General features: G+C 33.2%; 49 protein-coding genes (1 of these 49 cut by a window edge). 24 read left to right on the top strand and 25 right to left on the bottom strand.

Annotated features, from left to right (window positions below):
* The 8 genes in view from vgrG to ABEB18_RS10470 are tightly spaced (at most 39 nt apart) and all read right to left on the bottom strand, a layout consistent with a single transcriptional unit that may run on beyond the window.
* Window positions 1–240: the start of a type VI secretion system tip protein VgrG gene (vgrG, locus tag ABEB18_RS10505; protein ID WP_348799258.1), read on the bottom strand. It extends 1506 nt beyond the left edge of the window; 240 of the gene's 1746 nt are visible here — the first part of the coding sequence; its start codon is at window positions 238–240; the stop codon falls past the left edge of the window.
* A complete protein-coding gene (locus ABEB18_RS10500; protein ID WP_348799257.1) occupies window positions 241–927 on the bottom strand; it encodes a CIS tube protein in 687 nt (228 codons plus the stop codon).
* Between the two features lie 2 nt (window positions 928–929).
* Window positions 930–1094: a DUF5908 family protein gene (locus tag ABEB18_RS10495; protein WP_348799256.1), complete on the bottom strand. Its 165-nt coding sequence runs from the start codon at window positions 1092–1094 to the stop codon at window positions 930–932.
* Entirely contained in the window at window positions 1094–1540 is a 447-nt protein-coding gene (locus tag ABEB18_RS10490) for a phage tail protein (protein ID WP_348799255.1), read from the bottom strand. The genes ABEB18_RS10495 and ABEB18_RS10490 overlap by 1 nt, the downstream gene beginning before the upstream one ends.
* 2 nt (window positions 1541–1542) lie before the next feature.
* Window positions 1543–1974, bottom strand: a complete 432-nt coding sequence (locus ABEB18_RS10485; protein WP_348799254.1) for a phage tail protein — start codon at window positions 1972–1974, stop codon at window positions 1543–1545.
* 39 nt (window positions 1975–2013) lie between these two features.
* Window positions 2014–4062 (bottom strand): phage tail sheath family protein, encoded by a 2049-nt coding sequence (locus ABEB18_RS10480; protein WP_348799253.1) that lies wholly within the window; start codon window positions 4060–4062, stop codon window positions 2014–2016.
* A 12-nt stretch (window positions 4063–4074) separates the two neighbouring features.
* On the bottom strand, window positions 4075–4929 hold the full coding sequence (locus ABEB18_RS10475) for a hypothetical protein (protein WP_348799252.1): 855 nt from the start codon (window positions 4927–4929) through the stop codon (window positions 4075–4077).
* Window positions 4929–5525 carry a Pvc16 family protein gene (locus tag ABEB18_RS10470; RefSeq protein ID WP_348799251.1) on the bottom strand — a complete coding sequence of 199 codons (597 nt, stop codon included), beginning with the start codon at window positions 5523–5525 and terminating at the stop codon, window positions 4929–4931. The genes ABEB18_RS10475 and ABEB18_RS10470 overlap by 1 nt, the downstream gene beginning before the upstream one ends.
* A 431-nt stretch (window positions 5526–5956) precedes the next feature.
* On the opposite strand from ABEB18_RS10470, the gene ileS reads away from it, so the two are divergent.
* From ileS to ABEB18_RS10455, 3 genes are all read left to right on the top strand, one after another.
* Window positions 5957–9361 (top strand): isoleucine--tRNA ligase, encoded by a 3405-nt coding sequence (ileS, locus tag ABEB18_RS10465; RefSeq protein WP_348799250.1) that lies wholly within the window; start codon window positions 5957–5959, stop codon window positions 9359–9361.
* A gap of 4 nt (window positions 9362–9365) precedes the next feature.
* The gene (locus ABEB18_RS10460; RefSeq protein ID WP_100432822.1) at window positions 9366–9746 is read left to right on the top strand and encodes a TraR/DksA family transcriptional regulator; all 381 of its coding nucleotides are present in this window, start codon (window positions 9366–9368) and stop codon (window positions 9744–9746) included.
* 88 nt (window positions 9747–9834) lie between these two features.
* Window positions 9835–10440, top strand: coding sequence for a lipoprotein signal peptidase (locus ABEB18_RS10455; RefSeq protein WP_348799249.1), 606 nt, complete (start codon window positions 9835–9837; stop codon window positions 10438–10440).
* Window positions 10441–10502: 62 nt separating this feature from the next.
* Here ABEB18_RS10455 and ABEB18_RS10450 read toward each other — a convergent pair whose 3' ends face one another.
* From ABEB18_RS10450 to ABEB18_RS10440, 3 genes are read right to left on the bottom strand one after another with little or no spacing between them, the layout of a single operon-like run.
* A complete protein-coding gene (locus ABEB18_RS10450; protein ID WP_348799248.1) occupies window positions 10503–10691 on the bottom strand; it encodes a hypothetical protein in 189 nt (62 codons plus the stop codon).
* Between the two features lie 41 nt (window positions 10692–10732).
* Entirely contained in the window at window positions 10733–11296 is a 564-nt protein-coding gene (locus ABEB18_RS10445) for a 5-formyltetrahydrofolate cyclo-ligase (RefSeq protein ID WP_348799247.1), read from the bottom strand.
* Between the two features lie 53 nt (window positions 11297–11349).
* Complete coding sequence (locus ABEB18_RS10440; RefSeq protein WP_348799246.1) at window positions 11350–12333, bottom strand: succinylglutamate desuccinylase/aspartoacylase family protein; 984 nt, start codon at window positions 12331–12333, stop codon at window positions 11350–11352.
* Window positions 12334–12481: 148 nt separating this feature from the next.
* On the opposite strand from ABEB18_RS10440, the gene ABEB18_RS10435 reads away from it, so the two are divergent.
* The 12 genes from ABEB18_RS10435 (at window position 12482) to ABEB18_RS10380 (ending at window position 29238) form a co-directional block, all read left to right on the top strand.
* On the top strand, window positions 12482–13321 hold the full coding sequence (locus ABEB18_RS10435) for a mechanosensitive ion channel family protein (protein WP_348799245.1): 840 nt from the start codon (window positions 12482–12484) through the stop codon (window positions 13319–13321).
* Between the two features lie 122 nt (window positions 13322–13443).
* A complete protein-coding gene (uvrC, locus tag ABEB18_RS10430) occupies window positions 13444–15240 on the top strand; it encodes an excinuclease ABC subunit UvrC (protein ID WP_348799244.1) in 1797 nt (598 codons plus the stop codon).
* Between the two features lie 49 nt (window positions 15241–15289).
* A complete protein-coding gene (locus ABEB18_RS10425; RefSeq protein ID WP_348799243.1) occupies window positions 15290–17485 on the top strand; it encodes a patatin-like phospholipase family protein in 2196 nt (731 codons plus the stop codon).
* Window positions 17486–17771: 286 nt separating this feature from the next.
* Window positions 17772–18929 carry a homogentisate 1,2-dioxygenase gene (locus tag ABEB18_RS10420; protein WP_348799242.1) on the top strand — a complete coding sequence of 386 codons (1158 nt, stop codon included), beginning with the start codon at window positions 17772–17774 and terminating at the stop codon, window positions 18927–18929.
* A 192-nt stretch (window positions 18930–19121) separates the two neighbouring features.
* On the top strand, window positions 19122–20282 hold the full coding sequence (gene hppD, locus ABEB18_RS10415) for a 4-hydroxyphenylpyruvate dioxygenase (RefSeq protein WP_348799241.1): 1161 nt from the start codon (window positions 19122–19124) through the stop codon (window positions 20280–20282).
* 276 nt (window positions 20283–20558) lie between these two features.
* A complete protein-coding gene (locus ABEB18_RS10410) occupies window positions 20559–21332 on the top strand; it encodes a DUF3108 domain-containing protein (RefSeq protein WP_348799240.1) in 774 nt (257 codons plus the stop codon).
* Window positions 21329–22261 carry a tryptophan 2,3-dioxygenase family protein gene (locus ABEB18_RS10405; protein ID WP_348799239.1) on the top strand — a complete coding sequence of 311 codons (933 nt, stop codon included), beginning with the start codon at window positions 21329–21331 and terminating at the stop codon, window positions 22259–22261. The genes ABEB18_RS10410 and ABEB18_RS10405 overlap by 4 nt, the downstream gene beginning before the upstream one ends.
* Window positions 22262–22281: 20 nt before the next feature.
* Window positions 22282–23499 (top strand): M23 family metallopeptidase, encoded by a 1218-nt coding sequence (locus ABEB18_RS10400; RefSeq protein WP_348799238.1) that lies wholly within the window; start codon window positions 22282–22284, stop codon window positions 23497–23499.
* A gap of 134 nt (window positions 23500–23633) precedes the next feature.
* Window positions 23634–25277, top strand: coding sequence for a glucose-6-phosphate isomerase (gene pgi / locus ABEB18_RS10395; protein WP_348799237.1), 1644 nt, complete (start codon window positions 23634–23636; stop codon window positions 25275–25277).
* A gap of 287 nt (window positions 25278–25564) precedes the next feature.
* On the top strand, window positions 25565–28135 hold the full coding sequence (locus ABEB18_RS10390) for a TonB-dependent receptor (RefSeq protein WP_348799236.1): 2571 nt from the start codon (window positions 25565–25567) through the stop codon (window positions 28133–28135).
* Window positions 28136–28238: 103 nt separating this feature from the next.
* Window positions 28239–28661, top strand: a complete 423-nt coding sequence (locus ABEB18_RS10385) for a hypothetical protein (RefSeq protein ID WP_348799235.1) — start codon at window positions 28239–28241, stop codon at window positions 28659–28661.
* An 82-nt stretch (window positions 28662–28743) separates the two neighbouring features.
* A complete protein-coding gene (locus ABEB18_RS10380; RefSeq protein ID WP_348799234.1) occupies window positions 28744–29238 on the top strand; it encodes a septal ring lytic transglycosylase RlpA family protein in 495 nt (164 codons plus the stop codon).
* Window positions 29239–29250: 12 nt separating this feature from the next.
* On the opposite strand, the gene ABEB18_RS10375 is transcribed toward ABEB18_RS10380, so the two are convergent.
* Entirely contained in the window at window positions 29251–29718 is a 468-nt protein-coding gene (locus ABEB18_RS10375) for a CYTH domain-containing protein (RefSeq protein ID WP_348799233.1), read from the bottom strand.
* 193 nt (window positions 29719–29911) lie between these two features.
* Here ABEB18_RS10375 and dinB point away from each other — a divergent pair, with 193 nt between their 5' ends.
* On the top strand, window positions 29912–30994 hold the full coding sequence (gene dinB / locus ABEB18_RS10370) for a DNA polymerase IV (protein WP_348799232.1): 1083 nt from the start codon (window positions 29912–29914) through the stop codon (window positions 30992–30994).
* A gap of 1 nt (window position 30995) precedes the next feature.
* Here dinB and ABEB18_RS10365 read toward each other — a convergent pair whose 3' ends face one another.
* The 9 genes from ABEB18_RS10365 to purN all read right to left on the bottom strand — a co-directional run bounded on the left by ABEB18_RS10365 (window position 30996) and on the right by purN (window position 40137).
* Complete coding sequence (locus tag ABEB18_RS10365) at window positions 30996–31940, bottom strand: transglutaminase domain-containing protein (protein WP_348799231.1); 945 nt, start codon at window positions 31938–31940, stop codon at window positions 30996–30998.
* Between the two features lie 8 nt (window positions 31941–31948).
* The gene (locus ABEB18_RS10360) at window positions 31949–32902 is read right to left on the bottom strand and encodes an alpha-E domain-containing protein (RefSeq protein WP_348799230.1); all 954 of its coding nucleotides are present in this window, start codon (window positions 32900–32902) and stop codon (window positions 31949–31951) included.
* 190 nt (window positions 32903–33092) lie between these two features.
* The gene (locus ABEB18_RS10355; protein WP_348799229.1) at window positions 33093–33263 is read right to left on the bottom strand and encodes a hypothetical protein; all 171 of its coding nucleotides are present in this window, start codon (window positions 33261–33263) and stop codon (window positions 33093–33095) included.
* 93 nt (window positions 33264–33356) lie between these two features.
* Window positions 33357–33587, bottom strand: coding sequence for a hypothetical protein (locus tag ABEB18_RS10350; protein WP_348799228.1), 231 nt, complete (start codon window positions 33585–33587; stop codon window positions 33357–33359).
* 29 nt (window positions 33588–33616) lie between these two features.
* Complete coding sequence (locus ABEB18_RS10345; RefSeq protein ID WP_348799227.1) at window positions 33617–35053, bottom strand: circularly permuted type 2 ATP-grasp protein; 1437 nt, start codon at window positions 35051–35053, stop codon at window positions 33617–33619.
* Between the two features lie 987 nt (window positions 35054–36040).
* Complete coding sequence (locus tag ABEB18_RS10340; RefSeq protein ID WP_348799226.1) at window positions 36041–37939, bottom strand: amidophosphoribosyltransferase; 1899 nt, start codon at window positions 37937–37939, stop codon at window positions 36041–36043.
* A gap of 138 nt (window positions 37940–38077) precedes the next feature.
* Window positions 38078–39001, bottom strand: a complete 924-nt coding sequence (locus tag ABEB18_RS10335; protein ID WP_348799225.1) for a PfkB family carbohydrate kinase — start codon at window positions 38999–39001, stop codon at window positions 38078–38080.
* Window positions 39002–39079: 78 nt separating this feature from the next.
* Window positions 39080–39556: a ribonuclease HI gene (gene rnhA, locus ABEB18_RS10330; RefSeq protein ID WP_348799224.1), complete on the bottom strand. Its 477-nt coding sequence runs from the start codon at window positions 39554–39556 to the stop codon at window positions 39080–39082.
* Window positions 39557–39573: 17 nt separating this feature from the next.
* On the bottom strand, window positions 39574–40137 hold the full coding sequence (gene purN, locus ABEB18_RS10325; RefSeq protein ID WP_348799223.1) for a phosphoribosylglycinamide formyltransferase: 564 nt from the start codon (window positions 40135–40137) through the stop codon (window positions 39574–39576).
* A gap of 179 nt (window positions 40138–40316) precedes the next feature.
* Between purN and ABEB18_RS10320 the strand changes: the two genes are divergently transcribed.
* The 7 genes from ABEB18_RS10320 (at window position 40317) to ABEB18_RS10290 (ending at window position 48939) form a co-directional block, all read left to right on the top strand.
* The gene (locus ABEB18_RS10320; RefSeq protein ID WP_007137004.1) at window positions 40317–40553 is read left to right on the top strand and encodes an acyl carrier protein; all 237 of its coding nucleotides are present in this window, start codon (window positions 40317–40319) and stop codon (window positions 40551–40553) included.
* A 192-nt stretch (window positions 40554–40745) separates the two neighbouring features.
* Window positions 40746–42005, top strand: coding sequence for a beta-ketoacyl-ACP synthase II (gene fabF / locus ABEB18_RS10315; protein WP_348799222.1), 1260 nt, complete (start codon window positions 40746–40748; stop codon window positions 42003–42005).
* 1 nt (window position 42006) lies between these two features.
* Entirely contained in the window at window positions 42007–42747 is a 741-nt protein-coding gene (rnc, locus tag ABEB18_RS10310; RefSeq protein WP_348799221.1) for a ribonuclease III, read from the top strand.
* A 115-nt stretch (window positions 42748–42862) separates the two neighbouring features.
* Window positions 42863–43351, top strand: a complete 489-nt coding sequence (locus ABEB18_RS10305; RefSeq protein WP_348799220.1) for an IPExxxVDY family protein — start codon at window positions 42863–42865, stop codon at window positions 43349–43351.
* A 4-nt stretch (window positions 43352–43355) separates the two neighbouring features.
* On the top strand, window positions 43356–44786 hold the full coding sequence (pyk, locus tag ABEB18_RS10300; RefSeq protein ID WP_348799219.1) for a pyruvate kinase: 1431 nt from the start codon (window positions 43356–43358) through the stop codon (window positions 44784–44786).
* A gap of 103 nt (window positions 44787–44889) precedes the next feature.
* Window positions 44890–46536 (top strand): SusR family glycan utilization regulator, encoded by a 1647-nt coding sequence (gene susR / locus ABEB18_RS10295; protein WP_348799218.1) that lies wholly within the window; start codon window positions 44890–44892, stop codon window positions 46534–46536.
* Window positions 46537–46824: 288 nt separating this feature from the next.
* On the top strand, window positions 46825–48939 hold the full coding sequence (locus ABEB18_RS10290; protein ID WP_348799217.1) for a glycoside hydrolase family 97 protein: 2115 nt from the start codon (window positions 46825–46827) through the stop codon (window positions 48937–48939).
* Window positions 48940–49015: 76 nt separating this feature from the next.
* Here ABEB18_RS10290 and ABEB18_RS10285 read toward each other — a convergent pair whose 3' ends face one another.
* The 4 genes from ABEB18_RS10285 to ABEB18_RS10270 all read right to left on the bottom strand — a co-directional run bounded on the left by ABEB18_RS10285 (window position 49016) and on the right by ABEB18_RS10270 (window position 55860).
* Window positions 49016–50356 carry a DUF5689 domain-containing protein gene (locus ABEB18_RS10285; protein ID WP_348799216.1) on the bottom strand — a complete coding sequence of 447 codons (1341 nt, stop codon included), beginning with the start codon at window positions 50354–50356 and terminating at the stop codon, window positions 49016–49018.
* 19 nt (window positions 50357–50375) lie between these two features.
* On the bottom strand, window positions 50376–53213 hold the full coding sequence (locus ABEB18_RS10280; protein WP_348799215.1) for a carboxypeptidase-like regulatory domain-containing protein: 2838 nt from the start codon (window positions 53211–53213) through the stop codon (window positions 50376–50378).
* Window positions 53214–53433: 220 nt separating this feature from the next.
* Window positions 53434–54648, bottom strand: coding sequence for an MFS transporter (locus ABEB18_RS10275; protein WP_348799214.1), 1215 nt, complete (start codon window positions 54646–54648; stop codon window positions 53434–53436).
* A 171-nt stretch (window positions 54649–54819) separates the two neighbouring features.
* Window positions 54820–55860, bottom strand: a complete 1041-nt coding sequence (locus ABEB18_RS10270; protein ID WP_348799213.1) for a Gfo/Idh/MocA family oxidoreductase — start codon at window positions 55858–55860, stop codon at window positions 54820–54822.
* A gap of 383 nt (window positions 55861–56243) precedes the next feature.
* Here ABEB18_RS10270 and rseP point away from each other — a divergent pair, with 383 nt between their 5' ends.
* The gene (gene rseP, locus ABEB18_RS10265; RefSeq protein ID WP_348799212.1) at window positions 56244–57587 is read left to right on the top strand and encodes an RIP metalloprotease RseP; all 1344 of its coding nucleotides are present in this window, start codon (window positions 56244–56246) and stop codon (window positions 57585–57587) included.
* The last annotated feature ends 84 nt before the right edge of the window (window positions 57588–57671 follow it).

Raw genomic sequence — 57671 nt, 5'->3', positions numbered from 1 at the left:
AATTTTTATTTCTACTTTTTTACCGGGAATCAGTAACGCTTCATTACTGAGTTTGAAATCCCTTTTGGAGGCTTCGCCATCAATCAATACAATTTGAGCCATAGGAATCCTGTTGATTTCATTATGTGCTACAATACTCTTAACTTGATAGGTTTTTGATAATTCTTGACCTTCAATAAGAATTTTGTGCGTAACTAAATCGGCACTTTGACTCGTTTGTATGACTCCACTATTGTTCATTTATTGCTGTTTTTGTAATGGTGGAAAAAAAATTTCTTGTCCCGCTTTTAATTTTCTAAAATTGATGAGGTTATTTACTCTTGCGACTTCTAAGTAATATTTAGAATCGCCGTAAATCCGATAAGTCATCAGCGGGAGTGTATCTCCTTCTTTTACAATTCTGTAATGGGTTAAATCTGGCGATTGGTTGTTTTCTCGGGCAGCTCTTAGATTATCTTCTACAAAACCTTGAAACTTGGCTTTTGCTATGGCTCTAATAGGAGTTCCATCGGGTTTGAATAGTTTAAATTCGATATCCATTTCGGTTAAAGAGCCTTTAAACAGGAGGCTCCCCCAAGAAATAATCAGATAATTGGGTTTGTGCTCATCGCCATTGTAATCCAGAATAACTTTTTTAAATTTTTCGATATCATTTATAATGCCGTCATTAGAACTAGAAGAACCATTAATTACGCCAGATCGATCAAAAACAAATTCGAGATCTAAGTTTTCGGGGAGTTGTTTGTTAAACCGTGGCGAAACCGTACTAGTACCTGCTGCTTGATCATCATTTTGTTCTATTCTATAGTGATAGGTATATTTTTCAGGATTTAATAACGTAGAAAATTCGCCATCGGCAATTCTATTATTAAATTCTGGGTCGCTATAGGCTACCACTTTTAGTTTTTCTAATTGACCTAAACTCATGATTATCGTTCTTTTTGTCGTTCAATAGTTTGCATTACAGTTTCTACACATTGCGCAATAATATCTTTGTCCTTGCTCTTTGTGTCTTTTTTGGAATTGGAGTTATTACTGCTACTGCCTTCATTCACATTAATTTTAATGTGTAGCTCTTTTATTTCTATTGGCATCAGTTTTTGATTAAAGTGAAATAATTATAAGTGAGTTCGAAGCTTTCAATTACCAGTTTACTTTCGGAAGCGTTAAAATCTTCCACAGCCCATTTTACAGGATAAGCATGAACTACATTCCATGATAGCAATGGTTGGTGTTTATCATTTAACAATTTTACAGTCAAGTTAACGGGTTTGAATTCGAAATTTTCGATAGCATTTCTACACCAATCAATAATTTTAGAATCGATGAGCATTCCTCTTTTTAAGACCAGATTGGGATATTTGGTTTTTACGGGGAATTTATGTTTGAATCTATTTTCTCCACCTTCGGCAATTTCTTCGGTTTCAATATCTACAGATAAACCGGATACTGATTGGAATTGATGGTCTTTTGCTTGAGTTCCAAGACCTTCAAATTCAACCAAAAAATGAAAGCCTACAGGTGGATAATAGTTAGCCATGATTAATCATTTTGAATGGTTAAACCTTCGTGAACCAATTCCATAGATTCGATAGCGACTTCATTGCCGTCTGCTTTCAAATCGGTCGATTGTATCTTGGTAGGCCAAGCGTTTTTAATCTTCCAGGTCACTACGGGTTCATGCTCCTCGTTTAGTAATTTGATAGTGATATCTCTTCTTTCAATAGTGTTCAGTTTTACTGTATTCCACCAGCTATAGTATTCATTATCACTTTTAAAAGTTCCTCTTTTGAGTGTAATGTTTGAAAATTTCTGCATACCAGGCATTTTTATTTTGCTATATTCTGGGCTGGCGCCTTGTCTATATTCGATAACTTCTGTTTCAACATCTAATCCAGAAACTTCTGTGAAACCTATTTTTGTTCCTCCCCAGTCAACTGAGAAATGAAACTTTGGTAATGGATAACTGCTCATAATCGTATATTTTTAATTGTTCGAATTGTTTAACCGATGTTATGCTTCTTGCATTTTGTGAGAGAATTTTAGAATAATGAATTCAGCTGGTCTTACCACTGCCATTCCTATCTCGACAATCATTCTGCCCTCTAAAATGTCTAGTGCCGACATTGTTTGCCCTAAACCAACTCTCACATAAAATGCTTGTTCTGGTTTGGCTCCTGCAAGGGCTCCTGCTCTCCATTGAAGTATTAGGAAGTTTTCGATCATGGCTCTCACACGAATCCAAGTGTTAGCATCATTGGGTTCAAAAACAAACTGCTCAGTTGCTTTTTTAATAGACTCCTCGGCCATATTAAAGAAACGTCTCACCGGAACATAACGCCATTCATTGTCATTGCCTGCAAGTGTTCTTGCGCCCCAAACCAGTATGCCTTTTCCAGTAAAGTTTCGAATTGCATTGATGGATTTCCCTGCTGTTGTATCGACATTTAAATTGTCTTGTTCGTTATTGGTGATTTTTATAGTTGGTTTTACCACATAATTTAAACCAACATTGGCTGGAGCTTTCCAAACCCCTCTATTGCTATCGGTTCTTGCATAAACTCCAGCTATTGAGCTGCTTGGAGGAATAGTTAATGGTAAATTGGAAATTTCTGCTTTAATGATATTGTAAGAAGCATTATTCAGCGATTCTATATCTCCCAAAAATCTTCCGTTCATTGCCCCATTATTGATATCTACTGCTTTTACACTATCTACTTCTGCTATTAATGTGTCCAAAAGTGTAGAAATAGTCGAAAACACATTTGTAGTAATAGCTAGACTAACGTCTGGAAGCCCTAAAATTGGGGTATAAACCAAAAGTTTTGCTACTTCATTAATAACATTGGTGGTATTAGTTTTTATAAGATTTCCAACTTTGGTATCGGTATCGGCACTTTTTAGTTTTGTTGCTAAATCTTTTAAGTTTTTCAGAACATTTTCAATTTTGTTATTACCTTCAAACAATACAGTTATGGCGGCCAATGCGGTAACAATATCATCGTCTGCACTAGCTGATTCTTCTACAGAAGCAATTGCCGATTTAGCAGCATTCTTAATTAATTTTTTTTCGGATACGAGACTATCTAAGTCCACAATCAATGCATCTAATAATAATACGAATGCAGTTGTTTGGGCAACGGTAAATGTTTCTGCTCCGGCATTGTCATACCCAGTGGGACTTTCGATATACTCAATAACAGCAGGTAATGTTCCAGCTACTGATTCAGCAGTTACGGTTACTAAGTCTAAAATAATTGGTGGGATATTGGTTTTCGAAGCGTTTAATTCTACCAATGATGTTGGCATCGCATCGGCATCATAAGAAATATGATTGATCAATATCGCATCCTCGTTATAGTCATAATCTAATATGGTTTCTAAATGAGGGTAATAGGCAGCACCGTATTTTAAGTAGTCTTTTTCAAGATTAATTCGGTTTCTCAATACTTCAGAATCGTCAAAACTATCCGTAGAAGTTAGTGTGTCAATGATCGTAAACCGATCTTGCATATCGTGGCATTGTATCAAAGCGTTATTATATAAGGAATAAAAATTGATTTCGCTCAATGCTTTTGCATCAGGGAAAAGGATTAGAGTAGGTTCGTCTTCGGCTTTTAATAAATCAAGGCCATCATCTAAAAGATCGAACGAAACGGTGTTTTCATTCCCATTTTCATCTTCATAAGTATCTACCGAAATGATATAGCAAGGTCCTCCCCCGTTTGCAAAATACATCTGTAAGGAATAATACATCAAAAAAGGTTTTGGAATACTGGGTTGGTTAACCACAATGTCGCGTTGTAGCGTTCCATTTAATAAAATATCTGTTATATCTACAGAAATTGTGGTTTCTGGATAAGCAAAACCAAAATAAGTTTCATACTCCAGTAATGATGAAATTCTTGTTGGGATATTAAGTAAATCGCTTTCAATTTTTTTTGTGGCTTTTTCGGTATAGCCTATAAAAGCAGGAATAGCAGTTTCAACTTGTGCAACGGATGGCGGAAATTTTACAATTTCCTCAACATAAGCACCGGGTGTTTTGTAAGTGGTTGCCATAATTATAATTTTTTAGATGAATATTTGTGAATATATTTTTGGTCCTATTTTTTGAATTGATTTTGCCGAAGGGTTTGGGTATTTATAATTGGGTGCTTCTGCAGGATTGGTTGTAAAATCGGTTAGGGGGTCAATTTCTATAAAGCCATTTTGTGTTAATGGTTTTCTCTGAGTTGTTTCGACTTCAAAATCACTATTTGCTTTTGTGTATTTCCAAAATGTTTTTCGGTTATTGAAATGAATTTTGAAATTAGGAGCTGGGCTAATCAGTTTTTTTTGATTGTTCAGAATCTTCAAATTTGGCTTATCACCTTGCATTTTTAAAGAAATAATTCCGATGACACCTCTTTTTTCAAATGGGTTTAGCGGAGCTAGAATTTTACTTGTAGAAACTTCGGATATTATATAACTGTCGTCTATGAAATTTGAGTTAGTGATTAGTGGAATATATTTGAAAGAGACAGGTTCATCTATTGGTTTCGTGTTGCTTAAGTATAGAATTCGATTCGGGATAAAATTGAGGTCTGTATAATTTTCAAAAAAGGAATCTTTGATTTTGAGAATAAAATTCAAGGTTAGCGATAAAGGAATGTTTACAAATGGCAAACTTGAATCGTTGGGCGCAATTTTAGCTTCGATTTTGATTTCGCTTTTATTGATTCGATATACTAAGTGATATTTTTTTAAGAGTAAATGGGTCTCATTTGTCGGTATAATTTCAATAGAATCGTCAAGTTTGTACTGACGTAATATTTTTTTCTTTTTGTCTAAACTCATACCGTTGAATTCTTCGATTCCATTATTCAGGAAATAGCCATGTAAGACAGTAATGTTAAAAAGAGTTTTGTATGTGATACTGAAGCTCATTAGTTTAAGATTTGATTAGTATTACCATCAATTTCATGTATAATAGAACCTTCTACCTGAGGGATATCTCGTTCAATTTGTATCATACTCACTTTATATAAAGCAGAAGGATATTGTTTGCCTCCCAATGTTCCCCATATAAAGTTCATCTCCTCAAATGTGGGAGTATATAACTCGACAGAGAACTTGAAATTTTCAATGTTACTCATCGAAGGCTTATTACGATCAAATATGGTATTGGACTGAGTGAAGAGCTTCTTTCCTTGAAAAAATTCTATAATTTTTGAAATGTCTTTTAGAGACTTTAGATAGGTATCTCTATTTGCCGCAAAAAGAATATAAAGGTTGAGGTTTAGAATATGGTTTTTGTAAACAACTTTAGAGTCTTCAATGGATTTGTTAGGAAAGTTTTTAAGAGTGTTTTCTTCTTGAATGTTCAATAAAGTTATATACACATTGTTAGTAAGAGATTGAGGATCTTCTACCTGTGATTCAATAAAAGCAATGTTTTCGGGTATGACAGATTTTGTCAAACCGCTTTCTTCTAGATACGAATTTACTTGATCGGCAATTATTTGTATAACTTCAAACAACATTTTTTATTGATTTTAATTATGGTTTAGACAATTAATTTTCAATAATTTTTAGTGTTCAAATTGACTATTCACAAATAGATTTGCTATAGCGACTAGAAAATGTTTCAAAAAATTATTGTTTATACAATTACTTTTTTGAAATCTATCATATTAAGTATTTCGTTGGATTTATTCCGTTAGAATTGGCCAACATGTAAATTTGGGGTATCAAACTTACGATTATATTAAAAAAAATGTACACGTATAAATACCTGTTTTTTTGATTATAATTTACTTTGTAATAGTTGTTTAAGGTAAGTTTAATCTTTTCTTAAAACCAGATTTAAGGGTTTTGTAACGAAAGAGATTGAATAGTAACATTTACTTAATGTTCTTGGTTTTTTATATTTTAAAAATGATTACTTTTGCACCTCGATTAAGAATAGGATAAAATGAGTACAAAATTTACTGAATACAAAGGACTTGACTTGCCAACAGTAGCGTCAGAAGTTCTTGATTTTTGGAAAAAAGAAAACATATTTGAAAAAAGTGTAACCACACGTGAAGGTAACGAGCCATTCGTGTTTTTTGAGGGTCCGCCTTCGGCAAATGGACTTCCGGGAATTCATCACGTGATGGCACGTGCTATAAAAGATATTTTTTGTCGATACAAAACCCAAAAAGGGTTTCAAGTAAAGCGTAAAGCAGGTTGGGACACTCATGGTTTACCAGTAGAATTAGGTACTGAGAAAGAATTGGGTATCACCAAAGAAGATATTGGTGTAAACATTACCGTGCAGGAATATAACGAAGCGTGCAAAAAAACCGTAATGCGTTATACGGATGTATGGAATGATTTGACCGAAAAAATGGGGTATTGGGTAGATATGGAAGATCCATACATCACCTACAAATCCAAATACATGGAATCGGTATGGTGGTTGTTGAAACAAATCTACAACAAGGATTTGATGTACAAAGGCTACACTATTCAACCGTATTCTCCAAAGGCGGGAACAGGATTGTCTTCGCATGAAGTAAATCAGCCTGGGTCATATCGTGATGTTACTGATACTACGATTGTGGCTCAGTTTAAAGCAATAAATGATTCATTGCCAAGCTTTTTACAAGGTTTTGGAGATGTTCATATTTTGGCATGGACAACAACACCTTGGACATTGCCAAGTAATACAGCATTAACAGTTGGACCAAAAATCGATTATGTGTTGGTCAAAACGTTCAACCAATACACTTTTGAGCCAATCAATGTGATTTTGGCTAAAAATTTAGTTGGGAAACAATTTGGTAAAGGATATTTCGCTTCAGAAGAAGTAACTGATTTTGAAAATTTCAAAGCTGGAGATAAAAAAATACCGTACCAAATAGTTATCGAAGCAAAAGGTGCGGATTTAGTAGGAATCCGTTACGAACAATTATTACCATACACCTTACCATATCAAAATCCTGAAAATGCATTTAGAGTAATTTCGGGCGATTTCGTAACTACCGAAGATGGTACCGGAATTGTGCATACTGCCCCTACTTTTGGTGCTGATGATGCCAAAGTAGCCAAAGAAGCTACTCCCGAAGTACCGCCAATGTTGGTCTTAGACGAAAATGGTATTCCAGTACCGTTGGTAGATTTGCAAGGAAAATTCACTTCACACATGGGTGAATTTGGTGGTAAATATGTTAAAAACGAATATTACAACGAAGGTGAAGCTCCAGAGCGTTCTGTAGATGTAGAAATTGCTATTCGTTTAAAAGAAGAAAACAAAGCCTTTAAGGTTGAAAAATATGTGCACAGTTACCCACATTGTTGGAGAACTGACAAACCAATTTTGTACTATCCGTTAGATTCTTGGTTTATTAAAGTGACTGAGATTAAAGACAGAATGTTCGATTTGAACGAAACCATCAACTGGAAGCCAAAAGCAACCGGTGAAGGGCGTTTCGGGAATTGGTTAAAAAATGCCAATGACTGGAACTTATCTCGTTCTCGTTATTGGGGGATTCCGTTGCCAATTTGGAGATCCGAAGACAAGCAGGAAGAAATCTTGGTTGGTTCGGTCGAAGAGTTGTACAACGAAATCGAAAAATCTATCGCAGCTGGAATTCAAAAAGAGAACCCATTTAAAGGTTTTGAAATTGGAAACATGTCTGAATCTAATTATGATTTAGTCGATTTACATAAAAATGTAGTAGATGAAATTATTTTGGTTTCGGCTTCTGGAAAACCAATGAAGCGCGAAAGTGATTTGATTGATGTTTGGTTCGATTCTGGAGCAATGCCTTATGCACAATGGCATTACCCTTTTGAAAACCAAGAGAAAATTGATGAAAACAAAGATTTCCCAGCCAATTTTATTGCAGAAGGAGTCGATCAAACCCGTGGTTGGTTTTATACCTTACATGCTATAGGAACTTTGGTTTTTGATAAAATAGCATACAAAAATGTAGTTTCAAACGGATTGGTTTTAGATAAAAACGGACAAAAAATGTCTAAACGTTTAGGTAATGCCGTAGATCCTTTTGAAACATTAAGCGAATACGGACCAGATGCTACACGTTGGTACATGATTTCAAACGCAAATCCTTGGGATAACTTGAAATTTGATATCGAGGGAATTGCTGAGGTGCGTCGTAAGTTTTTCGGAACGCTATACAACACCTATTCATTCTTTAGTTTATATGCTAATATCGATGGTTTTAAATATGCTGAAACCGAAATTCCAGTAAATGAAAGACCTGAAATCGATCAATGGATTATCTCAGAATTGAATACTTTAATTGCTCAAGTTGATAGTTATTATGATGATTACGAGCCTACAAAAGCAGCACGTGCTATCTCTGAGTTTGTTCAGGAAAATCTAAGTAACTGGTACGTGCGTTTGTGTCGTCGTCGTTTTTGGAAAGGCGAGTATGCACATGATAAAATCGCAGCATATCAAACACTTTATACTTGTTTATTAAGCATTACTAAATTAAGTGCACCTATTGCTCCTTTCTATATGGATGCACTTTATAGAGATCTTATCAAAGCTACTGCAACTGAGAATTTTGAGTCTGTTCATCTCGCTCAATTCCCTGTTTCAGTTGAAAAGTATGTTAATAAAATGCTAGAGTCCAAAATGCAGAAAGCACAGACTATTTCATCTCTAGTTTTATCATTGCGTAAAAAGGAAATGATTAAGGTGCGTCAACCTTTGCAAAAGGTAATGATTCCAGTACTTGACGAGAATCAGAGGTTAGAAATTGAGGCTGTTTCAGATCTTATTAAAGCCGAAGTCAATGTAAAAGAAATCGTACTTTTAGATGATGCGTCTGGTATTTTGGTGAAACAAATAAAACCAAATTTTAAAGCTTTGGGGCCACGCTTCGGAAAAGATATGGGATTGATTTCCAAAGAGATACAAAATCTAACTAGCGAGCAAATCTCACAATTTGATAAAGAAGGTACGTTAAGTATTGTTATTGCAGGAAATAGTGTAATTTTATCACTAGAAGATGTAGAAATTACATCGCAAGATATTGAGGGTTGGTTGGTTGCCAATTCAAACGGAATCACGGTTGCTTTGGATATTACAGTTTCGCCAGAATTAAAACAAGAAGGGATTGCAAGAGAATTGGTGAATAGAATTCAGAATATTCGTAAAGACGCTGGATTTGAAGTGACGGATAAGATTAAAGTTCATTTACAAAAAAATGATACTTTGGAAGCAGCAGTAAATGCCAACAAAGACTATATAAAATCAGAAACACTGACAGAAGTGCTTGTTTTTGAAGAGAGTATAGAAAATGGCACGGAAATTGACTTTGATGAGATAACAACAAGAATAATAATTACAAAAAATTAGTATTATGGTAGATGAAGTTGCAAGATACTCTGACGCTGATTTAGCAGAGTTTAAGGAAATCATTCAAAATAAAATCGTAAAGGCTCAAGCCGATTTGGATTTAATTAAGAGCGCCTACATGAATGACCTTAACAACGGTACGGATGATACTTCACCAACGTTTAAAGCATTTGAAGAAGGTAGCGAAATTATGTCTAAAGAAGCTAACTCACAGCTTGCAATTCGTCAAGAAAAGTTTATACGAGATTTAAAGAGTGCATTATTCCGTGTTGAAAACAAAACGTATGGGGTTTGTAGAATCACAGGAAAGTTAATTGGGAAAGAAAGATTAAAAATTGTACCTCATGCCACAATGAGTATTGAGGCCAAAAATTTACAAAGATAAAAGTCTTTATAGCACAAGAATTAACGCTCCTTTAGGAGCGTTTTTTTTTCTTAATTTATTATTTTTACGCCTTTAAATTTTTTTATAGATGTCGTTACTTAAAGCTTATTGTCTTATTGCTCTTGTTTTATTGGTCGATCAGATCTCTAAAATATACATCAAAACAAATTTTATTTTAGGAGAAGAAGTCCATGTTTTTGATTGGTTTCAAATTCATTTTATCGAAAATGAAGGCATGGCATGGGGGACAAAAATTCCAGGAGCTTATGGTAAACTTATCCTGACCATTTTTCGTCTTTTTGCAGTAACAGGAATTGCTTACTGGTTATGGGATGCTGTTGAAAGAAAGAAAAGCTCTAATTATTTGATTGTTGCTATAGCATTGATATTTGCAGGTGCTTTAGGGAATATTATTGATTCAGTTTTTTACGGAGTAATTTTTGATCACAGTCATCAACAAGTGGCTACGATTTTTACGGATACACCTTATGGAACTTGGCTTAATGGTCAGGTGGTTGATATGTTTTATTTTCCTTTTATAAAAGATTATCCAATGCCCGAATGGGTTCCTCTTATAGGAGGTCGTGATTTTACGTTCTTTAATGCCATTTTCAATGTTGCGGATGTTGCCATCTCGACTGGTGTTGGAATCCTGATTGTTTTTAATAAAAAAGCATTTCATCCAAATCCTTAAGAGTGCGTATTTTTAAAATAAAACAAAGACCTATTTCAATCAATGAAATAGGTCTTTGTTTTTTATTTCTTGTGACCTCGAGCATGTTTTTTGGCACTTTTGTCTCCACTGATTTTTTTAGCATGACCAGGAGGGATATTTTTTGTTTTATGATGATGGTTGCTTGAATGCACTACACAACTGGATACTGAAAAGGAAACTAAAATAGCCAATGTAAGCATTCCAATTTTTAAGAGTTTAATTTTTTTCATAGTTTAAGTATAATTGGGATGGCAAAAATAATTGTTCTCAATTAAAATTCATAAACTTTATCAGGTGTGATACAATAATCCAATTGGATATCATTTTCAAAAATATCCGAAATGAGGACTTCTGCCTCAAAAAAAGATAGTCCGATTTTAATGGTTTCGGGTTTGCATTTGCTCAAGAATTTATCGTAAAACCCTTTGCCGTAACCCACTCGATTTCCTTTTGTGTCAAAAGCTAATAATGGAACAAAAACCACATCAATTTTGGTAGCAGGAACCTCAATACCATCTATTGGTTCTGGAATATTGTACTCGTTTTTTTTAATTTTAGTATTATCGGTTAGCAGATAATGAGTCATTTTTCGGGATTCAAAATCACTTTTAGAGATTACAATCTCTTTATCTTTTCCAAATAATAAATGGAGAATAAATTCAGTATCTACTTCTTTTTGTTCTCTAATCGGTAAAAAAATATGGAAGTAGGATTTGTCCCAAATGGGTAAGGGTAAAAGTGCATTTGTAATTGCTAGACTTTTTTCTTCGATATCAATTTCAGAAAGTTCTTTTCGTAAGGCTTTGTATTTTTTTCGGAATTCTTTTTTCAACATAAATGATTTTTTAAATCTGTTGCAAAAATACTCAATTGTTGGTCAATTGCATTTTATTCTTCTTCTGGTTCACCCTCACCAGTATGCGAAAGATGATAGATAGCGTCTCCTTGATAAATAATCGGAGAATGATTGGCATTTAGAACATAAGCATCATTTGGTGCTTTTATTTTACGTTCAAATTTACCAAAAGGATCGGTTATCAATCCGAGTACGGTTCCTTTTTTTACAAACTCTCCGACTAAATTGTTGTCTATTAGTAATCCAGAACATTTAGCTCGTAGCCAACCCGATTTTTCAATATAAATAGTGTTTTTTTTTGGAGGAGGAGCAAATTGTTTTGGGTCTAGCATATCCAAATGTCTTAAAAAGCGTTTTGTTCCATCAAGACCTTCTTGAGTTACTGAGTTGTTTATGTCTAATGATTTTCCGCCTTCAAAAAGTAGCATTTTTACGTTTATTTTTTCGCTTGCACTTCTAAACGAACCTGAAATATTTTTGGAATATAAAGTAAATGGGGCACTGAAGGCATCGGCAAGAATCTTTATTTCGGGCTTATTGGGTGTAAGTCTAATTTGTGGAGCATTAAATCTACTAGCCCCACCAGCATGAAAATCGACTGCATAATCTACAAGAGGCATCAAATCGGTAATGATATGGTAGGCAAATTGACTGGCTAATGAACCTTTTTTACTACCCGGAAATACCCTGTTTAAATCTCTTCCGTCCGGAAAGTCTCGCGAACGGTTTATGAACCCGTAGATATTTATAATCGGCATACAAATAATAGTGCCTCTTTTGGGTTTATTAATTTTTTTGGAAACAATTTGCCGTACAATTTCGACACCTGTAATTTCATCACCATGAATCCCTCCCGAAAAAAGAACAACTGGGCCTTCTATTTTGGATCTTTTTACAATAATCGGGATAGTCAATTTAGTTGTGGTATGTAGTCGAGCAATTTCTAATTGAATAGTTTTACTTTCACCAGGCAAAATAATTTCGCCAAAAATCACTAATGGTTTCGTGTCCTTCATGTTACAAAATAATGGCTAAATATAGAAATTATTTGTTTTGTATTTAAAGATTCATTTGGGTTTCCTTAATGTTATTTGTAAATTTGAGAAAATAGAGATTTTAGAATCAAAATTTTGTAGAAAAAGTGTAAAACCAAATACAAATAAGATGAAAGAAGAAGTTATACTAGTAAACAATTATGTCGAGAGAACCATAAATTTTGGGATAGAGTATGCTCCAAAATTATTAGGAGGTTTGATTGTATTAGTTATCGGATTATGGTTAACTAAAATAATTACAAAAGGGGTTGGGAAGTCATTAGAAAGGTCTAATATAGATCAATCGCTTGTACCTTTTTTAAGGAGCCTGATTAATATTATCTTAAAAGCTTTGGTAGCGATTACGGTAATGGGAATGATTGGTGTTGAGATGACCTCTTTTGTAGCTATCATTGGTGCGGCTGGTTTGGCTGTTGGGATGGCATTGTCTGGGACATTGCAAAATTTTGCTGGAGGAGTGGTTATTTTAATTCTTAAACCTTTTAAAATAGGTGATTTTATCGAAGCGCAAAATTTTACTGGAACCGTAAAAGAGATTAGTATTTTTTCAACATTATTAAACACACCAGATAAAAAGTTGGTTATAATTCCAAATGGAGCATTGTCTTCAGGAGCCATTATTAATTATTCAGCCGAGAATTTACGAAGAGTAGATTGGACATTTGGTATTGCTTATGGCGATAATGTAGGCGATTTTAAAAGAGCAATTAATACGTTTATCAGTGAAGATGAACGAATATTGAAAGATCCTCCTGTTTTTATGGGGCTTTCAGAACTAGGAGAAAGTTCAGTGAATTTTGTGGTTAGGGTTTGGGTTGATGGAGATGATTATTGGAATGTCTTCTTTGATATGAATGAAAAAGTGTATAGCAAGTTTAGTGACTATAACTTGAATATTCCGTTTCCTCAAATGGATGTTCACTTAAATACGGTTACAGAAACAAAATAATATTTTGAGTTCGAATCATTAAAGTCCTGCACTCTACAAAGTGTGGGATTTTTTTATCAGATGAAACTTCGATCTGTTTCACTTCTTCAACAATAGTCTTCTGAATTTAATAACTTTGCGATATGAAAAGTCCAACTCTAGAACTACAAATTCAAACGCTTCCTGATGGCCCTGGTGTGTATCAATATTATGATAAAGAAGGGAAGATTTTGTATGTAGGAAAAGCCAAGAACCTAAAAAAAAGAGTCTCTTCGTATTTCAACAAAGTTCACGATACGGCCAAAACAAATGTGTTGGTCAAAAAAATAGTAACCATAAAACACATTGTGGTTCCTACAGAAACTGATGCTCTTTTGCTAGAAAACAATCTGATAAAAACTTTACAGCCAAGATATAATGTATTATTGCGGGATGATAAGAGTTATCCTTGGTTGTGCATCAAAAAAGAACCTTTTTCGCGAATTTTTGCAACACGTAGGATGGTCAAAGACGGATCCGAATATTTTGGCCCTTACACTAATTTTAAGACCGTTCATACTATTTTAGATCTGATAAAAGAGTTGTATCCGCTGCGAACTTGTAACTATGACTTGAGCCAAAGTAATATTGATAGCGGAAAATTTAAAGTCTGTTTAGAATATCATATCGGGAACTGTAAAGGGCCTTGTGAAGGATTGGAAACATTAGAGCAGTATCAATCACAAGTTGACGCTATACGTGAAATCTTAAAAGGGAATTTCAAAGAAAGCATGAAAGATTTTAAACGCTTGATGATAGATTTTGCTCAAGAAATGAAGTTTGAAGAAGCTCAGAAAATAAAAGAAAAGATTGAAATTTTAGAGAATTATCAATCTCGTTCTACTATTATAAATCCTAAGATTACCAATATTGACGTCTTTTCCATCGTTTCGGATGAAAGTTCAGCTTATGTCAATTTTTTACAAATTTCGCATGGCTCAATTATCCGTTCTCACACCATGGAAATCAAGAAAAAACTAGAAGAAACAGACGAAGAATTATTAGAATTAGCCATTATAGAATTGCGAGCGCGTTTTCAATTATTGTCTAAAGAAGTAATTGTTCCTTTTGATTTGGATTTAGGAGAAAAAATAAAAGTTACAGTACCGCAGCTGGGTGACAAAAAACAAATTTTGGATTTATCCATTCGAAATGCCAAGTTTTATAGAATAGAACAACTCAAACAATTGCAAATTGTAGATCCCGATCGTCATACCAATAGGATAATGGCTCAAATGAAAAGTGATTTGCGATTACCTGTTGAGCCAAGACATATTGAATGTTTTGATAACTCGAATATTCAGGGAACTAATCCAGTAGCAGCCTGTGTGGTTTTTAAAGATGGTAAACCTAGTAAAAAAGAGTATCGACATTTTAATGTAAAAACCGTCGAAGGCCCTAATGATTTTGCTTCGATGGAAGAAATTGTGTACCGCCGTTACAAAAGACTCTTAGATGAAAAGGAGTCATTACCTAATTTGATTATTATAGATGGGGGTAAAGGACAATTGTCATCAGCCTTAAAAAGTATCGACGCATTAGGTCTTCGTGGTAAAATTGCCATTATCGGAATTGCCAAACGATTAGAAGAGTTGTTTTATCCAGGAGATTCTATACCATTGTATTTGGATAAAAAATCAGAAACATTAAAAGTTATTCAGCAATTGCGAAATGAAGCACATCGTTTTGGAATAACGTTTCACCGAGATAAAAGAAGCAAAGCAGCACTTAATTCTTCAATAGAAAGTATTCCAGGAATTGGTGAAAAGACAATGATAACTTTAATTCAGCACTTTAAAAGTGTTAAAAGATTGAAAATAGCGACCGAAAAAGAAATTTCAGACGTAATAGGACTATCAAAAGCCAAAAAAATTACCGACTTTTACAAAACTCAAAAATGATCTTTTTTACAACAACTGTAAAATAAAACTATATAGTAATTTGCCCTTTATGTATAGAATACTGTTTTTTATTCTTTCGTTTCTAACTTGTCTGAATTCATTTTCTCAGGATACTCCTAAAAAACCCAAAATTGGGTTAGTCCTAAGCGGTGGTGGAGCCAAAGGTTTTGCACATATTGGTGTTTTGAATGTGTTGGAAGACGCAGGGATAAAAATAGATTACATTGGCGGGACTAGCATGGGAGCCGTTGTAGGAGGGCTTTACGCGATGGGTTATAATGCTAAACAAATAGATTCTATTATTGGAATTACGAATTTTAGTAATGTCATCAACGACTATATTCCGAGGTCTTCTAAGAATTTTTATGAAAAGCGAAACGATGAGTTGTATGCTTTGATACTTCCTTTTAATAAGTTTAGTATTGGTACACCAGAGGCTCTGTCTAAAGGGATGTATAACTTTAATCTATTGAGCCGATTGACCTTGCCAGTACGCCATATTCGTGATTTTAATCAATTAGAAACCCCTTTTTTGTGTGTAGGAACCAATATTGCTTTGGGGGAACAAGTAGTTTTTGACAAAGGTTATTTGGCACAAGCCATAACGGCAAGTTCTTCATTACCCTCTATTTTTGCTCCCGTAATTATCAATGATGACTTGATTATAGACGGAGGGGTACTCAATAATTATCCTATAGACGAAGTGCGAAAAATGGGTGCCGATATCATAATTGGAGTAGATGTTCAGTCCGGATTATTGAGTAAAGACGAACTTAGGAGTGCTTCTAAGATCTTTTTTCAAATTACCAATTTGAATATGGTCGAAAGGATGAAGACCAATGCAAATTTGACCGAAATTTACATAAAACCAGATGTGAAAGATTACGGAGTCGTTTCTTTTGATAAAGCAACCGAAATTATCAAGAAAGGAGAAGATGCTGCTTTTTCAGTTTATGAAAAAATCGATATTTTGGTTGATAAAAACAATCTGTATCACAAACCAAAACTAAAAGTTGAATCGGATAGTTTGACAATTGTGAATATAAAAATTAATGATCTTAAAAATTATTCTAGAGATTATATCATTGGTAAACTTAATTTTAAACCCAAATCAAAAATCAGTTTTAAGGACATCGAAACAGGAGTCAATAACCTAAATGCAACTCAAAACTTTAGTAATGTAAGTTATTATTTCGATAAGAATGGCGATTATGATGATTTGGTACTTACCTTGACCGAAAGTCCAATTCGAACACAATTAAAATTTGCCTTGCATTATGACGGTTTGTATAAAAGTGCTGTTTTGGCAAATGTTACCAACAAGAAAACGTTTTTCAAAAATGATTTTTTATCAGCCGATTTGGCTTTGGGAGATAATTTAAGATATTATTTTAATTATTATATCGATAATGGTTTTCAGTTGAGTTATGGCTTCAAATCCGAGTTGATGCAATTCAATAAAAATGTTCCTGTTAGTGTAATTACCTATAACAGTACGGCCTCAAATTCTATAAATATTGATTATTTAAATTTATCAAACCAAGTGTATATACAGTCTATTTTTGCTCAAAAATTCCTTATCGGAGTGGGGGCTGAGTTTGAATATATTGATATAAGTTCGGAAACACTTGAGTCAGCACCCAATATAACAAAGAGTAATTTTTTTAGTCTTTTTGGGTATATAAAATACGATTCTTATGATAATAAATACTTTCCCAAAAAAGGATGGTATTTTTCCGGTAATCCACAATTCTACATGCTTTCTTCGGTAAAAGATGAGAATTTTAAACCGTTTTCTATTCTAAAAAGTGAAGCGGGAATTGCTAAAACAATATTCCCTAAGGCAACTCTAAAATTACAAGCCGAAGCCGGAATAACCATAGGAGACAAAAGTTTGCCTTATTTTGATTTTATATTAGGAGGATATGGGTATGACAACACCAATAACTTTAAATATTTTTATGGATACGATTTTTTAAGTATTTCTGGGAATAGTTATTTGGAAACGACCCTTACTTTTGATTATGAAATTTTCAAAAAAAATCACCTTAATTTTTCGGCTAACTATGCCAATTTAAATGACAATCTTTACGATTCGTTAGACTGGATTGCTATGCCTAAATATTCAGGTTATGCATTCGGATATGGACTGGAAACTATTATAGGTCCCGTCGAAGCAAAATATTCTTGGTCACCCGAAACCAATGAATCTTTTCTTTGGTTTTCTGTCGGATTTGTTTTTTAGTTTGTATTTTTTATTAAAAAAAATTACGACATTTGTAATTATGAAAACAAATTGGATAGGTTTATTAGAGTATCTTCAATTCTTGATTAAAAGGAATCCAGAATAGATTTTCTAATTAAATAATTTTTTTGGAGAATTATTGTATTAGAAAACTAAGTATGTAGATTGAATTCCAACTCCGAATTCATTCGATAAAGACACATAGATTTAATTTGAAATAAATCAAATTACCTCATTTTCTAAATTAGATAATTTACCACTGTTTAATTTTTTAATTCGAAAACTCATGCCAATATATCATAAGCTAGGGAATATTCCTCAAAAAAGGCACACCCAATTCGAAAATCCAAACGGCGGATTCTATTACGAACAACTTTTTGGGACCGAGGGATTTCATGGTAATTCCTCTTTGTCGTATCATATTCATAGACCTACACAGGTTAAGGAAATTGTTAAATCCTATTCTGTTGAGCCTAAAATTGCAATAGAAAAAAATATAAAGTCATTATTGCTAAAAGGTTTTGAATTGAAACCCGTAGATGATTTTCTAGAAAGTCGCAAACCGATGCTGGTCAACAGAGATTGCACAATAGGATTGGCAGCACCAAGAAAATCATTAACAACATATTTCTATAAAAATGCCGATGCCGATGAAATGATTTTTATTCATAAAGGCAAAGGCAAACTTCGAACTATGCTAGGCAATATCCCATTTGAGAATGGAGATTATTTAATTATTCCACGAGGAATTATTTACCAAATCGAATTTGATACTCAGGATAATCGTCTGTTTTATGTAGAATCCTTTGCGCCATTTTATACTCCAAAAAGATATAAGAATGCATCAGGTCAACATTTGGAACATTCTCCATTTTGTGAGCGTGATTTTATTTTGCCAAACGAATTAGAAACCTATGATCAAAAAGGAGAATTTTGCATCAAAATAAAAAAAGAAGGGATGATTCACGAAGTAGTTTATGCTTCACATCCTTTTGATGTTGTGGGTTGGGATGGCTATAATTTTCCTTACGGATTTTCGATTCATAATTTCGAACCTATAACAGGTCGCATACATCAGCCGCCACCAGTACATCAAACTTTTGAGACAGCAACTTTCGTTGTTTGCTCCTTTGTGCCAAGACTTTATGATTACCATCCAAAATCAATTCCAGCACCTTATAATCACAGTAATATAGATAGCGACGAAGTCTTGTATTATGTAGATGGCGATTTTATGAGTCGTAATAATATAGAACAAGGTCATATAACCTTACACCCAAAAGGGATTCCGCATGGCCCAGCTCCTGGTGCTATGGAGCGAAGCATTGGTCAAAAAGTTACACAGGAACTAGCTGTTATGGTCGATACTTTTCATCCCCTTATGGTGACCCAAGAGGCTATGGGTATAGATGATGGGCAGTATTATAAATCTTGGGTGGAATAGATCACGGATAATATCAAATAAATTTTCAATTACAATATTCTTTAGAAGCTATTTCCTGCTGTCCGTTATATCTGTGGTCCTGAACACCAGGACCACAGGATGCCACTTCCATCAGGGCTAGGGCTTTAGAGTTATCAATAACATTTCGATAAATTCAACAAAATGATGCATCGATCAAATAAATCAAATATCATGTCAAAAGAAATAAAATCAGTAGAATACGGATTAGAAAAAATCTTCGAAGGAGCACAAGACTTTCTTCCGTTGTTAGGAACAGACTATGTCGAATTCTATGTAGGAAATGCTAAACAATCGGCACATTATTATAAAACCGCTTTTGGTTTTCAATCATTAGCCTATGCCGGATTAGAAACAGGTGTCAAAGACAAGGCATCTTACGTATTAAAACAGGATAAAATCAGAATTGTTTTGACCACACCTTTAATACAAGATTCTCTCATTCACGATCATTTAAAAAAACATGGTGATGGGGTAAAAGTGGCGGCACTTTGGGTAGAAGATGCTCGTAGCGCATATGAAGAAACAATGAAACGAGGAGCTCGATCTTTTATGGAGCCCACTGTAGAGCAAGATGAGTTTGGAGAAGTGGTGCGTTCTGGAATTTATACCTACGGCGAAACAGTTCATATTTTTGTTGAAAGAAAAAACTACAAAGGAGTATTCTTACCAGGGTACCAAGAATGGAAATCGGATTATAATCCTGAGCCTACAGGTTTAAAGTATATTGATCACATGGTTGGAAATGTAGGGTGGAACGAAATGAACACTTGGGTCAAATTTTACGAAGAAGTGATGGGGTTTGTAAATTTCTTATCATTTGATGACAAGCAAATCAATACTGAATATTCTGCCTTGATGAGTAAAGTAATGTCCAATGGAAATGGTAGAATTAAATTTCCAATCAACGAACCTGCCGAAGGAAAGAAAAAATCACAAATCGAAGAATATCTAGATTTTTACGGCGGACCCGGAATTCAGCACATTGCAATTGCAACAGACGATATCATTCAAACTGTTTCGCAACTAAAAGCAAGAGGGGTAGAGTTTTTGTCTCCGCCACCACACACCTATTACGAAGCGGTTCCTGAAAGACTTGGAGTGCACATGAACATGATGAAAGAAGATTTAAACGAAATAGAAAAATTGGCAATTATGATAGATGCAGATGAGGATGGGTATTTATTGCAAATTTTTACCAAACCAGTTCAAGATCGACCAACCTTGTTTTTTGAAATAATTCAGAGAATGGGAGCAAAAGGGTTTGGAGCGGGCAATTTCAAAGCCTTATTTGAGTCTATAGAACGCGAACAAGAATTGCGAGGTACTTTATAATTTTTTGTTTTTTTTGCATTATCAAAAAAAATAATAGTTAACAAAGCCTTAAAGATGCAAAAGTTGTGTTAAACTTGATTTTTTGATGAAAATATCTTGATTTATACAATACCTTTGTACTCGTAAATCAAGAAGGGGTGGTTTCCTTCTAGGTTTCATATAAATTTTCATAATTTATAGTTTTTTGGTTAGTTAATAGCATAAAAACTCAGTCATTAATTTGACTGGGTTTTTTTGTTTTAATAAATTTGAGATAATTTATAATGCTCGGATTCTATGAAAAAAATTATAATTTTAGTGATAGTTGTTTTCAGCTTAGGTTTCGATACGCAAAATAAAGAAGCTTTCGATGTTGGTGAATATCTAAAATTCAGAGTGCATTATGGAGTTATAAATGCCGGTTATGCAACCATCGAAGTCAAAAATGCTACTTTCAACAATTTGCCAGTTTACCATGTAGTAGGTAGGGGAGTTTCTACAGGTCTTACCAAATTCTTTTTTGAAGTAGAGGATCTTTACGAAAGTTATATCGATAAAGAAACCAGGAACCCTTATCAATTTGTCCGAAAAATAAATGAAGGAGGTTATACCAAAAACCAAGAAGGGTTCTTTAACCAAAGAACCAATAGAATCTTAGTCAAAGATTATAAACGCAAAACAGAAAAAGCTTTCGATTTTCCAGATAATGCTCAAGATATTTTATCTTCGTTCTATTACTTGCGAAATTATCCTAATATCAACAAAATAAAAGAAGGAGATTCTGTGAGTATTGATATGTTTTTTGACAATGAGATTACAAAATTTAAGTTAAAATTCATAGGTAGAGAAGATATTAAAACTAAATTTGGAGTTGTATCTACTATGGTTTTTAAGCCATTAGTACAGTCTGGTCGGATATTTAAGGAACAAGAAAGTTTAACGGTCTGGATTTCAGACGACTACAATAAAATACCAATCCGAATCAAAGCAACCTTAATGGTAGGGTCTCTCAAAGCTGATTTGGAAGAATACAGAGGATTGAATAATCCTTTTAAATTAAAAGCAAAATGACAATAAATGATACCACAGCATCAATTTTGGATGAAATTGATCAAAAATTCCAACAAATTAATCAAAAAACAGATACACATCTTGAAGGTTTACTTTGGGCAAAACCGATTAATTATTGGGATTATGTGCAAACTGATGCATTGTTGAGTTTGCAAATTCAGCGAACAACATTGCCAGATGAAATGGTTTTTATAATGTATCATCAAGTCAATGAATTGCTCTTTAAAATGATACTTTGGGAAATGCACCAAATCTCATACGCCGAAAAACTAACAACTGTTTTTTTTACCGAAAGGCTAATGAGAATAAGTCGTTACTTTGATATGCTGACCACTTCATTTGATATAATGGGTGACGGAATGGAAGTAGAACAATACATGAAGTTTCGAAATACCCTTACTCCAGCTAGTGGTTTTCAAAGTGCGCAATATAGAATGATTGAGATTGCTTCTACCGATTTGATTAATCTTATCGATTATCGATTTAGAGCAACTATTGATAGGAATACACCTTACGAACATGCGTTAGATCATATGTATTGGCAAGCAGCTGGAAAGGATCATAAAACAGGTGAGAAATCGTATTTGTTGTTAGAATTCGAGAAAAAATACAAAGACTTATTTATTGCTCAGATGAAAGAGTATAATACAATAAATCTTTGGCAAAAATTCAAACAATTACCAGAATCAGATCGAGAAAATCTTGAATTGATTGAGGCAATGCGGCATTATGATTATACTGTAAATGTTACTTGGGTAATGGGACATCTAAATGCTGCTAGAAAATATATTGATAATGGTAAAGGTAGTGGCGAAGCAACTGGTGGAAGTGATTGGAAAAAATACATGCATCCTAAATACCAACGAAGAATCTTTTTTCCTGAGTTATGGAGTGAGCAAGAATTGGCTATTTGGGGAGTAGAAAATTAAAAAAAAAACAAAGAAATAATTTGAAGAAGATATTTGTAATTGTAGCTGTACTTTTTTCCTTGGTTTCTTGTGAAAAAGAAAAAGAGGTCGTTGAAAATATTGTAATTCCCAAGACTAAAAAAGTAGATTTTGGGTTTAAATTTTCTGATTTTAATGTTGTTCAGGATTCTGTAAAATCAGGCGATACTTTTGGGAGTATTTTGCAAGATCAAAATATTGGGGACAAAAGAGTTTATGATATCGTACAGCAAATAAAAGATACTTTTAATGTTCGTACTATTCGAGTAAAAAAGCCTTATACACTTCTTCGGTCTAAAAATAAAACCAACAATTTAAATTATTTTATTTATCAGCCAGATGCTCTTAATTATTATGTTGTAGATTTAACGGATTCTGTTGCAAAGGCTCATAAAAAAACAAAACCCTTAACATTAAAACGAAAAAGTATTGGTGGCGTACTCAAAGGGTCCTTGTCTGAAACATTAGATAATGCCCAAATTGATGCTGGATTAGCTACTAGAATTTCTAAGATATTTGCTTGGTCTATAGATTTCTTTAAGGTCAAAAAAGGAGACCGATTTGGTTTGATTTTTACCGAAAGATTTATCAATGATTCTATTTATGATGGAGTCGATAGTATTCAGGCTGCTTTTTTTGAATACAAAGGAAAAATTATTTATGCCTTCCCTTTTGAACAAGTACCTGGATCTGGAAACATCTCTTATTATGATGAAGAAGGGAAGTCGTTAAAAAACTTCTTCTTAAAAAGTCCAATTAAATTCAGCCGAATAACTTCTCGTTTTAGTTCTAATCGTTTTCATCCTGTACAACAAATCTGGAAAGCACATAAAGGAACTGATTATGCGGCACCTCGCGGAACACCTATTTCTACAACAGCAGCGGGAACCGTAGAACAAACAGGATATACGGCTGGAAACGGAAACTTTGTAAAAGTAAAACACAACAAAACTTATTCTACACAATACTTGCACATGTCTCGAATATTGGTTCGACGTGGTCAGCATGTCAATCAAGGTCAAACCATTGGTTTAGTTGGTAGTACTGGACTTGCAACAGGCCCTCACGTTTGTTATCGTTTTTGGAAAAACGGAGTTCAGGTTGATGCCCTTCGTTTAAAATTGCCAAATGGTGAACCAATGAACCCAAAAAACAAAGCACGGTTTTTAAAACAAATAGAACCTTTGAAGTTTGAATTGGACAGTGTTTCGAATTTGTAAATCGCATTGAACTGTCTTTTTAGCTCAAATTAATTCGGTTATTTTATGATTATATTGTTATATAATTGTCTGAATTTAGTCCAATCGAACTTTATTCAGTAAATTTGCGCAACATAAAAATAATGAGGATTACTATGGCTTTAAACACAATAAACCCAACCGAAACTTCTGCTTGGAAAAAACTACAAGCACATTATACAGAGTTGCAAAATGCTTCGATGACAGAAATGTTTCAAGCAGATACTGCTAGAACAGAAAAATTTCACTTGAAATGGAATGATTTTTTGTTAGATTATTCTAAAAATAGAATCAATCAAGAAACCATCAATTTGTTGTTGGAATTGGCAAACGAAACAGGTTTGCAAAACGCAATTTCTGATTATTTTGGCGGAGCACTTATCAACCAAACCGAAAATAGAGCAGTATTGCACACGGCATTGCGTGCCAAAGAAAGCGCTGTCATCAATGTTGATGGTGTAAATGTAATACCAGAAGTCTATGAAGTAAAAAACAAAGTTAAAGCATTTACTAACGAGGTTGTTTCTGGACAAAGAACAGGTTATACTGGAAAACAATTTACAGATGTTGTAAATATTGGAATTGGAGGTTCGGATCTAGGACCAGTAATGGCTGTAGAGGCTTTACAATACTATAAAAATCATTTGAACGTACATTTTGCATCTAATGTTGATGGCGATCATGTGAATGAAATTATCAAAAAGTTAAATCCTGAGACAACTTTATTTGTGATTGTTTCTAAAACTTTTACCACTCAAGAAACATTAACCAATTCCGAAACCATCAAAGCTTGGTTTTTACAATCAGCTAAACAAGAAGATGTAGCTAAACATTTTGTGGCTGTTTCAACCAATATCCAGAAAGTTACCGAGTTTGGAATCAATCCTGAAAATGTGTTCCCTATGTGGGACTGGGTTGGAGGACGTTTTTCTTTATGGAGTGCTGTTGGGCTTTCTATAAGTTTGGCAGTTGGTTTTGATAATTTTAATGATTTGCTAAGTGGAGCAAATGAAATGGATGAGCATTTCAAAACTACCAGTTTTGATAAAAACATACCCGTTGTATTGGCATTGTTAAGTGTTTGGTACAATAATTTCTTTGGTGCCGAGAGCGAAGCCTTGATTCCTTATACACAGTATTTACAAAAATTAGCTCCTTATTTGCAACAAGGAACTATGGAGAGTAATGGTAAAAGTGTAGGGCGTGATGGTAAAGCGGTTAATTACGAAACAGGAACCATCATTTGGGGTGAACCAGGAACAAATGCGCAACATGCATTTTTTCAGTTAATTCACCAAGGAACTAAATTGATTCCGTCTGATTTTATTGGTTTTGTAAAACCATTATATGGCGATGATAATCATCATGATAAATTAATGTCTAACTTTTTTGCTCAAACCGAAGCTTTGATGAACGGAAAAACCGAAGCTCAAGTGCAAGCAGAATTTGACAAACAAGGGTTAAGTGCAGAAAAAGCAAAAGCTTTATTGCCTTTCAAGGTTTTTACAGGAAATAAACCAACCAATACTATTTTGATTCAAAAACTAACGCCAAAATCTTTGGGATCATTAATCGCTATGTACGAACATAAAATCTTTGTTCAAGGGTTTATTTGGAATATTTTTAGTTTCGATCAATGGGGAGTAGAACTTGGAAAACAATTGGCTAATTCTATTCTGGATGAGATTAATTCGAAACAAGTTAAAGAACATGATAGTTCTACAAAGTTCTTGTTGAATCATTTTTTAGTGAATAAATAGATCTTTATAATTTTTGAAAATATGAGAAGCTCTGGTTGTTTAAATCAGAGCTTTTTTTGTGTTCTTTTGATTTTCTTTGTTTAAGGATGATTTTATGGCGAAAAAAAAGATGTTAAATTCTTATTTTTTTATAATAAAAAAAGTAATATCAATAATTGATTAACGATATAATTTGATTATGCTTTTTTTTGATGTTAGAGTTGTCAAATACGTAATTAATTAAACTTTTATTAACATTAATTCGTTCAAATGTTATAATTTTGCCAAAAATATTTAAACTAACAAGAATGAAAACAATGAAAAATTGGTTACTCTCTGGATTACTATTTTTAATGGTTTCGACTGTATTTTCTCAAGGAAAGATTACAGGAACTGTTACGGATGGACAAGGTTCATTACCTGGAGCAAATATTGCTATCAAAGGTACATCTGCTAGTGCTTCAACAGGTTATGATGGTAAATTTACCATAGATTCTAATGAAAACTCTGGGCAATTAATTATTTCGTACATCGGGTTTGAAAGTCAAACAGTTAATTTTACTATTTCAGGAGGAAGTACTTCTGTAGGTACAATTATTTTGGTTTCTAATTCAAATGAATTGAGTGAAATTGTGGTAATGGGTAAAGGTCTTATTGATTTAGCAAAAGATAGAAAAACTCCAATAGCAGTTTCTACAATTACATCTTCTGATATTCAATCCAAAATAGGAACCTTAGATGTCACTCAAACTATGGTTAATACACCATCAGTATATGTTGCAGGACAAAGTAGTGGATATGGTGATTCAAGAATTAGTGTACGTGGTTTTGCTCAAGATAACACCGCTTTCTTGTTAAATGGACAACCAATTAACGGAATGGAAGATGGTAAAATGTATTGGTCTAACTGGTCAGGTATGGCTGATATTGCAAATGCTATTCAGATTCAAAGAGGTTTAGGATCTTCAAAATTGGCAATTTCATCTGTTGGAGGAACTGTAAATTTTATTACTAAAGCTACTGATAAAGCAGAAGGAGGATTTGTTTCAGCAGGTTTTGCAAATGATAATTATTTTAAAACAACTGCAGCGTATAGCACAGGAATGAGCAAAAGCGGATGGGGAACTAGTGTAATGCTTTCACATTGGCAAGGTGATGGTTATAACGATGGAACTGCTGGAGCTGGAGAAACATACTTTATTTCTATTGGTTATAAGGCAAATGACAAGCATGGCTTTAATTTTCTTTTGACGGGTGCGCCACAATGGCACGATCAAAATTATGGTAAAAAGTTAAGTGTATATGAAACTTATGGAAGAAAATACAACAATAATGGAGGTGTTTTAAATGGAGAGTATAAATCTGCTATAGGAAATTATTACCACAAACCTGTGGCTAATTTAAACTGGGATTACGATATAAATGAAAAATCAAGTTTATCTACTGTGTTATATGCTTCTTGGGGTCGTGGAGGTAGCTTAGGAACTGTAGGTTCCACCAAAAGAACTTCCGACGGATATTTTGATTATGATGCAATTATAGCTGCTAACGAAGCAAGTGCAGATGGTTCTGCAACTTTTGCTTTACGTAATTCAGTAAACAATCACGAATGGTATGGGTTGGTAAGTAACTTTAAAACTGAATTTGGAGAGTATGTTGACTTTAATGCGGGTCTTGATTTAAGAACCTATAAAGGACTACACTTTAGACAAATTAACGATTTATTAGGTGCTGATTATTATTTAGATAAAGGAAATGTAAACATTCCAAATAATAAAATTTATGAAACTTTTACAAATAATCGTTATGCTATCTTGACTAATTATGCTGATGTGCCTAATAGGTATGCATGGGATTATGATGAAACGATTAATTATGGAGGTGTTTTCACCCAAATAGAATATGCTAAAAATAATTTTTCATCTTTCTTCCAAGGATCTTTATCAAACCAGACACATAATCGTACAGACCGTTGGGCTTACTTACCGGCAGATCAAAAGGCAGAACAAGTTAATAATGTAGGTTATAATGTAAAAGGAGGACTTAGCTATAAAGTGGAAAGTATAGGTTCTTTTTATGGAAATGCAGGGTATTATTCAAGACAACCCTATCATGATAATATTTATTTGAATTTTGGTAATGATGTAAATCCATTGACAAAAAACGAAAAGATATTAGGTTTAGAGTTAGGATATACGTATAGTTCAAAATTTATTACAGGAAGTATTAATGCTTTCAGAACTTCTTGGAAAGATAGAGTTACTACAACTTCAACAGAAGCATCAGATGGAGTGTTGACATACAAAACAAACGAAGGTGTAGAGCAATTACATAGTGGTATTGAGCTTGATTTTATTGCAAAACCAATGAGCAGTTTAAGTATTACAGGATTTGCTTCTTTTGGTGATTATCAGTATGTTGGAAATTCTGTTGTTACAACTAGAGATGAAGATAGAAATATTATAAGCCAAGATATCATTGATGTTGATGGTGGAAAAGTTGGAGATGCTGCTCAAACAAGTTGGGGGTTAGGAGCTAAATATGAATTTTTACCAAAATTATCAATTGATGCTGACTGGAGAAATTACTCTAAATTATATTCTAATGTTGGTGCTGTTAAAAACAACTTAGAATTGCCAAATTACGATTTAGTTGACGCAGGCCTATCTTATAAATTAGTGACTGGTACAAAGGCGTTAAATTCAATTGATTTCAGACTTAATGTTAATAACGTTTTTGGTGAAGTGTACCTTTCTGAATTAACAACTAACGTTGCAACAACACCAACAAGTGTAACAGTTAAAGGGATTGATGTAAATAACAGTGGATATTATGGATATGGAAGAACTTGGAACGTAAGTGTTCGTTTTAACTTCTAATATTTAGAATCTAAATAAATATCAAAAGCGGCATTGACTTTTAGTTAAATGCCGTTTTTTTATGCCCAATTTTGTTATATTTGTTTAAATTAAAATATTTTTTATGTACACGATTTTACAAAAAGCACACTCAGGTTGGGCTTATATTGCTCTCTTAGTTCTTGTTATTGCTGTTGTTAATGCTATAATAGGATTCTCTTCTAAAAAAGAATTTATTGCCAAAGACAGAAAAATTGCCCTTTTTGGTTTAATAGCTACCCACATTCAATTACTCTTTGGTTTAATCTTATATTTCGTTTCACCATTAGGATTAAGTTCATTAGGACAAATGTCCGATAAAGCATTGCGCCTTACCTCTTTAGAGCACCCATTAATCAATATCATAGCCATCACCTTAATTACCATAGGTTGGTCAAAACATAAAAAAGCAACTTCAAGTGAAGCAAAGTTCAAAGGTTTTACCATTTTTTACGGTTTAGGACTTATACTTATTTTAAGTAGAATTCCGTGGTCTTTATGGTTTTAATCCCATAGTAAAAGGTCCTGAAAAAGGACTTTTTTTTACCCCTATTTTTTGCAGTTCAAAAGTTTCACCTAATAAACTCTAAATGAAAAAAATAATCACACTTTTATTTTTACTTGCCAGTGTTGGTATAGTAAGCAGTCAAAGTACTATTATTAACAGCAAAAAATTTTCCATAAATAAAGACACAGTTAAAAAGAACGCTAAAGCTGTAGAAAAAGTTGAAGAACCAGTTGCTATCGCCCCAGATACAGTAATTGTTGAAACTGGAAAGTTTGTATTATTTAAAAAAAACGCACATGCCTCTTACTATCATGATAAATTTAATGGTAGGAAAACCGCAAGCGGAAAACGATTCGATAATAGTAAATTAACTGCTGCTCATAGAAAACTCCCTTTTGGAACCAAGCTTAGAGTCACGAATGAAGCAAATGGTAAATCAGTAATTGTAGAAATAACTGACAGAGGCCCTTTTGCAAGAGGAAGAGAAATTGATTTAAGCAAAAGAGCTTTTATGGAAATTGCTTCTAATAAAAAAAGTGGAGCAGTTATCGTAAAAATTGAAGAACTACGAAAGTAAGTCTAAATAAAACTACCATTTTTTAAACGGATGCGTACTTAAATAAGAGTTATAATATCTCTTATCATTAGTTACTTCTTCACCTAGCCAAATTGGTTTTTTAAATGATTCTGTTTCCGATTGTAATTCAATTTCGGCCATAATTAAGCCTTCATTGTCACCATAAAATTCATCAATTTCAAAGAAATGACTACCAGATTTGACCTCAAATCGGGTTTTGTCTATTACACCAGTTTCGCATAATAGCAACAATTTATCAGCTTCCTCTAAGGTAATTTCTTTTTCCCATTCAAATCGAGATAAGCCTGATGCATTCGAAATCCCTTTAATGGTCAAAAAACCTTTGTTCCCTTTTATTCTGACTCTCACAGTTCTTTCGGGAACAGAACTCAAATACCCTTGTTTGATTCTGTTTTGAGTAAGAGATTCCGTTTTAAATGAATCAGAAGTAACCAAAAACTTGCGTTCAATTTCTATCATTTTCATATTTTTTTAGGAGCTTTATTCATCTGTTCATTATATTTTTTTCTTTTTAATGATAAAAGAAAAAGGATACCGTTTGATTTTGTCCAATCTTAGATTTTTATTTGGATTATAAAGTGTTCAAAGATATTCATTTATTATTTAACAGTTTTGTGATTTCAATTCTTTAAAACGTTTTTACATTTGTGAAATGCTCGAACCAACATCAAATAGAAAGATCATACATATCGACATGGATGCATTCTATGCCTCGGTAGAGCAAATGGATAATCCCGAATTAAGAGGTAAGCCTATTGCTGTTGGAGGGGAAGAGAATAGAGGTGTGGTCTCGGCAGCAAGTTATGAAGCTAGAAAGTTCGGGGTTCGTAGTGCCATCAGTGGAGTACAAGCTAAAAAAAACTGTCCTGATCTTATTTTTGTAAAACCACGCTTCGATCGGTACAAAGAAATTTCAAAACAAATTCACAAAATATTTCGAGACTATACGGATTTGGTAGAGCCATTATCTCTAGATGAGGCCTATCTAGATGTTACCATAAACAAAAAAGGAAATCCAAGCGCAACTTTATTAGCACAAGAAATTAGAATGAGAATATTTAATGAAGTGGGGTTAACAGCTTCGGCAGGAATATCGGTTAATAAATTTGTGGCCAAAATTGCAAGTGATTATAATAAACCCAATGGTCAAAAGACTGTTAATCCCGATGAAGTCATTGTTTTCTTAGAACAATTGCCTATCCAAAAATTTTATGGTGTTGGTAAAGTTACTACCGAGAAAATGTTTCAGCTTGGGATTTTCACAGGTTTGGATCTTAAAAGTAAATCGATAGAATTTCTTGAAAAGCATTTTGGGAAATCGGGCATTTTCTATTTTAATGTTGTTCGGGGTATTCATAATAGCGAAGTCAAATCAAATAGAATTGCCAAATCCGTTGCTGCCGAATATACTTTTGATAGTAATCTTTCGTCCGAAATATTTATGATCGAAAAGCTAGAAAAAATTGCAGCCGAACTGGAGCGCCGTTTGAAAAAGCATAAAATATCAGGAAAAACGGTTACGCTTAAAATTAAATATAGCGATTTTACTCAGCAAACAAGAAGTAAAACCATGCCTTATTTTATAGCTGATAAAGCATTGGTTCTAGAAGCGGTCAAAGAATTATTGTTTCAAGAAAGAATGAAAGATTCTGTGCGACTACTTGGAATTTCCTTGAGCAATTTGAACACAGAAATAAAGAAAACAATAGTTGTGCAACTCAAATTTGATTTCTAATTTATTGCTGTTGTTGCTGTTGTTCAATATGACTTATTTGTTCATTTATTTCATGTGATATTTCTTCTAGAAGAACATCGTTTTCTTCTTCATAATGACGACCATCTTCATAACTGGTAGAAACGCTTACAGAAAGTGTTTGTCTAGCCAACCCTTTGAATGTCCCTTTGATTGGAGTACAATCATAAAAACCGCGCCCTACAGCTAGTTTGACATGGTTGCCTACTGTCCAAATATTATTGGTAGGATCTAGACCTAACCATCCTTGAGTTGGAGTGTAAATGTCTATCCAGGCATGTGTGGCTCCTTCTCCTCTTAGACCACTTTCGTTCGGACAAATATAGCCACTTACATACCTACAAGGAATACCAACGGTTCTTAATAGCTGTAATAAGACTTTGGCAAAATCCTGACAAACTCCTTTTTTTAATTCAAGGATTTCATCAACAGTAGTTTCAATATTAGTGATGCCTTTGGTATAAGTAAAGTTTTTATGAACATATTGACTACATAAATGAGCTATGGTAATGATGGGTTTGTTTGCAACACCTATTTTTTCTAGGATATCTTCAATTTCTTTTTGTCTTATAATGGTTTCAGGACTACTTAATCGTAGGAGATAAATACTGCTATTGATGTCGTTTTCGATGTCTTTTACAGTTGTAGCATCTATATTGGGGATTTTTTGAGAGTGGGTTACATTTACTGTGATGCGAGATTCGATTACCATTTCTTGATGGGACTCTAAATTGTTGAAATTCGCAAAACGATTGCCATAATAATCTCGTGAATATTTTACTTCAGGATCTTGCGAAATGATAAGTTGGTGGTCAAGAACTTCTTGGTTTTCAAAGTAATGAGGAAATAAGCGCACTTCGTTTATGCTTTCTTTTATAGGCCAATTGTATTTGTATTTGGTTATATGTACGATTTTAAAAATTGCCATAGGTATTATTAAGTATAAGAGAAAAATAATTTTGAAAAATCTATAGAAAATTTATTGAGTTGTTTTTTTGTAGTTTCTAAAACTTCTTCAAGTTGTTCGTTTGTTAAATGATGGTAATCGGTATAAACAATATAACTTCTTAACCTTCCAAATTGATTATAGAGTGTTTTTGCTTCACTTATTTCATTGTCTTTAACAAGGCAGTTCAAGTATTTATCAATTAATTCTAAGGTAAAAATTACCGAATGGGCAAAATCTTCATTAAAGACTACATGTTCGGCAACTTTGCGATTGTGTTTTATGTTTCGATAACTTTTAAGGTACAATTCATAGCCTGATAATGATAACAATAGTCTTTTCCAATACATCAAGTCTTCGTTGCCCTCTAGGTCATAATTGATTGGAATGTAATAGGCTTGGGTCATCGAAATGGTTTGCAAACATCGTTCTATTAATTTTCCAATAATCGAAAAACTCCAACCCAGCCCTCTTGGCATGGTGACATGAAAAATACCGTTATAAAGCAACAGTTCCTTATTGAGCTTATTTACAACTTTTAAGGCATCTGAACTTTCAAGTTTTTTGGGTAGTTCAGGAGAATTCATATAATGGTAAAGCGAATTGATGTGTTCCCAAAGTTCTTTGGTAATTTTGTCCTGCGATCCTCTAGCGTTTTCGCGCGCTTTTACCACCAAATTTTTGACCGAATTATTATTTAAACTATCACAGATTATATATTTTAAAACGAAACTGGTGTCATGTTGCACTTTTTCTATTTGATCGTAAGTCAAATCTGTGTAATAATTCAATAATGGTTTGTACCCATGACAATCATCTGTTTCTTTGTCAAAAGACAAAATGTAACTGGTATTGAGTGTAAGTAACATCCCGTCTGTTCTTTCCATATATCGGTTAAGCCAAAACATCCCGTCTGCAACTCTACTTAGCATATTTGCTTTCATCTGAAAGAATTTAAAGTTTTAATAAAAAAGATTTTGATTTTTGTAAATGGGATGTGTAAACAACCTCTTGTAAGTGATTTGATAACAAAAGGTTGTTTTTTAACGGATAAATTCAAAAATTAAACATTTTGATTTTCCTTCTGTAGAACGTTTTAAAGATTTCATCTTTAATGATGAGCTACGTTGTTGTTTAACATTTGTAGATTATCGGTTCTACTATAGTTTCAAAAATTGATTCTATGATCGAGTCTTGTGCTGAAACTTGCATCGGTATTACTTTCTCTATAGAAAATTTAGAATACTCATTTTTGTTTATCAAAATTGTATTCTTTGTAGCTGGATTTTTTAGTGTAGTTTCCATTTTAATTGATTTAAAAGTTGATTAATAAAAATTTGATTCTTTCGTAGAAATTTGGGGGTATATTTTGTAGAAGCTGAAGTTTATTTGGTTATATCAATAGATTTTATTTTGCTTTTTTTTACTAGGTTTAACATCTATAGTTAAGCCATCGAATGGATCTGCCAATGGGTCAAAAACAATTGCTTGTTGGGGAGATTGTACTTCGTCTGTTGAAGTGTTGTTGATTTCTGTTGGCTTTGCATTGTTCAAATGATTTAAAATCATTTCAGGTAAAAAAGCTTTGGGACCGTTACCTTTTTCTGAGTTAATCGCATTCTTTTTCATTTTGTTTTATTTTAAAAATTAAAACGAAATTACTTTATGATCCAAGTGTCTTTGCTTCCTCCCCCTTGCGAAGAGTTTACGACCAATGAGCCTTCGGTTAATGCGACTCGAGTAAGTCCTCCTGGAACAATCTCGATTCCATTGGGGCCACATAAAGCGTAGGGTCTTAGATCTACATGGCGTAATTTCAATTGACCATCAATTAAACACGGTACTGTGCTGAGTTGAATAATAGGTTGTGCTATAAAATTTCTAGGATTTTCCAAAATGGCTTTTTTCCCTTTTTCTAGTTCTTCAGGAGTTGCTTTATTGCCCATAATCATACCATATCCTCCACTGCCATTTGCTTCCTTGATTACCATGTTTTCGATGTCAGCAAATACTAATTCTCGTTCATCTTCATTTTCCATTTGGTAAGTTGGAACGTTTTTGAGTATCGGAACTTCATTAAGGTAATACTTAATCATCTCTGGTACATAAGCATATACGGCTTTGTCGTCTGCAACTCCATTTCCAACAGCATTTACTAAGGCTACATTTCCATGACGATAAGCGCTTATAAGGCCTGGAACGCCCAAAGTACTTTCGGGTCTAAACACCAACGGATCCAGATAATCATCGTCTAGGCGTCTGTAAATAACATCTACTTGTTGTAAACCAGAGGTAGTTTTCATAAAGACTTTGTTGTTATTAACTACTAAATCTCTTCCTTCTACTAGAGGAATTCCCATCTGTCTGGCCAAAAAGGTGTGTTCATAATAGGCTGAATTATATATCCCTGGTGTGAGTAAGACTACATTGGGTTTTGAAACATTGCGTGGTGATAGCGATACAAGTATATTGTGAAATATCATTGGGTAATTCCCAACAGTATTTACTTTGTTCATAGCTAGCATATCAGGAAAAATTCTTTTTGTAATTTCTCGGTTTTCTAGCATATAGCTCACACCACTTGGACATCTCAAATTATCTTCAAGGACATAGAATTCTCCTTTGGCACCTCGAATTAAGTCTATGCCTGCTATATGAACATGAATATTATGAGGAACTTTTATTCCGTGTACTTCCTGTATGTAATGAGGACATGAGGCTATTAAAGAAGCAGGAATTATTCCGTCTTTTATAATGTTTTGTCCGTTATAAATATCTTCTAAGAATAAATTAAGTGCCGTGAGTCTTTGCTTGATTCCAGTTTCGACTTCGGTCCATTCAGATTTTGTAATGATTCTTGGTATTATATCGAATGGGAAAATTCGTTCTATACCTTGATTGTTGTCACTATAAACCGTAAAGGTTATTCCTTGGTTCATGAATAAATCCGATGCTTGAATTTGTTTGTCGTTTAAGCTTTCGGGATTTAGGTTCTGTAATGTTTGAAGAACTTGTGCGTAAGAATCTCTTACTCCTTCTTTAGAGAACATTTCATCCCATCCTTTTGGGTTTAATTCTGGGGTAAGATTCATCATATTTATTCAGTATTAAATAATCATTAATTTTGCGTAATATGGTCTTATGTAGTCACATTTTACGCTAAGTTATTAAATTATTATCAGCAAAATTGATATTTATATGAATATTTTTTAATTTGTGAAGTTTTCTTTTTTAGCTGATTTATTTTTGCGATTCTAATTTTTTTGAATCCTTTTTTTAAGAAATTCGTATTCTATGTGTTTTAATTTTAGGGGCTTCTAGGAGTTTGTTTTCAGAGTGTTGAGGAAATACGTAGTGATAGGATAAGTTTGAAACAGTAGAATTCTACACAAAGCATTTTTGTTGAAATGGTCTTTCATTCAAAATTCAGTGAAGAGGGTATTTTGAATTAATTCACTAAGGGATATATATAAAAAAAAGGTGAAATGTTACTTTCACCCTTTTTGCCCCAAATCTACCATAAACTTAACCTACTAAAAATTATGGTACTCAAATGTATATTTAAAAAATTGATATTAATATTTTTTTCGACGAATGATATAATAAAATCGTTTAGATGTTATGTATTTGTATTTGTGGAAGTTATATTATTGTTTGTTAAAAAGATTTCGGTTTTTTGAATTGGATTTTATCTAAAAAATAAAAGGGCGAAATGTTACTTTCACCCTTTTTGCCCCAAATCTACCATAAACTTAACCTACTAAAAATTATGGTACTCAAATGTACATTTAAAATAATAATATTGATGTTTTTTTCGATGAACGTCAAAAATACTCGTTAAAATCATAAATAATTGACTTTCAATAATATGTAAATTTGTTTATTCCTTTTTTAAGCCTAATAATTACAATAATACTTGACTTATTTCCAATAAAAAAGGTGAAATGTTACTTTCACCCTTTTTGCCCCAAATCTACCATAAACTTAACCTACTAAATTATGGTAGTCCAAAATTAGTTTAGAATTAAAGATTTGGAAAATATATTCGTTGAAATGCATATAAAAACGATTATCGGTAAAAACTAATAAGCTCTAGCGTCTTTTCCTTCATAAAAATTCATAAATGCTCTGTTTACTACTCGATTACCACCTGGGGTTGGGTAGTCACCTGTAAAATACCAATCTCCTAAATTTTTAGGACAAGCTTTATGTAAATCTTCAACAGATTGGAAGATAATTTTAACTTCTGCGTTAATTTCAGGTGAACTTAACATTTCGGCAACCTTATCTGAGATTTCTTCCGGCGTAAAAGGAGCATAAATTGCCGTAACATAATTTATGACATCTGCATCATTGAAGTTTTCTTGTGCCTTGCATTTAGTATAAACTTCATCTACAATATGGTATTGATTTCTTTCTTTTAAAAGTGCTAATGCTGCTCTAAATGCAACCAGTCCTTCTAGTTTTGCCATATCGATTCCGTAACAATCAGGATAACGTATTTGTGGTGCAGATGAAACTATAACAATTCTCTTAGGTTTCAAACGATCCATCATTTTGATGATGCTCATTTTTAGGGTAGTTCCTCGTACGATACTGTCGTCTATAATAACCAAATTATCTTCTGGTTTGATTACGCCATAGGTTACATCATAAACATGTGCAACTAAATCGTCTCGACTACTGTCTTCGGTGATAAACGTTCTTAGTTTGGCATCTTTAATTGCAACTTTTTCGGTGCGAATTTTAACAGCTAAAAGTTCCTGAAGGCTTTCGGCAGTTAAGGTGTTTCTATTGGCAATGATATAATCATTTTTGCGTTGATTGAGAAAGTCTTGAGCCGCCTCTACCATTCCGTAAAATGATGTTTCGGCTGTGTTTGGAATATATGAAAATACAGTATTGTCTGTATCGCTATCAATAGCCTTAAGAACAGCTGGTAAGATTAATTTTCCTAAATTCTTTCTCTCTTGGTAAATTTCGGCATCACTTCCTCTTGAGAAGTAGATTCTTTCAAAAGAACAGGCTTTTTTTACTGTAGGTTCTAAGATTTGATTCATAGAAACTGTACCATTCTTTTTAATGATTAATGCATTTCCTGGTTCTATTTCGTTTACTTTTTCAAAAGGAACATTGAAAACGGTCTGAATTACTGGTCTTTCCGAAGCAACCACTACTATTTCGTCATCTTGATAAAAGTACGCAGGTCGAATTCCTGCTGGGTCTCTAAATACAAACGCATCTCCGTGTCCCAATAAGCCTGCCATTGCATAACCACCATCAAGATTTTTTGCAGAGCGTGTTAATATTTTAGCAATATCTAATCGTTCAGCAATTACTGGTGAAGCTTCTCTTTTGGAGTAACCCTCGGCTTTACAATCTTGATACAATTGCATTACTTCTTTATCAAGAAAGTGTCCGATTTTTTCCATCACCGTAACGGTGTCGGCCATTTCTTTTGGGTGTTGTCCTAACTCGACTAAATTTTGAAAAAGCTCTTTAACATTAGTCATATTAAAGTTACCGGCCAAAATTAGATTTCGATGCATCCAGTTGCTTTGACGTAAAAATGGGTGTACACTTTCAATGCTGTTTTTTCCAAAAGTTCCATATCGAACGTGACCTAAAAACAACTCTCCAACATAAGGTATATTTGCTTTTAGCTCTTTGATATCATCTACATATTGAGGGTTAACTGTAAGTTCTTCGCTAATTCTTTCATTTATTTGTTTGAAAACATCTTGAATTGGCTGTGCATGATTAGAACGAACTCGGCTAATATATCTTTCACCTGGATCTACATCAAATTTAATACTTGCAAAACCGGCACCATCTTGTCCTCGATTGTGCTGTTTTTCCATCATCAAATACATCTTTTGGATTCCATAGAAAGCAGTACCATACTTTTCTTTGTAGAATTCAAGAGGTTTTAAAAGTCTAACTAAAGCTATTCCACATTCGTGTTTTAAAGCGTCGCTCATTGTTTAGGTGTTTGTAGTTGTTGGTATTTATTGGTGTCTCAATTTCTTTTTTTAACTAATACGAAGCAAAATTCGTACTGTTCTTAATAAATATTGACGGTATTAATTAAAAAAAGCCCCTAAAAGGGCTTTAAAATTTTATAATTCTATTTCGAATTGAGTCAATGATTTAAATTGTTTCAATCTTGAAACAACTTCGTCATCTGTCAATTTTAACATTCTTTCAGTTCCAAATTTTTCTACACAAAATGAGGCTAAATTTGAACCTTGTACGATTGCATTTTTCATGTTTTCGAAAGAAACATTTTCGCTTTGTGTAATATATCCTGAAAATCCTCCTGCAAATGTGTCTCCAGCTCCAGTTGGGTCAAAAACTTCTTCCAGAGGTAAAGCTGGTGCAAAGAAAATCTCTTTACCATGAAACAATAACGCTCCATGTTCTCCTTTTTTAATTACCACATATTTTGGTCCCATTTCATGAATTTTTGCGGCTGCTTTTACTAATGAATATTCGCCAGATAGTTGACGAGCTTCTTCATCATTAATTGTAATCACATCTACTCTTTTAATTACATCTAATAATTCTGGTAATGCACAATCCATCCAAAAGTTCATGGTGTCAAGCACAACTAATTTTGGTTTCGTTTCCATCTGATTCAAAACGCTAGTTTGTACCAATGGATGTAAATTTCCAAGCATTACAATTTCAGCATTTTTAAAATCTTGAGGAACTTTTGGTTCAAAATCAGCCAATACATTAAGTTCCGTAACCAAGGTGTCTCTTGAGTTTAAATCATTGTGGTATAATCCGCTCCAAAAGAAAGTTTTGCCTCCTTTAACCACTTCGATTCCAGAAATATCAATGTTTCTTTCGGTTAATAAATTTAAATAATCTTGCGGAAAATCATCTCCCACAACAGATACCACAGCCGATTTTATATTAAAAAATGATGCAGATAAACTTATATAAGTGGCTGCTCCACCAAGTATTTTGTCTGTTTTTCCGAAAGGAGTTTCGATTGCGTCGAAAGCAACAGTTCCAACAATCAATAATTTATTCATTTTATGAGTTTCGAATTAAGGTGCAAAGATAATCCATAAGTTGGAATATTGCAAAGGGCTAGGGTATCAAAGTTTACGTTAAAGTTTTGCTTCTTCTTCCTCGTAATAAGTGTCTACTGAGACTTTTTTTTGCATTGAAGCCATAACGGCAAGCTCATCGCATCTTTCATTTTGAGGGTGATTGTTGTGTCCTTTGATCCACTTGAAATTTACCTGATGTTTTCGATACACTATCAAAAAACGTTTCCATAAATCGGGGTTTTTTTTGCCGAGAAACCCTTTTTTTTCCCAGCCAAAAACCCATTTTTTTTCAACAGAATCCACAACATATTTAGAATCAGATATTACTAATACTGTTGTGTTTTCTTTTTTTAGTTTTTCAAGACCAACAATAACAGCCAATAATTCCATTCTATTATTTGTTGTTCGTCTAAAGCCTTCAAAGAATTCTTTTCGATACGGTTGGCCAACCCATTCCATAACTACTCCGTAGCCTCCGTTGCCTGGGTTTCCTTTTGAAGCGCCATCTGTATATATGTGTACTTGGTGAGTCAATTATGGTAATTTAAAGTTTATTTTTGCAGTAATTGCTCAATGACAACTGGGAAATGATTTTGTTCTAATACGTGAATTTTTTCAGCTACAATTTCAGGTGTGTCGGTTTCTAAAAGCGTTACTTTTTCTTGAAAAATTATAGCGCCTTCATCATAATTTTCATTTACATAATGAATGGTGATTCCAGTTTCTTTTTCCTTGTTCTCTACAACTGCTTTGTGAATATGCATGCCGTACATTCCTTTTCCGCCAAATTTTGGTAAAAGTGCTGGATGAATATTTATTACTTGATTTGGGTAGGTTTCAATCAAATCATCAGGAAATTTTAATAGAAATCCTGCTAAAACAATTAAATCAGGTTGGAAACCCAAAACTTTTTGTAATACTTTTCCTGAATTTAATTCTTCTTTTGAGAAAATAATCGTAGGAACTGCTAGTTTTTTTGCTTTGTCTAAAACTCCTGCATTTGAATTATTTGAGAAAACAGATACGACAGTTCCAGAAGATCTATTTTTGAAATATTGAATAATATTTTCGGCGTTAGTCCCCGATCCAGAAGCAAATATCAGTATTTTTTTCATAATTCAGCAGTATTAAATTTATGCAAAAAAAAGAATAAAAAACCAAAATAAATAGGTTTCCAAAATCTTTGTTGAAATAATTTTTATAAATTAGTAGTCATATTTATTCATTAAATAGTTGTTTTAAAATAAAGTTGTTTTATTTTTGCCAACAAATTAAATTCTAAAATTAAAAGATTATGTCAGACATTGCATCAAGAGTAAAAGCGATTATCGTAGACAAATTAGGTGTTGACGAAAACGAAGTTGTAACAGAAGCAAGCTTCACTAATGATTTAGGAGCTGACTCATTAGACACTGTTGAGCTTATTATGGAATTCGAAAAAGAATTTGATATTCAAATTCCAGACGATCAAGCAGAAAACATTGCTACTGTAGGTCAAGCTATCTCTTACATCGAGGAAGCTAAAAAATAATAATACCACACCCGATTTGTAAAATTGATTATGTTTTGGATCGGGTGTTATTATTTAAAATGATAAAATTTCGATTGAATTTCAATCAAATCATATATTTACGGTAATACCCATGATTCTTTTAGTTACTTTTTTAGAGTATAGAAAGCATGGGCTTTATTTGTTTTAAAGATAACAAAAATAAAAACGTTTATGGTTTTAAGGAGAGTTGTTGTAACAGGTCTTGGAGCACTTACTCCCATTGGGAATAACATTCAGGAATATTGGAATGGTCTTATTAACGGAATCAGTGGAGCTGCACCAATAACTTATTTTGATGCATCAAAATTTAGAACTCATTTTGCCTGCGAATTAAAAAACTTTAATGTTGAAGATTTTATCGACAGAAAAGAAGCTCGTAAAATGGATAGATATGCGCAATATGCAATGGTTTCTTCAGAAGAAGCAATGAAAGATGCTAATTTTGATTTAGATAAAATTGACAAAGATCGCGCTGGAGTGATTTGGGGTTCTGGAATAGGTGGATTAGAAACTTTTCAGAATGAAGTTCTTAATTTTGCTGCTGGAGATGGAACACCCAAGTTTAATCCGTTCTTTATTCCAAAGATGATCGGCGATATAGCTTGTGGCCATATTTCTATTAAGTATGGATTTAGAGGTCCAAATTTCGGTACTGTTTCAGCGTGTGCATCTTCAACAAATGCTATTATTGATGCATTCAATTATATTCGTTTAGGTCATGCCGATGTAATGGTGACGGGTGGTTCAGAAGCAGCCGTAACAATTGCTGGAATGGGAGGATTTAATGCTATGCATGCATTATCAACTCGTAATGATGATCCAAAAACTGCTTCTAGGCCTATGGACAAAGACCGTGAAGGTTTTGTTTTGGGTGAAGGTGCAGGAGCATTAATTCTTGAAGAGTATGAACATGCAGTTGCGCGTGGAGCTAAAATTTATTGCGAAATTGGCGGAGGCGGAATGTCTGCTGATGCACATCATATTACAGCACCACATCCTGAAGGATTAGGAGCCAAAAATGTAATGTTGAACTGTTTAAGAGATGCTGGATTAGATCCAACCGATGTAGATGGAGTAAATATGCATGGAACTTCTACGCCACTTGGTGATATTGCAGAATCTAAAGCGATTATTAGTGTTTTTGGCGATCATGCTTATACCATGAACTTGAATTCTACAAAATCGATGACAGGACATTTATTGGGAGCAGCAGGGGCAATTGAAACAATTTCGGCCATTTTGTCGATGCAATACGGAATTGTTCCTCCAACAATTAATCATTTTACTGATGACGAAAACATTGATTCTAAATTAAATTTTACATTTAATGTAGCTCAAAAAAGAGAAATGAATGTTGTTATGAGCAATACTTTTGGTTTTGGTGGTCATAATGCTTGCGTTTTAGTAAAAAAATTAGGTTACAAAGCATAAAATGCGTTTTCTCAAGAAAATATTCTCAAAATCCCGTTCTCAAGAAGACGGGATTTTTTTTGATTCTATTCAATCTATACTTGGTTTTGAGCCTGTTTCGTTAGAATTTTATAGAAGAGCTTTTACTCATCGTTCGTCTAATCGGATCGATTTGGCGGGGAATCCAATTAATTATGAGCGACTTGAATTTTTAGGGGATGCTATGTTAAGTTCCGTTATTGCGGCATATTTATTTAATGAGGCTCCTTTAGGCGATGAAGGTTATTTGACCAAAATGCGTTCAAAAATTGTAAGTAGAGAACACTTAAACGAACTGGGTAAGGATCTAAATTTGATAGAATTTGTAGAAAGCAAAGTACCTGTTCATCATTTTGGAGAAAATATTCACGGGAACATATTTGAATCTTTGGTTGGAGCAATTTATTTAGACAAAGGATATGATTATTGCGAGAGATTTATCCAAAAAAGAGTAATAATTCCTTATGTAGATATCGCAAGATTAGAAGGAAAAGTAATTAGTTACAAAAGCCTTATAATAGAGTGGTGCCAAAAGGAGAAGAAGCAATTTCATTACGATATTTTCGAAGAAAATGCTATTGATGGGCAACGCTTGTTTGGTGTAAAACTTAGTATAGACGATAAAGTTATTGCTAAGGCAAATGCTACTTCCAAAAAGAAAGCCGAAGAGAAAGCTTCTCAAAGGGCTTACTTTGCTTTTCAAGAAAAAATTGAAAGAAAATAGCTAAGGTATTATCAATGCTACATCGTTTTCGTTAATAAAATATCAGAATCATAGTAAATAACCAGCATTTTACTGATTTAGAAATGTTATATTTACGACTTATATTTTAATGAATATGGCAATTCACAAGCTGGATTTTGGAGAATTTGATGAAATTGATTACAGCCTTATTGCTATTCATACAACATTAGAAGATTATAGATTAGCTTATTATATCAATCAAAAACTAAATGTAAGTTTGAATAAATCGAATAAAGAAATTCAAATTACAGATAAAGAAGGAGAAGTTTTTTTTTCTAGATTTCATTATTACGATAAAAAAAAAGATATTTCTTGGGATTTGATTCAAAATATAAACGAAGTTATTCAACATAAAAAAGAAGACAACCAAAGTTTATTTGCAAACTTTGAAATAGAAGTAGCCAAAAAAGTATATATGCTTCCAGAGTTTAAAAAGGTTAATTACTTTTTAAAAATTGAGGACAGTGAAGAAATTACAGATTTATTGAAAATTCAAAGTGAGCTGAATTCGATAGAACAAATAACTGCTAACTATGTTGTAGCTATTAACAAAATAAAATCTAAAAACAATTTAATTTTTTAAAAAAATGCTTACAAACAAAAAAACCAAAATTGTAGCCACACTTGGGCCTGCATGTAGTACTAGAGAAGTCATTAAGGATATGATTGAGGCAGGTGTAAATGTATTTAGAGTAAATTTTTCTCATGCTGATTATGAAGATGTAAAAAATAAAATTAACATTATTCGCAGTATAAATGAAGAATTTGGTTACACTACTGGAATTCTTGGAGATTTACAAGGACCTAAACTTCGTGTTGGAGTTATGGAAGACGGTGTTGTTGTAAACGATGGTGATTTGATTACTTTTACAACTGCAGAAGATATAATAGGTACTTCGAAAAGAGTATTTATGAAATATCAAAATTTCCCAAATGATGTTAACCCAGGGGAAAGAATATTGTTAGACGATGGAAAATTAATTTTTGAAATTGTTGAAACTGATAAAAAATCTGAGGTTGTTGCCAAAGTTATCCAAGGAGGTGAACTAAAATCTAAAAAAGGGGTTAACTTACCAAACACTAAAATTTCGTTACCTGCATTAACTGAAAAAGATATAGCGGATGCAATTTTTGCAATAGAACAAAAATTAGATTGGATCGCACTTTCATTTGTAAAAACACCTAGAGATTTACAAGATTTACAAGAATTAATAGCCAAACATTCAGAATATAAAATTCCAATTATCGCCAAAATCGAAATGCCTGAAGCATTAGAGAATATGGATAGAATTGTGGCTTACTGTGATGCTTTGATGGTAGCCAGAGGAGACTTAGGGGTTGAATTACCTGCTCATGAAGTTCCATTGGTACAAAAAGAATTAATTCTTAGAGCAAAAACGGCTAGAATACCTGTAATCGTTGCTACTCAGATGATGGAGACAATGATTAATAGTTTAACTCCAACACGCGCAGAAGTAAATGACGTAGCGAACTCTGTTATGGATGGAGCTGACGCTGTAATGCTTTCTGGTGAGACTGCAACAGGAAATTATCCAGTACAGGTAATTCAAAGAATGACTCAAATCCTAGAAGCTGTTGAGGATTCTCCGCTTATTAAAGTTCCTCAAAATTCTCCACAAGTAAGAACAAATCGTTTTATAACTAAAACAATTTGTCAAAACGCTGCTCTTATAGCGAATTCTATCAAGGCAAAAGCAATTTGTACTCTAACAAATAGTGGTTATACAGCTTTCCAGATTTCTGCTTGGAGACCTTCTTCTCATATTTTAGTTTTTACATCGAACAAAAGAATTATTACCCAACTCAATTTATTATGGGGCGTAAAATCTTTTTATTATGAAAAATCTGTGAGTACCGATGATACTGTTACCGATGTAAATAATATTGTGAAAGAAAAAGGATTTGTGAAAAAAGGGGATTTCTTAGTTAATTTAGCAGCTATGCCAATCGTTGAGAAAGGAATGGTAAACACTTTAAGAATTTCTGAAATAGAATAATTTTTAATTTCAAATACTAAAAACCGCTTTGTTTTCTTTAAGAAATCAAGGCGGTTTTCTTTTTAAATTTTTATTTAATTTTACAAAAATAAAACCTCATTGAATGTATCAATTTTTGCTGTTTGTTACAATTTTGCTTTTGCCTTATTATGCAATAAGTCAAGAAAAACCCGATGTATCATTATCTGAAATTGACAAAACAATTCAAAATAATGCTTTTTATACCCAAAAGAAAGAGCGAGAAATTGGAGAATTAAAAAAGCGTTTGGCAACTACTAGTAAACCAATTCAGAAATACGAAATTGTTCAAAATGTGTATTATAGTTACAATTCGTATCAATCAGACTCGGCATTGGTTTACGCTAGAAAAAGCTTCGAATTGGCCAAAAAAATAAATCATCCCGAAAAACTAATTCAGGCCAAACTAAATTTAGTTTCTATTATGGGGACATTAGGGATGTACAAAGAAGGTGTAGATTTACTTAGCGCAATTAACAGTAAAACCTCCTCAAACTTAAAAGGTTCTTATTATGATGTGAGTAGGACTATTTATGGACAGATGGCCGATAATTCTTCTTCTATACAAGAAAAAGAAACATATCTATCATTTTCCAAAAAGTATAGAGATTCTTGTATTTCGTATTACCCTCAGAATTCAATGTCGTACATTATTGCCAAAGCCGATAAGAATTTAGATGCTAAGAATCCGTCTGCAACTCTAGCTTTATTGCTTCCTAATTTTGTAAAAATTTCAAGTGATGATCCTAATCGTCCGATTATCGCTTACATTATTTCGAATGCGTATAAACAAAAAAAGGATAAAGAACAGGAAAAGAAATGGTTAATTGTTTCGACTTTATCAGATTTGCAATTGTCTAAAAGGGAATATATCTCATTGCGCTCGTTGGCTTTTATATTATATGAAGAAGGAGATATCGAGCGTGCTTACACCTATATCAAACGTTCCTTGGATGATGCCGTTTTTTGTAATGCTCGTTTGAGAACTTATGAAATTTCGAAAATGTTGCCCATTATTAGCGAATCTTATCAGCAACAAAATGACACGAATCGTTTTCAATTAACAGTATTTCTAATTAGTGCAGGTTTTTTGGTGCTTGTTTTATTGTTACTATTGTTTTTTCTCTTTAAGGAAATGAAAAAAGTTACAAGTGCCAAAAGTGAACTGAGTTTGGCAAATCATAAACTTTTGGATCTCAACGCTGAATTGAATGGTTTTAATGAAAAATTAAATTCCTACAACACTACTTTATCCGAAGCGAATTTGTTAAAAGAAATTTATATTGGACGCTATATGGATCAGAGTTCTGATTATTTAGGGAAACTAGATGAATATCAGCGTAAATTAAATGTACTGGTGACAACTGGAAAAATCAATGACCTTATTAGTGCTGTAAAATCTAAAGATTATGTTGCTAATGAATTAAAAGAATTTTATGCCAATTTCGATAAAACATTCTTGCAATTATTTCCAAACTTCATTCAAGAATTCAATGATTTATTAGTCAAAAGCGAACAAATTCATCCAAAGGAAGGCGAACAACTCAATACAGAATTACGAATTTTTGCACTTATTCGGCTCGGGATAAAAGACAGTGCAAAAATCTCAACCTTTCTTCGTTATTCAAGTTCGACCATTTACAATTATCGTTCGCAACTTAAAAATAAATCTGCAGGTCCAAGAGAAGAATTTGAAGAAAGGGTGATGCAAATAGGAACGAGTAAAAAATAGACTCTCAATTTTTGCTATTAAAAATAAATTCTATCGTTTTTTTGGAAATGTTAAGCTACTTTTGAACCACTTTTTTTTTATGTTAAAAATACACAATCAATTGATTTTTAGTTGTTTGTTTTCTAATTTTAGAAAAAGAATCTACTTTTTAATCTTAGTGAGATTTCCTGTATCCTAAAAGCATATACTTTTACTTTCTCGAAAAAGGTATATTTCATTACAGACAAATTATTGTGAATTAAATCGATTTCGTAAAAACTAATCAAAAAAATAATTAAATCTAACGGCATGAAAAATATACTTTACATTGCTTTATTTTATTGTATTGCATTTCAAAATGCATATTCACAGCAGTTGAAATCTCCAGATGGCAAATTCACAATGGAATTTGAATTACAAAAAGATGGATCTCCAAGCTATAATTTACAATACAAAGGAAAAACAGTCATTAAACCTAGTAAATTAGGACTTGAACTTAAAAATGATAAAAAATCATTGTTGAATGATTTTACTTTGGCGGATAGTAAAACTTCTTCATTTGATGAAACTTGGAAACCTGTTTGGGGAGAAGTAGCTTCGATTAGAAATTATTATAACGAGCTTGCAGTAACCCTAAACCAACAAGAAACCAATAGACAAATTATCATTCGTTTTCGTTTATTTAATGATGGTCTAGGATTTCGATATGAATTCCCATCTCAAAAGAATTTGGTTTATTTTGTCATAAAAGAAGAGAGAACGCAATTTGCAATGGCAGGTGATCATACTGCTTTTTGGATTCCAGGGGATTATGATACTCAAGAATATGATTATACGACCTCTAAATTGTCCGAAATAAGAGGACTTGCTGAAAAAGCCAAAACAGCAAATTTATCTCAAACTTCATTTGCAACAACAGGAGTACAAACTTCACTTATGATGAAAACCAATGATGGTTTGTACATGAATTTACACGAAGCCGCTTTACTTAATTATTCTTGTATGCATTTGAATCTTGATGATAAAAACATGGTTTTTGAGTCGTGGCTAACACCTGATGCAAAAGGGGATAAAGGACACATTCAAGCTCCGGCTCATTCGCCTTGGCGTACCATTATAGTGAGTGATGATGCTCGTGAAATTTTAGCTTCTAAGATGACTTTAAATCTTAATGATCCTTGTAAAATTGAGGATACATCATGGATTAAGCCTGTAAAATATGTAGGAGTTTGGTGGGAAATGATTACAGGAAAAAGTTCATGGTCTTATACCGATGAATTTCCTGCAGTACAATTAGGTGTTACAGATTATTCTAAAGCGAAACCTAATGCTACTCACGGGGCGAACAATGCAAATGTGAAAAAGTATATAGATTTTGCAGCGAGTAACGGTTTTGATGCGGTATTAGTTGAAGGATGGAATCAAGGTTGGGAAGATTGGTTTGGACATTCAAAAGATTATGTTTTTGATTTTGTATCTCCTTATCCCGATTTTGATGTCAAAGGAATTCATGAATATGCCAAATCTAAAGGTGTAAAAATGATTATGCATCACGAAACCTCAAGTTCAGTACGTAATTACGAACGTCATATGGATAAAGCTTACCAATTTATGAAGGATAATGGCTATGATGCTGTAAAGAGTGGTTATGTTGGTGACATTTTGCCAAGAGGTGAAAATCATTATAGTCAATGGATTGTCAACCATTATCAATATGCATTAGAAAAAGCAGCCGATTATAAAATTATGGTTAATGCTCATGAGGCGGTTAGACCAACGGGTATCTGCAGAACTTATCCTAACTTAATTGGAAATGAAGCGGCAAGAGGAACAGAATATCAGTCTTTTGGAGGTTCAAAACCAAACCATGTTACGATGTTACCTTTTACACGATTAATAGGTGGACCAATGGATTATACACCAGGAATTTTTGAAATGGATTTAAGTAAACTAAACCCAAGTAATAATTCACATGTAAACAGTACCATTGCTAATCAGTTGGCTTTGTACGTAACATTGTATAGCCCATTGCAAATGGCTGCTGATTTGCCTGAAAATTATAATAGATTCCCTGATGCTTTTCAGTTTATAAAAGATGTAGCGGTAGATTGGAGTGAAAGCAATTATTTAGAAGCAGAACCAGGCCAATACGTTACAGTGGCTCGAAAAGCAAAAGGAACGAATAACTGGTTTGTAGGAAACGTAAATGGGTATGACTCACGTACCTCTAACATCAATTTTGCCTTTTTGGAAAAAGGGAAAAAATATACGGCTACCATTTATGCTGACGCAAAAGATGCTCATTACAAAACAAATCCGCAAGCTTATATCATTCGCAAAATAGAAGTAACCAATAAATCTAAATTATCTCAGCTGAGTGTTGCTGGTGGAGGTTATGCGATAAGTATTATTGAAAAAAAATAGTTTCGAAGTATTATATTGTTATCTGTGTGAGACCTAACAGGATTTTAAATCTTGTTAGGTCTTTTTTTATTCTTAATTATTGATCTCCATAAATTTGAACATCATCTATTTGGAAAGCACCGTCTAATGCTAAGTTCTTTCCAGAACCAATATATTTGAATGCAATATTTATCTTGCCAGTATAATTCGATAAATCTATTCCGCCAGAACCAACAAATTGATACCAAGGTGTAGCTTGTTTTGGTAAAATAACAGAAAGCGGAATCCAAGTTGCTTTGCTAACATTCAGCCCATCAAAATCATTTGAAATATAAACTTCAACAGTGTTCAAAGGAGAATCTACATCCAAATGATGTTGAGCAGTTCTAAAAGTTAGCACTTCGCTGGTATGCAAATCCATATCAATTTTAGGGGAAATCAACCAGCAAATGTTAGAATTTACTTTTGTCCCGCTAATGGCAAATTCGGCATAACCATTTCCAGAATATACCTTTCCTTTCCAGAAAAGGGTTCCTTTTTCTACAATGTTTGTCCAACCTGGTAGACTTAAATTTGAGTTATCAGTTACCGTTTGAAAATTCTCCGAAAAGAAAGGAATTGCAGCAGTTTCGGTGAGCATTACATCTTTTTCAAATCGTGCCAAAAGTTGATAATCTGAACCAAATTTGGTCAATACACCTCTTATTTTCCCACTACCATTAGGAACAATTTTATTAGCAAAATCAGCAAAACTGCTGGTTCTAAATAATATTTGATTTCCTGATTTGTCTATCAAATTCCAATTGGTTCCACCTCCAACATCATTTGTTTCTTCATAATAATGGCGACCAATAGCATCTTGTGAAAACTGGACATCCGATAACTCTACCAAAGTATTGATGTTTGAATCTTTTAATAAATCAGGAATAGAAATTCGTCTAACCAGTTTTTCTTCTTCAATTATTGTACATGAAGCATTCAATACTTGTTTGTAATTATTTGCAGAAACTCTCCCAACAGCTCCTTCATCATAGGTATTCACATAAATACCTCCTATTCGCATTCCACCATAATAAATGTCGGTATATTGATTTTTCATTTTGATAAAGACTTTGTTTCCAATTCTAAAATCTAAATACGTATTTGAGATATCTACGGGTACACTAAAACCCATGGTGGCGGAAGTATTTGTTGCTAATGTTTGAAACGAAATGGTCTTAAAAAAATTACCTTCTTCATCACTCGAAACCACATAAGCCTCGATTATATCATCGTATGTATATTGTGTGACTGTAGAACTGGTAATAGATTTGACCTCCTCAACAGTTCTGTTTACTGGCAAATCTGGTTGATTACAGCTTAATTTAGGCACACTAAATTCTTCTGCACAGCTACTTAAAAGCATTGCTGCCAAAACAACACCAAATTTTAATTTCATTAGTTTCATCTTCAAAATTTTATAAATTGATGTATAGGTTTATAAAGTAAGTTCTTCCATAACCGTAAAAATATTTATTCCCAAAATTGGGAGTACCACTAGAAACATCTTGATTAAGTTGTCTGAAATTGGCATTTCGAGCTTGCTCATAACCTCCTGTTTTATACTTTAAATCCATGACATTATTTAGCGTTGCAAAAAGGCCAATATTTTTTCCTTTTATTTTCCATGATTTTCCACCAGCAATGTTTAATAAAGTGACAGGTTCAAATTTTTCTTGTACCAATAATTCTCTGGTTCTTTCTTCTGATGCTTCAGGAAAATTAAATTCCGTTGATGGGTTTTTATAAAAAGTTTCGGTTCTAGAAATTGGCGAAATATCTATATAAGTATTGCCCAAATAATTGATATTAGCTCCAATCCACCAATATTTTGGGTCTCTATATTCCATCCCTAAGGCATAAGCCTGCTGTGGCATTCCAGCTTGATGATAGTTTTTTAAAGTAGCTTTCCCAAAATCAAAAACTGGGTTGGGATTTTCAATCGTAGCCTGAGCATCATTGGTTATAATTACATTTGGATTACTATTGTAAATATATTGGCCATAAGCTGCCGAAAAATTGCTCATTATTGTTGTTGTCAACTGGTATTGCCAACTGAATTCAGCTCCTATATTTTGTTTGTCCAAATGTGTTAAAGTTTGACTTACAAAGGCATCAGTATTAGTATAACCAGCGCCATCATCAAATATTCCTTCGGCATAAAAAAATGATGTTTGTGTGGTATTCTTTATCGTTGTATAAAAAAGAGTAAGTCGTGTTTGCCATTTTGGAGTTCTGTAAAAATAACTCGCATCCAAACTGTTAATCGTTTCACTTTCTATTCCCGCAACTACCGAATTATTTAAGCGAGCATTGGGAAAAGCATTTCGAATTGTGGGCGCATTTGAAAGGTAGGCACCATTAAAATTTAACTGTTGTTTTCCCGAAATTTTGAAAAGAATTCCGCCTTTAAATCCAAAATTATCAAAATGTATTTTATCGCTTTTCCCAAAAGAATTGGTTGGATAAATTCCGTTTTGATACAATCCTTCTCTTTGATAGTTGGTGCTAATAAAGTTTTGTGCCAAATAAAAATCAACTTTATCATAGGTAAATTTAAAGTTGGTAAAAAGATTCAATCTATTGGCTAAATAATTAAAATTATAACCATAAATATCTCCTTCTGTTACTTGCCTGTTGGGATTGTTTAAATCAGATTGCGCTTGATTTCCATTATAAAACACATCAACATCTTCAAAGTATAAACCTCCAAGTAAATCAGTCAATTGTTGATAATTGTGTGATTTTAAATAGCTGTAGAAACCACCTGCAGTCAGGTAAAGATTATCGCTTATTTGTGTATTAAAAGTTGAATTGGCAGTAATTGTTTGGTCATCGGTTCGATCATCATACAATACATAATTACTTTTGCTAGGAGAATAGCCAATTATGACTCCATTTGAATCTAAAACGGGTAGTTGATTAGCAAAATATAAAGCCTCCCAATTAATTTGTTTATTGACTAAAAATTGTTCTTTACTTTTGCTAGCATTTTCAAAATCAGGAGTAAAGTTTCCCGAAAATTCACCATCGTCAGGAGCATAAAGCGAAGTGTAATAGCTTGGCATTTTCCTATAATAGGTTGGGTCTGGGCTATTGGCATTTTGATAATCAATATTGCTATTGGTAATTTTTCCAAATTGATACATCAAACCCGAATTTAGAGTCGAATTTTCATTTATATTAAAAAAATGATTGAGCATCAAAACAGGTTCTTCAATAGTTTTTACTCTTGCATTTCGTTTTTTATCATTATCCCAACCCCAGTAAGAATTGTATTTGTGATTAGTTAGCTGAGTGACTTCTGCAGTATTGGGTGAATTTTTTGCTCTTGAATTAGGAGTATAAAATCCTGAGAAATTCAATGAATGATGTTCGTTTATTTTCTTTTCTACACTTATAAAGCCTGTAATCGATTTGTAATTTGTTCCATCAAAATAACCCTCGTCTGCCCAACGTGTCCCAGCAGAAACAACAAAAGCCCAGCCCTTATTACTCATTCCTGATGCATAAGTACCCATCATTCTCCAAGAATAATTGGTGTTGGTTCCAGAAAACGTAAGTATGGTTCTAGGTGCATAAATTGATGCTCTGGTATTGATTTGTTGTGTGCCCAAAATTCCTCCAAAAGCATAATCAGACGGAAATGAGCCTACCGTAAATTCTTGATTCCGAATAGCATTATTCAAACCGCTCCAATTGCCCCATTGTGGGCGACCATCAAAGAGTCTGTTCATTGTGAAGCCATTAATCGTTGTAGCGGCATATTGATTATCCAATCCTCGGATTCGAAAGCGGGCTTGCCCCCAATTGAACGCAGCTGCTTGCTGAAATGCATCTCTAGAGGATTGTAAAAGGGCTGAAGTACTTTCGGAACTACTACTGTCATCATTCAAATCATTTTCCAGTAATGTGATTAATGTTGTTTGTTGTTCTACAACATAATCATCTTGTAATGGTATTTCATTTAAATCAAGCATTTGATCTTTTGTAATTACTATTGAAAGTAAAATATCTTTAAAGCCTTGACTATGCAAAAGCAATAAATGATTTCCAGGTGCCACATTATAAAAACTAAAAATACCATCAGCTGATGTAAGTTGCATTAATTGAGAATTTCCAATTGTTACTACTACATTTTCTAGAGGTTTTTGAGTTTTTGAATCAATGATTTTTCCTTTTACACCAGTTGGTTTTTGAGCAAAAACTAAAGTTATTCTCAGTAAAAAAAATAGTCCAAGTAAAAATTTTCCCATACCTAAATTGATAAACAAATGAAATCTGTTATGCCGAAACACAACAAATTCAAAGATTAAATTCGCTTAAAAAAGGATAAAGAGTTTTAGGAAATTAAAACGAATTCTAAATTGTGGTATTTTGAATTTCAAACAATTACAAGATTGTTGTTTGAAATTTAAAACACAAATATAGGAAAAAAACTATTTAAAAAAAGAAGTAAATACTGATATTTTGTGATTATTCATTGATGGCCTTTATGCGACTAACAAGAAAAGCAATGAAAATTCCAAAAATTCCAATAAAAGCAAATGAGAAACGTAAACTTGATAATTCGGCAATATGTCCGATTACAGGAGGTCCCATTAAAAAGCCCAAGAAACTAACACTTGATACAGTGGTCAAAGCTTCTCCTGTTGGGATAGTTGGATGTTTTCCAGCTATGCTGTACAAAGTAGGTACAATTGTAGAAACACCCAACCCAATAACCATAAAGGCTAGCATAGAAGGTATAATGTATGGAAAGAAAACTGCTGTAAAAAAACCAGACGAAATCATAATTCCACTAATTTTCATAACCTTTTTTCGGCCATATTTATTAATTAATTTGTCTCCAAAAAAACGTCCGCTTGCCATCATAATCATAAAAGAGGTGTACCCTAAAATCACTAAATTATCTGGTGCCTTGACAATATCTTTGAAGAAAACACCACTCCAATCAAACATAATACCTTCACTTGCCATACTACAAAAACCAATTACTCCAAGTAATACCAAGGTTGTGTCAGGTTTAGTAAAGGTTTTTTTCTTTTGAGGTTTTACTGTTTCTTTAGCTTTGATTAAAAATTTAAAATTTAATGCAATCAATATAAAGGAAACGCAAGCAATAATTATAAAATGGGTATAAGTAGTTAATTTTAGTGCCAATAATCCTAAGCCAATTAAAGCTCCCGTAAATCCAGCCAAACTCCACATTCCATGAAAAGAAGACATAATGGTTCTCTTAAAAAGTCCTTCGGTATAGACACCTTGTGTGTTTACCGAAATGTTGGTCAGGTTTCCTGTTAGCCCAAATACATACAAACCAAGTGCCAGTTGCCAAGCATTTTGTGCCAATCCTAAATTGGTCAAACTTATAGCATACATTGAAATAGCAAAAGGTAAAATACGATGACTACCAAAACGAGTAATCAATTTGCCTGAGAAATACATCATTGTTAGTTGCCCTACAGGTAATGCAAAAAGGATAGTTCCTAATTGACCATCACTTAAATTCAATGCTGATTTAATAGTTGGAATTCGGCTAGCCCAAGTAGCAAAACACAATCCCATAGAAAAATAAAACATCGAAACTGCAAATCGAATCCTAAGAAGATAGGATGCTTTGGCATCTCGATAGTTTTTTTTGTACTTCCCTTTGGCTTTATACCATCCTATAAAATTAAAATACTGCAAAGTCGTTGGTTTTTAAAATGTATTGCAAAGGTACTAAATGAATTGGTTTAAAATTAATACTAAAATTTGTATTGAAAATTACAACGTTATTGTTTATAAATGAAGTGTTTAAAAAATAAACCTAACAGGTCTTGAAAATCTGTTAGGTTATTAATTGTGTTGATTATTTTTTTACAAAGTAACTATCGTTCTTTGGTCATTACTTAAAATAGCCGCTTCAATAATTTGCATTACTCGAACCCCATCTTGAGCTGTCACAGGTTCTGGCTTGTTATCAGCAATTGCTTGATATACTGCATCAAAATAGTGGTAATAATTTCCTTGTAGAGTAGGGATTTTTTCTTTTACAATTTTACCATTGATTTCGGTATGTAGTAACCCTTCAAGTTCTTTTGGTTCGGTTCCCCAAGAATCTAAATTCGGTTTTTTGTTTAGTTTTAATTCATCTTCTTGTACATCACCACGAGGTTTTAAGAAAGATCCTTTTTTACCATGAATAACATAAGCTGGATTAGCTTCTCTGACAAAGAAACCTGCTTTTAGTCGCACTCTAAAATCTGGGTAAAAAAGTGAAATATCAAACCAATCATCTACTAATGAATGTTCTCTGGTTATCTGGATATCTGCAAAAACACTTTTTGGAAAACCGAATAAATACAAAGCTTGGTCAATAATATGAGGTCCTAAATCTTTTAGGATTCCTGCGCCATCATTGAGCGTTTCTTTATGGGCTTTTGGGCTTAAAAGCGGATTGTAACGGTCAAAATGAAATTCAGCTTCTACCAATTCGCCTAAGACATTATCAGTAACAATTTTCTGAACTGTTTTTAGATCACTATCCCATCTTCTATTTTGAAATACAGAAAGTTTTAATCCTTTTTTCTTTGCTAAATCAGCCAATTCTTGAGCTTCGGCAACCGTTGTTGTAAACGCTTTTTCTACAACAGCATGTTTTCCAGCCAATAAAACCTGTTTCGCATATTCAAAATGTGTTCCTACGGGAGTGTTTACTATTATCAATTCGGCATCACTTTTTAGTACCTCTTCTAAAGTAGGATAGCTTTTTACATTCGAATAATCCAATTGTATTAAATGTTTACTTCTTTCCCAAGAACCTAACAATTCAAAGCCTTCGTGAAGTTCTAAAAATGGAGCATGAAAAATTTTTCCAGACATTCCATAGGATAATAATGCGGTTTTTATTTTTTGCATATTGTTTTTTTAAGATTTGGACAATTTTAAATAGTTATACTTGTTGATGATTGCTAAAATGCCTGATCTCTCTTTTAGCCCCGATAGTAGTGAAAATCCTTGTTGGCAGTGGTTCGGGCAACAAGATTGTAACGGATTGCTACGCCAGTTCGGCTTTCAGCCTCGGGTACGGGAAACCATGTGTGCAAAAAAGCCTCATTGTTTTGCTTCTAAAATAGATAAATGTGTTTCGTTTGTTTGTGGTAAAGTTATTTATTAGTCATAGAAAATAAATGAAAAAGGGATTAATTAACAAACTTTTAAAACGATACCGTTTAATATTACGTAATTAATAAAATAGAAAATAGTATTTTTGGCCTCATTATAGAACTGAAAATTAAAAAATGGAAATAGTTATCAAGCTTTCTCAATTTTTATTGAGCTTATCATTACTGATTATACTTCACGAGTTAGGACATTTTATTCCCGCAAAAGCATTCAAAACTAGAGTCGAAAAATTTTATTTGTTTTTTGATGTTAAATTCTCTCTTCTGAAAAAGAAAATTGGCGAAACCGAATACGGAATAGGATGGTTGCCTCTTGGTGGTTATGTGAAAATTTCTGGAATGATTGACGAAAGTATGGACAAAGAGCAAATGGCTTTGCCACCACAGCCTTGGGAATTTCGTTCGAAACCAGCTTGGCAACGTTTAATCATTATGTTAGGAGGAGTTACGGTAAACTTTATCCTTGCTTTTGTTATATATATAGGAATGGCTTTTGTTTATGGCGATTCTTATATAGCTAATCAAGATATGAAAGATGGTCTTTTGATAGAAAATAAGGCTATGATAAATGCAGGTTTTAAATCTGGAGATAAGATTGTTGCTGTTGATGGTGAAAAAATTGTTCGTTTCGATAAAGAAATAAGCGGAAAAGTTATTCTAGCAAAAGAAGTAATGATTGATAGAAATGGGGTTGAGCAAACAATAAAGATGCCTCATGATTTTGTTGATCAATTGTCAAAATTTGAAAAAGAGCCATTGGCTACGATTCGAATTCCATTTGTAATTGGGAATATTCCTGATGAATCTTCGAACAAAGATTTAAAACCAAAAGACATTTTGGTTTCTTTAAATGGTCAACCTACTAAGTACTTAGATCAAGCCAAAGTAATTTTAGAGGACAATAAGAACAAAACTGTACCAGCGGTAGTTTTAAGAGATCAAAAACAAATGACTTTACAGCTTAAAGTAAATAATGAAGGGAAATTAGGAGTACAACTTGGTGGTTTAGATTTGGAATCATTAGAAAAATTAGGCTATTATAAAATCACCCATCAAAAATATAGTTTCTTAGAGTCAATTCCTTTTGGAATAGAAAGAGGGAAAGATCAATTGGTTGGTTACGGGAAACAATTAAAAATGATTTTCAATCCAGAAACCAAAGCATATAAACAAGTGGGAGGTTTTGCGGCTATATACAACATTTTCCCAAGTTCCTGGAGTTGGGAAGTATTTTGGAGTATTACGGCTATATTGTCAATAATGCTGGGTGTAATGAACTTATTACCTATACCAGCTCTAGATGGTGGGCATGTGATGTTTTTATTGTTTGAAATTATTAGCGGGAAAAAACCAAGTGATAAATTTTTAGAAAATGCTCAAATGGTTGGTTTTGTATTGCTTATCAGCTTGTTACTTTTTGCTAACGGAAATGATATTTATAAAGCAATTGTAGGCAAGTAAAAAAGATTATTATTTTTTGCATTTTTTGTTTGCTACATTTAAATATAGTGTTATATTTGCACTCGCTAAAAAGAGCAACAACTT

Origin of the sequence: Flavobacterium adhaerens (assembly GCF_040045115.1) — a bacterium.
Taxonomy (GTDB): domain Bacteria; phylum Bacteroidota; class Bacteroidia; order Flavobacteriales; family Flavobacteriaceae; genus Flavobacterium; species Flavobacterium adhaerens.
The sequence above is the reverse complement of the archived record's forward strand: the minus strand, read 5'-3'. Positions and strand labels throughout refer to the sequence as shown.

What these genes read in the sequence shown, in the direction of transcription:
- ABEB18_RS10500 (WP_348799257.1), bottom strand. Translation starts at nt 927, where the DNA reads ATGAGTTTAGGTCAATTAGAAAAACTAAAAGTGGTAGCCTATAGCGAC.
- ABEB18_RS10495 (WP_348799256.1), bottom strand. Translation starts at nt 1,094, where the DNA reads ATGCCAATAGAAATAAAAGAGCTACACATTAAAATTAATGTGAATGAA.
- ABEB18_RS10490 (WP_348799255.1), bottom strand. Translation starts at nt 1,540, where the DNA reads ATGGCTAACTATTATCCACCTGTAGGCTTTCATTTTTTGGTTGAATTT.
- ABEB18_RS10485 (WP_348799254.1), bottom strand. Translation starts at nt 1,974, where the DNA reads ATGAGCAGTTATCCATTACCAAAGTTTCATTTCTCAGTTGACTGGGGA.
- ABEB18_RS10480 (WP_348799253.1), bottom strand. Translation starts at nt 4,062, where the DNA reads ATGGCAACCACTTACAAAACACCCGGTGCTTATGTTGAGGAAATTGTA.
- ABEB18_RS10475 (WP_348799252.1), bottom strand. Translation starts at nt 4,929, where the DNA reads ATGAGCTTCAGTATCACATACAAAACTCTTTTTAACATTACTGTCTTA.
- ABEB18_RS10470 (WP_348799251.1), bottom strand. Translation starts at nt 5,525, where the DNA reads ATGTTGTTTGAAGTTATACAAATAATTGCCGATCAAGTAAATTCGTAT.
- ileS (WP_348799250.1), top strand. Translation starts at nt 5,957, where the DNA reads ATGAGTACAAAATTTACTGAATACAAAGGACTTGACTTGCCAACAGTA.
- ABEB18_RS10460 (WP_100432822.1), top strand. Translation starts at nt 9,366, where the DNA reads ATGGTAGATGAAGTTGCAAGATACTCTGACGCTGATTTAGCAGAGTTT.
- ABEB18_RS10455 (WP_348799249.1), top strand. Translation starts at nt 9,835, where the DNA reads ATGTCGTTACTTAAAGCTTATTGTCTTATTGCTCTTGTTTTATTGGTC.
- ABEB18_RS10450 (WP_348799248.1), bottom strand. Translation starts at nt 10,691, where the DNA reads ATGAAAAAAATTAAACTCTTAAAAATTGGAATGCTTACATTGGCTATT.
- ABEB18_RS10445 (WP_348799247.1), bottom strand. Translation starts at nt 11,296, where the DNA reads ATGTTGAAAAAAGAATTCCGAAAAAAATACAAAGCCTTACGAAAAGAA.
- ABEB18_RS10440 (WP_348799246.1), bottom strand. Translation starts at nt 12,333, where the DNA reads ATGAAGGACACGAAACCATTAGTGATTTTTGGCGAAATTATTTTGCCT.
- ABEB18_RS10435 (WP_348799245.1), top strand. Translation starts at nt 12,482, where the DNA reads ATGAAAGAAGAAGTTATACTAGTAAACAATTATGTCGAGAGAACCATA.
- uvrC (WP_348799244.1), top strand. Translation starts at nt 13,444, where the DNA reads ATGAAAAGTCCAACTCTAGAACTACAAATTCAAACGCTTCCTGATGGC.
- ABEB18_RS10425 (WP_348799243.1), top strand. Translation starts at nt 15,290, where the DNA reads ATGTATAGAATACTGTTTTTTATTCTTTCGTTTCTAACTTGTCTGAAT.
- ABEB18_RS10420 (WP_348799242.1), top strand. Translation starts at nt 17,772, where the DNA reads ATGCCAATATATCATAAGCTAGGGAATATTCCTCAAAAAAGGCACACC.
- hppD (WP_348799241.1), top strand. Translation starts at nt 19,122, where the DNA reads ATGTCAAAAGAAATAAAATCAGTAGAATACGGATTAGAAAAAATCTTC.
- ABEB18_RS10410 (WP_348799240.1), top strand. Translation starts at nt 20,559, where the DNA reads ATGAAAAAAATTATAATTTTAGTGATAGTTGTTTTCAGCTTAGGTTTC.
- ABEB18_RS10405 (WP_348799239.1), top strand. Translation starts at nt 21,329, where the DNA reads ATGACAATAAATGATACCACAGCATCAATTTTGGATGAAATTGATCAA.
- pgi (WP_348799237.1), top strand. Translation starts at nt 23,634, where the DNA reads ATGGCTTTAAACACAATAAACCCAACCGAAACTTCTGCTTGGAAAAAA.
- ABEB18_RS10390 (WP_348799236.1), top strand. Translation starts at nt 25,565, where the DNA reads ATGAAAACAATGAAAAATTGGTTACTCTCTGGATTACTATTTTTAATG.
- ABEB18_RS10385 (WP_348799235.1), top strand. Translation starts at nt 28,239, where the DNA reads ATGTACACGATTTTACAAAAAGCACACTCAGGTTGGGCTTATATTGCT.
- ABEB18_RS10380 (WP_348799234.1), top strand. Translation starts at nt 28,744, where the DNA reads ATGAAAAAAATAATCACACTTTTATTTTTACTTGCCAGTGTTGGTATA.
- ABEB18_RS10375 (WP_348799233.1), bottom strand. Translation starts at nt 29,718, where the DNA reads ATGATAGAAATTGAACGCAAGTTTTTGGTTACTTCTGATTCATTTAAA.
- dinB (WP_348799232.1), top strand. Translation starts at nt 29,912, where the DNA reads ATGCTCGAACCAACATCAAATAGAAAGATCATACATATCGACATGGAT.
- ABEB18_RS10365 (WP_348799231.1), bottom strand. Translation starts at nt 31,940, where the DNA reads ATGGCAATTTTTAAAATCGTACATATAACCAAATACAAATACAATTGG.
- ABEB18_RS10360 (WP_348799230.1), bottom strand. Translation starts at nt 32,902, where the DNA reads ATGAAAGCAAATATGCTAAGTAGAGTTGCAGACGGGATGTTTTGGCTT.
- ABEB18_RS10355 (WP_348799229.1), bottom strand. Translation starts at nt 33,263, where the DNA reads ATGGAAACTACACTAAAAAATCCAGCTACAAAGAATACAATTTTGATA.
- ABEB18_RS10350 (WP_348799228.1), bottom strand. Translation starts at nt 33,587, where the DNA reads ATGAAAAAGAATGCGATTAACTCAGAAAAAGGTAACGGTCCCAAAGCT.
- ABEB18_RS10345 (WP_348799227.1), bottom strand. Translation starts at nt 35,053, where the DNA reads ATGATGAATCTTACCCCAGAATTAAACCCAAAAGGATGGGATGAAATG.
- ABEB18_RS10340 (WP_348799226.1), bottom strand. Translation starts at nt 37,939, where the DNA reads ATGAGCGACGCTTTAAAACACGAATGTGGAATAGCTTTAGTTAGACTT.
- ABEB18_RS10335 (WP_348799225.1), bottom strand. Translation starts at nt 39,001, where the DNA reads ATGAATAAATTATTGATTGTTGGAACTGTTGCTTTCGACGCAATCGAA.
- purN (WP_348799223.1), bottom strand. Translation starts at nt 40,137, where the DNA reads ATGAAAAAAATACTGATATTTGCTTCTGGATCGGGGACTAACGCCGAA.
- ABEB18_RS10320 (WP_007137004.1), top strand. Translation starts at nt 40,317, where the DNA reads ATGTCAGACATTGCATCAAGAGTAAAAGCGATTATCGTAGACAAATTA.
- fabF (WP_348799222.1), top strand. Translation starts at nt 40,746, where the DNA reads ATGGTTTTAAGGAGAGTTGTTGTAACAGGTCTTGGAGCACTTACTCCC.
- rnc (WP_348799221.1), top strand. Translation starts at nt 42,007, where the DNA reads ATGCGTTTTCTCAAGAAAATATTCTCAAAATCCCGTTCTCAAGAAGAC.
- ABEB18_RS10305 (WP_348799220.1), top strand. Translation starts at nt 42,863, where the DNA reads ATGGCAATTCACAAGCTGGATTTTGGAGAATTTGATGAAATTGATTAC.
- pyk (WP_348799219.1), top strand. Translation starts at nt 43,356, where the DNA reads ATGCTTACAAACAAAAAAACCAAAATTGTAGCCACACTTGGGCCTGCA.
- susR (WP_348799218.1), top strand. Translation starts at nt 44,890, where the DNA reads ATGTATCAATTTTTGCTGTTTGTTACAATTTTGCTTTTGCCTTATTAT.
- ABEB18_RS10290 (WP_348799217.1), top strand. Translation starts at nt 46,825, where the DNA reads ATGAAAAATATACTTTACATTGCTTTATTTTATTGTATTGCATTTCAA.
- ABEB18_RS10285 (WP_348799216.1), bottom strand. Translation starts at nt 50,356, where the DNA reads ATGAAATTAAAATTTGGTGTTGTTTTGGCAGCAATGCTTTTAAGTAGC.
- ABEB18_RS10280 (WP_348799215.1), bottom strand. Translation starts at nt 53,213, where the DNA reads ATGGGAAAATTTTTACTTGGACTATTTTTTTTACTGAGAATAACTTTA.
- ABEB18_RS10270 (WP_348799213.1), bottom strand. Translation starts at nt 55,860, where the DNA reads ATGCAAAAAATAAAAACCGCATTATTATCCTATGGAATGTCTGGAAAA.
- rseP (WP_348799212.1), top strand. Translation starts at nt 56,244, where the DNA reads ATGGAAATAGTTATCAAGCTTTCTCAATTTTTATTGAGCTTATCATTA.